Genomic DNA, 57671 nt, shown 5'->3' on the forward strand with positions numbered 1-57671 from the left:
TGACATTATGAAAATGATCTCTGAAATTTTAAGGTACAAGTTAAATATAACTCTCGACTTTGCAAATGAAGATATAGATTCACACTACAATATAACTCCTTATGCATATAAACCTCGAATTGGAAAAAAATTAGTAGTAAATCCTTTTGTTGATATAGGACAAGGAATTCTTGACTGTATAGATGAAATATCAATTGAAAAAGGTTTTTTAAATGAATCGAGTCAATGAAGAAAACTTTTTTTTTCCATCTTTAAAATGGAAATACGTTTCGTATTTTTGGGGACCATCAGCGCCTGCTTACGGTGGTGGTAAAAAAGTAGAGATAAAAAAAGAGAGAGATATTTGCTGCGGTGACTCAAGCAATAGTCTTACTTTTACAGCAGGTAATCACATAGGCACGCATTTTGACTTCCCTCTACACTTTGATAAAAATGGGAAAAATGTTTTAGATTATGAAGCTTCTTTTTTTATTCATTATAAGATTTCTGTAATTAAATTAGATATAAATTCAGGAAATTTAATTAGTGTATCGGATATTAGTAAAAAAGAAGAAGAAATTGATAAAGAGACAACATTATTATTAATAGATACCGGTAGCTCATTAAATAGAGATGAAGAAAAATATTGGAAAAATGGAATTGGTGTAAACTTAGATGTAGCTAATTATCTTAGGGAAAAATATTCTAACTTAACAACGATTGGGCTTGATACAATTTCATTATCTGCTTTTCAAAATAGAGATATCGGACGTTTAGTTCATAAAGAATTTTTGTGTCACGATAAACCAATTTTAATTATAGAAGATCTTAATTTAAATGCGATTAATAACATAAAACCCAAAGTTGTCATTGCTTTGCCATTGAGAATTGAAAATGCAGATGGTGCTCCCGCTACTATAATTGTGGGGTACTAAATGTATAGACATATTTTTTTAGATTTTGATGGAGTTATTGTTGATTCAACTAAATTAAAACATGATACCTTTATTTCACTAGTAGAAGATGAAAAAAAAGGAATGGACTCTATTCTTGATAATTTATTAAAAAATAAACTAATTGGTGCTGAAAGAAATATTATTTGCAAATGGATTATAGAAAATACTGATTCTGATAAATCAATAGAAAAATTAACTTATAAATTTGCAAAAAAGATAGATAGAAAAATATTAGAATTAAATTTAACCGAAGGTTTTAAAGAATTTATTAATAGCATTAAAAATAAAAATTATACAAATTTATCAATAATTTCTAATGCCCCAATGAATGATATAATCTCTTATCTAAATTTTTTTTCAATATCTAATGAGTTTACTTATATTGTTGGATTTGAAGAAGGGATCTCAAAAGCAGATCGAATTTTTAGAATCATGAATAAAATAATTTTATCTTCTGATGAATGCCTTTTTATAGGAGATACTCCTTCCGATTTTTTAGCGGCTAAAAAATGTAATATTTCATTTATTAGAATCGAAAGTTTTTTAGGAAATAATTGTTTGTGGGATGAAAAAATTTTAACTTGTAAAAATTTTTTCGAAATAATTAATCTAATAGAAAGAAGAAAAATAAACTTATGATGAAACAAATTTTTAGAAAATGTATTCAGGAAACATCTAAGTCATTTTTTTCAAAAGCTTCTACTGTAACAACAACGTTTTTAGAGTCAGCCTTATCACGTTACGATATTTCTTTAGGTGATAAAAAATTAAGTTTCTATTGCCCTAATAGATTAACTCTTTGGAGAGCACAAACCCTTTTTTCAAAGGAACCAGATACAATTGAATGGATTAATTCTTTTGAGCAAAATTCAGTATTTTATGATGTTGGAGCAAATATGGGAGTCTTTTCATTATATGCTGCTGCCAAAGGGCACAGAGTATATTCATTTGAGCCCGAATCAACAAATTATGCTTTATTAAATACGAATATTTATATTAATAATTATTCTGAAGTTATGAGAGCATATAATATTGCTCTTTCATCCACGCAAGGATTTGGTGAATTCTTTTTAAGTAATTTTGAACAAGGAGCGGCTCTTCATAATTTAGGAGAGTCTGTTAATTTTGAGAAAAAGAAATTTATTCCAAAGCATACTCAAGGTATTTACTTTGATAGGCTTGATAATTTTACAGCACATTCTTCAGAAGAATGGTTTCCGGATTATTTAAAGATTGATGTTGATGGAAATGAATTTTTAGTTATTGAAGGTTCTGAAAATATTTTTAAAAATACTAAACTCAAATCAATCCTTATAGAATTAAATATGAATTTAAATGAAGATAAATTAATTAAACAAAAACTTGAAGGTATAGGCTTTGAAGCTCAGCCATTGCCTAGAAGAACATCTTCAGTGGAAGAAATGAGTTCGGTATATAACTTTATCTTTAAAAGAAGGAAGTAGGACTTATATTTAAATAGCTTTTAATGAGGATAGAAATTAATGGAAATTTTGCTAACTGGTGGCGCAGGCTTTATAGGAGCAAAAGTCTGTGAAAAATTAATAAATATTGGGCATAATGTAACTATTATTGATAATATGTCAACAGGTTTAATTGATAATATCAATAAACAAGTAAATTTTATTGAATGTGGCGCCGAGTCAAGGCTTATTCATGAAAAATTAAATAAATTTAAATTTGATGCTATTTTACATATTGGCGGTCAAAGTAGCGGTGAAATTGGTGAAAGAAATCCATTAAATGATATTCAATGGAATGTTGTATCTACTTTAAATTTATTAGATTATGCCAGCAAAAATAATATTTATAAATTTATTTATGCAAGCAGTGTCGGTGTCTATGGTACGGCTATGAAATCGCAAAATGAATTATTAGTAGAAAATACCGCAGGAAATCCTATTTCTGTATATGGCACAGGCAAGCTTTCTTCTGAAAAATATATAGACACTTATGTTAAAAGAGGACTTGTTGCCTTTAGTCTACGAATGTTTAATGTTTATGGACCTGGGCAGAATATGGATAATCCAGATCAAGGGATGATCAGTATTTATTTATCTCAATTAATTAAAAATAAGAAACTTCAAGTGAAAGGTTCTTTGCAAAGAGTTCGTGATTTCATTTATATTGATGATGTTGTTAATGCCTGGATACTTGCGTTAAATTATTCAGATCAAACACCAATTCATCATAAAATAAATATAGGATCTGGTACTGGAGTTACCATAGAGCATATTACATCATTGTTAAAAAACTATTTTGGCAATTACCCCCTTGAAGTTCTTTCTTCTACTCCAGCCGATCAAACATATACAATAGCAAATATTGAAAATGCAAAAAAAATTCTTTCCTGGTCTCCTGAAGTAGATCTTGAATATGGTTTAGCCCATTTCTATAAATGGGCTATCAATAAAATGGGAAATAAATAATGTATTTTTTATACTTATTGAAAAGAATTATTTTAAAATTATTATACTTAATAAATCAAGAACATTATAAATTAAATTTAAATTCTTTTGGGCGCTCATCTCGTATTATGTTTCCATCAGAAATAACAGAATATAAAGGATTAAGTATTGGTAGTAATGTAACTATCAAAAGTAATTCATGGTTAAATTGCAGATACTTGCCATTAACCAATGCACCATCACTGGTTATTCAAGATGGCTGTTATTTAGGAAGATTCATTCATATCAATGCATTTCAAAATGTTTATATTGAGAAAAATGTACTAATAGCAGATCGAGTTCATATCAGTGATGCTACTCATTATTATGATGACTTAGATATTCCAATAATCAAACAGGGCGCTGGTTTTATTGCACCTGTCAAACTTTCTGAAGGTTGTTGGATTGGAGTCGGTGCTGTCATATTACCAGGTGTAACCATTGGTAGAAACGCTATAATTGGGGCTAATGCTGTAGTAACAAAGAGTATTCCTGATTTTGCAATTGCAGGAGGCGTTCCTGCAAAGGTGATTAAAATGCGAGAAAGTAAATTAAATGATTGATTCAGAAATTATAAATTCCATTGAGAAGCTATCTTGCTTTAGAAAAAAATGCACGGATCTAATAAGTCAGGACCTCATTTTTTCTGATTCTCTTTGGTTTGCTACATGGAGTAAGAATAGTTCAGGTGACATGGTTGCTCGTTATTTATTAAATGAAATTACTTTATATTCTTTTTGCATATTTTTTATTAAAAAAACTATATTTAATTATTTTCGATGTTTCTTCTTTAGACGTCGAATTCATTTTTATAATTCAGAAAATATTTCACATAAAAAATATTTTTATCAGACCTGGATAAATTTAAATGAAACTGATAAAATTATATTAAATTATAAAGACAAATATTTTTCAAATTTTTTTCAAGAAGCATATAAATTAAAATCTGTCATACCAATTATTATATCAATTAATCCAAAAAATTTAAACAACATTAATATAAATAATGAAGCAATTATTTTGTCAAATAGCGATTTAAAATACATTAATATAATTGAATTTACTAGTGCATTAAAAAAATTATTTATAGCTCTCTATAATTTCATTTTTGTTTTTAGGGCAAAAAATATTAATGAATTTTTATGTGGCTTATTTGTATCATTAAATATAATTGATATAAGACAAGAAAATTCATTTAAAATATACGAATATATAAACTCTTTTCTTAAAATTTATTTAAGAGAAAATAATAGTATCCCTGAGTTATATCTACCTTACGAAGCTCAGCCTGAACAAACAGCTTTAATAAAGGCTTGGAAAGAAAATGGGGGCAATGTTATAGGTTATATTCATAGTACTTTACTTACTTTTCCTGGACATTATATAAAACTTCATATAAATGCACCAGACCAATTGTGGGTACATGGATCCTCATATCAAAAAATTCTTAGTCTATTTGGATGGGAAGAATCTAAAATTAAAAAAATTAAATCATTGCGTTATTCAATATTAAAGCCAATAAATATTGAATTATCTACAATAGCTTTACCTTATTCAACAGCGGCTCTGGATTTCAGTATTTCTATATTAAAGAATCTATCAAAGAGTGGTGTAAAATTAAGATTTCTTCGTCCACATCCTTTAACTGGGGTGTCAAAAAAAGATTTGAAAATTATTAATGAAATTATTACTGAGAATATCCTACTCAAAAATCTATATAGCACTGATAATGCAATAGTTTGTATTGGACCTGCTTCTTTACCGCTTGAAATCTTGGAACAAAAAATGTATTGTACCGTTATCCATATTCCCGTTTCAAAATCTTTCATAGATAGATTTGATAATAGTATTTGGAATGAATATATTGAATTTATAAATTTAGGTGAAGCTGTAGTTATGAATTTAAAGGTGAATGGAGCATTTATTTGTGTTTGATGCAATTGATAAAAAAAATATATTTTTTGAGTATAATAACAAATTATTAAAATTTTCCACTAATATTTCCAATTATAAGCAAGAAAAATTAAGCATAAATTGGATATTATTCTATATTTTTATTTCAATTATTATGAATCCATTTTTTTCAACTTTTAAAGATATAAAAATTAATATAATTTTAGATTTTTTTGGCTTAATTATGCCATTTTTCTTTATAAAAAAAATAAATATTTTAGGTTTATATTATTTTATTGCTTTTTTTGCTTTAGTTTCAGTTCAACTTATTTTTTTAGTATATGCAACTAAAAATATAAATGTTATGTTTCAGTCAAGAATGACGATGTATTTTATATGTCAAATATACTTATTTTATTGTATTTTATCTCAAATTCCATACAAATACATTTTATCCGCTATTAAAGTAGTTAATTATTTTGTGCTATTTATTATATTTTTAATGATTATTGAATTTTTTACTGCGGATATTTTTATTTCAAAATTATTTATTAAAGAATATATTCCTGACTATAGGTTTGACTTATATACATATTTCTCAAGATTATATAATGGCACTTCTCCGAATTTAATTATTTTAGGCGCACAACACTCAAATATTGTTTCTTTAATAGCCTGTTTTATTTTTTTCCCACTCTTTAAAAATGATTTAAAAAATAAAATTAAGTTGTTTGTATTTTTTCCAATCTGCTTCGTTATTTTTATATTGACAATGACTATGACTTCTTTGATTTGTCTTATCGTATTTTTAGTATTTATATCTTTTTCTGCAAAAGGTACGATATTTTTTAATAAATATTTTAAAATTTTTTCATTATTCTGTTTAGCTATCTTATCATTTTCATGGGAATTTCTTATTTATATAAAAAGCGGGAAGGTATACAACTCTTCTTATATTCAATATTATATAGATGTTTTTACTAACCCCATCCGTAGAATATTTAGCCAAAGCAACAATCTTAACGTACTTCTAGGTTCTGGTTCTTATCCTGAAGTCTGGTATAAATCTAATGAAACTGTTGAAATAAATGCTGATTTTGGCTATGGAATGTGGGTTCTTTCAGACGGAATTATTGTTGTCTTTGTATTAACCGCAATGTTTTTTTACTCACTTTATGTTTATGCCAAAAGTCCATTATTTTCTATTGGAAAGAGGGGTGCGTATAATTATCTTGGTATATTGATTACCCCATTTACCTATTGCTTTTTTGTTTTTACATCTATAATACATTATCAAACTTTGTTTCAAATTGGTATAAAACAATTATTCTGCTTTTATTTTTCAGTTATTTTGTATTTTATATTTTACAAAAAAAATGTAAAAAATAAGTCTGAATTAATTATAAAAAAAATTATTACTGATATTAAATTAGGAGATAAATGATTGATTAAAATATTTAAATTTTTAGAACTAGCTAAAATTGACTCAGAAGATAAAGATGATGAAAGTTATGATTTAAAAGATTTTTTTTCTTTTATCACAAAGTACATGAAAATATGGATTTCATCACTTATTTTTGGACTTGGAATAGGCTTAGCTTTTTCGCTTAATAAAACAAAGTTTTATAATTCAATAATTCCAATAGAAATAAGCGATTTGAGCTATAATCAGACTTATAAAATGAAGGAAAATATATTAAAAAGCACAAGTTATCACTTCGGATTTTTATTGGATTCCGATTTATTTTACCAAGAAATTTTTAATAATTTATTTAAATTAAGACCTGAATTCAAGGATAATTTATTAAAATATAATATTGATACTGAGAAACTGAATAAAACCTCATCTAGATTAATCGAAATAAATTCCGATAAATTATTAACTTTTTTATATATAGATACAAAATTTCCTTTTATTATTAAAGATAAAAAATTCTACGATGATTTATTAACCTCAATTAATTATGCGGCAAAATTATTCAATGAAGCTCAATTAAAAAACTATTCTAAATATTATGAAAAAAATAATTTAGAAATTAAAAATTTCACAAAAAAAAACAAGATAATTTTTGATACTATATATGAATATAATATTTTATTAACTAATATCTTGCTAGAAACAAATGAGAAAACCAGTAAAAGCCAAATATTAGACTCGAATTATAAAAGCATAAGCGATGAATCAAATATTAAAAATATAGATAATTATTTAAATAAAATACGAGTTAAAATTTATTCAAATCTTGCAATGTTAAAATATAAAAACAAAATAAGCGATTCAGACAATTCTGCTTATTTGTCTAAAATATCTGATATTACTGCAGATTTTGAGAGGTTAAATTTAGAATTATCTGCAAACCATAATGAAATTAAGACTATTTATGATGAAATAAATAGTTATTTTATTAACCCAAAAAACTTTTACTTACCAAGTCTAAATATTATTAAAAATCCAGATTTAAAAGAAATAAGTGTATCGTTAATTCCTACAAATCACTTTGTTTTTATTGGTTCAGGGGCAATTATTGGATTTTTATTTGGAATTATTATTAGCTTTATTTACTCAATTATTTATTGTAAAAATATAAATAAATAAGTTCTTATTTATTCCAAATCATCCAAGGTGCATTTCCTTTTTTGTACATTTCATTTAGGAGTAAATACTCTCTATGTGTGTCCATTGGTTGCCAAAAATGCTCATGTTTATAAATGGACATTTGTTGATCTTTCACCAATGATTTTATGGGTTCATTTTCAAAAATAAGATTTTCATTATCATTTAAATAATTAAATATTTTATAATCACATGCAAAAAAACCTCCAGAAATGACTCCAGCCGTTGCTTGAGGTTTTTCATTAAATTCAGTAACCGTACCAAATTCATCGGAGTTTAGTTCTCCAAATCTTCCGGGTGGTCTGACACCTGTGACGGTGAGAACTTTATTATTCATTTTGTGAAAACGAACAAGATTATCCAAATTGATGTCACCAAGACCATCGCCATATGTCAATAAAAAAGTTTCATCTTGTGAAATATACTTTTGAACTTTTTTTAGTCGACCGCCTGTCATTGTATTTAAACCTGTCTCAACTAGAGTAACGGACCAGTCGTGGGTCTCATGATTATTGTGAAATATGATGTCTTTATTTTCTTTATTAAAATTTAAAGTAAAGTCACTTGTATATGCTCTATAGTTTAAAAAGAATTCTCTTATTTTATCCCCTTTATATCCAAGACATAAAATAAACTCTTTATGGCCCCAATGTGCATAATATCGCATAATATGCCATATAATTGGGTAATTTCCTATGTTTATCATTGGTTTAGGAAGTGATTCAGATGTGTCTCGTATTCTTGTTCCAAGTCCGCCACAAAATATAATAACCTTCATTTTAACCTCATTTAATAGTACAGGTTACATTCAAATTGAATCTTTATATTTCATAAAATCAAAGCCACCGGTGATTTTTCGAGTAAATATTTTTAAGTTATCACTAGCGATAATCTCAGTGCGTTTTAAGGAATAAGCATTAAAATTACTTGTAGTATTTAAACCATGCAAACTTGATGCGGCAAATTTAAAACCAAGGTTTTTGCAAATTTCAATCGTGTCATGATTAAATGAACCGTGAGGATAAGAAATTTGATTTATTTCTAATGAAGAAATTTCTTCAAGAGAACTCTTACAATATTCAAGCTCATATTGCTGTTCAGCATAACTTAGTTTTGCTAACATACTATGCGTTTTCCCATGAGCTCCAATTGTACAATTGCTAAATTTACTTAAAAATTTTATGTCGGATTTAGAAAGATACATAAATTTATTTACAAAATCAGAAGTTATAAAGACCGTAAATGGGATATTATGAAGCTTTAAAAACTCAGCCGCTTTAATATTATCTTTATATCCATCATCAAAAGTCATAATTATCACTTTATCACTTTTTAAGTTTTCATAAATACTAGAAAGTGGAACAAATATGTAATTAAGTCTTTTTAGAAATAGAATTTGTTCACAAAATATTTTAAAATCCATACTAATTCCATATCTATCATGAGATAATTTCGAATCAAATGAATGATACATTAAAAGTCTTGCACCTTTTAAAGGAAATAATTTAAGAAGGTTATTATAGATTATTGATATAGTATTTTTTACAAAAATTTTCATAGGAATGCCTTCTTGCGGATTCAATGGCTGGAGTAAATTTTTTCGAGATGAGCCTTGAAACCATATTAAAAGTTAATCTGCGCAAATACTTTCTAACCTAACTAAAAAAAATAGCTTTGATCTTATTTCAGTAAAAATTTGAAAAAGATTATACATTCTAATTATAGATCTTTGATTATATTCAATCAAGCTATTAGAGCTCATTTTTGCGTAAAAATTTGCCTAGATATTAAACTCCATTGTCTTTTGATAAAAAAAGGGCGCTTATGAGCTATTTTTCTCGGCAAATCAATCATTCTCACTGAGTTTTAATCGATAAGGATTATCGCGCTAAATTATATTCGCAACGTTCCTGACTTCAATAAATAAGTTTTTTTAAGATTTTAATCTATAATTTTTGGTAATCTTTTTTGTAGATAAAGATGCAGCAAAATATTCTATATTTCCTTGAATTTATTTGAGTGAAAAATATACTAAAGAAAGCTGAAACCTTAAAGTAAAAAATTAAAATTTTTGGAAAAATATTTCATTATTTAAGATTAATTTATTTTAATAGTAATAGACTAAAGTTCGGAGCTATAATTTAAAGAATTAACAAAAACTATTAATTTTCTTTTTGTAAGAAAGAATTGGTTTCTAAACTTTAGAGACGATGAATATATTATGTTCTTGAGAAATTGCTTTTTCCTTTATTACAGGAAGGTAAAATGTTATTCTCTACTCTTTAATTTTAAAAGAGTATGTAAGAAAAATTTGCAAAAACTTTAAAAAGGAGTCTAAGAGTGAAGAAAGGTATTTCAATTATAATTCCGGTTTATGGTTCTGAAAAAATTATTGAATCATTGATTCAGCAGCTTTATATATTACTAGCGTCATATGATAATTATGAAGTAATTTTAGTAAATGATGGAAGTTTTGACGCATCATGGGAAGTAATTCAAAATTTAGTGAGAGATCATCATTGCCTAAGAGGTATATCTCTTTATAGAAATTTTGGACAACATAATGCACTAATTTGTGGAATATTTGCAGCAAAGTTTGATAAAATAGTAACAATGGATGATGATCTTCAGCATCCTCCTTCAGAAATTCCTAAACTATTAACTCAATTGGAAAAGGGGGTGGATTTGGTGTATGGAATCCCAATGATTGATCAACATACACTTTGGCGTAATTTTACTTCAGTGTATATTAAGTTTTTATTTGCTAAAGTTTTAAATATTAAAAATGCTTCAGAGCTTAGTGCTTTTAGAGCTTTCCGTACAAACTTAAGAGATTCGTTTTCCAAAGTTTCTTTAGGACCCAGGCCCTCACTTGATGTTTTATTATCATGGGGAACAATAAAAATTTCATCTATTCAAGTTATGCATAATGAACGTTATGAAGGAAAATCCAACTATAATTTTATTAAATTATTTAAATATGCACTATCTATAATTACTGGCTTTAGTACATTACCTCTTAGAATTGCAAGTATTTTAGGTTTTGTAATTATTGTTTTTGGTGTTTTTCTTTTGTCATATGTTATTATTATTTATCTAAAAAATCATGGAGTAATTGCAGGTTTTTCTTTTTTAGCTTCAATTATAATTATCTTTTCTGGAGTACAGTTATTTTGTTTGGGTATAATTGGTGAATATTTAGCATCTTTGCATAATAGAACTATGGGAAAACCAACATATTTAATTAAAGAGGAAATTTAGTTTATGTATATTAATGAGAACGAAGATTTTTGTCCACGTATAGCATTATTTATCGCATCGGAAAAAGGTTATGAAATACTTTTAGCTGCAATGAATCTTGATATTAATATAGGGTTTGTTGTTGGTTTTCAAGAGTATAATGTTTCTCAATCATTTTCAAATGATATTATTGAATGTGCATCTAGTAAAGGTATTCACTATATTGACTGGGAACATGCCAAAAATAAATTAAACGATAACATAATTAATCATAAAGTTACACATTGTATCGCTGCTGGATGGAAATATTTAATTCCAAAATCAATAAATGATTTGTTATTTCATCCATTAATAATATTTCATGATTCAATCTTACCAAAATATAGAGGATTTTGTCCTACTCCTACAGCTCTTCTAAAAGGTGAAAATAAAATTGGTATGACTGTATTATTCGCTTCAGAGCAACCAGATCAAGGTCCAATTATTTTTCAGAAACAAGTTGAGATTTCAGATATATGTACAATCCAAGAAGCAATTCATATTCAATGTGAGTTATATCGTCAGTCGCTAAAAAAATTAAGGCCATTATTAACGCACAAGGAAATTTCTTCTACACCTCAAGATGAATCAAAAGCAACCTACTCTATTTGGAGGGAACCTGATGATTGTTTAATAGATTGGAATGAAGATTCTAAATCAATTTTTAACTTAGTAAGAGCGGTTTCTCATCCATACTCTGGTGCATATTCTTTTTTAGATAATAAAAAAATTTATATTTGGCAAGTTAAATGTTGTGAAAATCTTCAATTTGAAATTAGAAATACCGGTAAAATCTGGCAAATTGACTCTGAAGGTAGGCCTATAATTGTTTGTGGAAATGGTTTAATTCAAATAATGAATGCTACATATGAAGACGGTACTATTGTGAAATTTAAATCTACAAGAAAAAGATTGGGATAATTTAATATATTATGAAATTATGTCTGGATTGTAAAAATGAAATTGAAAATTTTGAAATAGAATGTGTTAATTGCTCTAGATGCTTTGACACTTCAAATAAATTTATTAAGAATTTATTACTTAATAAAGATTTTAGCGAAGGTTTACAAAGTTATGATTCAAATCTTTATTCAAAGCTTTTTCTACTTGAAAAAGGTAATTTTTGGTTTGAATATCGAAATAGATTAATTTATTGGATACTGCAAAAATATTTTTCTTCATGTGAAAGTTTTTTGGAAGTAGGTTGTGGTACCGGATTTGTGCTTGAAATGTTTAAGAGAAGTAAAACAATTCCTTTATTGTTTGGAAGTGATCTGTTTAAAGATGGATTAGAATTTGCATCTGAACGTGTTCCGCAAACATATTTTTTTCAATTAAATCTTATGGAGAAAATTCCTTTTATTAATGAATTTAATGTTATTGGAGGCTTTGATGTTCTTGAACACATTGAAGATGATTTTATCGCGATAAATAATATATATACTGCTTGTAAACCTGGAGGGGGAGTAATTATTACTGTACCTCAACATAAATTATTATGGAGTAAATCAGATGAAATTGCATGTCATTTTAGGAGATATGAAAAAAAAGAGCTAATTTTTTTAATTCAAAAAGCGGGATTTGATGTAGTTTTTGTTTCTTCTTTTATAAGTCTTTTATTTCCATTAATGCTTATTTCTCGTTTATTCCCTTTTTCTTCAAAAAATAGAACTGTATTAGATGAATTAAAAATTGGATTCATATTGAATTTATTTTTTAAAATTGTATGCAAAATTGAGTATATAATTATTAAAACTGGAATAAAAATTCCAATTGGAGGATCTCTCCTTATAGTTGGAAAGAAGAAGGTGGAATAAAAATTCATAAAAATGATAAATTTGTATTTTGATTTTTAAATTTTGAAGAGGTAAGAATGGTTACTTATTTTATAAGTTTTTTTTTAGCACTAAACTTTTTTTCTTATATAATTTCTTTTTATATTAAAACTTACTTTAGTTACTATTATCCGATAGTCTTTATTCTTATATTATTTATTTCTACATATATTTCAATGACGAAATTTAGGAATGTAGATAAAATCTATTTTCCTTCAAAAATAAATTTAATTTTTTTATTGTTATTTATTTTATTTTATAGTGTAGTATCATTTTTACCATATAATTCTATAGGTATAGATGAGTATTTTCGACTAGGAATGGCGCGTTATATTGATAATTATGGCCTACCTGTTTCAAATGAGTTATTTGTTGCAAGTAGTTTAGAAGTTAAGAATTATTATTACTATTATCAGTTTTTAGCTGTATCAATTCATAAAGTATTTTTTAATATTATTAGTTTAGAATTTATATACAATTATTTATTGTTATATATAAAATATTTACTTACTATTTTTATATTTTTAGATATTTATAATTCAGTTCTCTCTTTTCTAAAAAAAGAATATTATTTAGTTCGCGATAAAAAAATATTTTTAGAATTTTATTTTTCTTTAGGAGTCATATCTCTAATACTCCCTCCTTTACCTTATTCTTTAGGGATGATTAGCCTTTTTGAGCAGCAATCCTCTTTTGCTACATTTATAATATTGATTACAGTTTCATTAATGGCGGATTGTTTAAAGAAAGTTAAAGAGTCTAAAGATATTAGTGCAATTATCACCTCATTTACTTTAATTTGGATGATGATATTAGTTTTGTATGTTACAAAATTTCCTTATTTAACTATTTTATTGGTGGGAGTGTTATTTTATACATTTGTAATAATTTTACTCAATAGATCTTTGTTAAATTATTTAATTACAGTTACTATATTTGCATTAATATTTCTTTATATTGCCTTTAATTTGCATCCTATGCTCTCACAGGTAAAAGTATATAAAGATAATTCTAAAGTGTTTTTTTATATATCATGGTTTGAATTGATAAAAAATATTGGAATATCTGGATATTTTCCTTGGATAAAAAGTATTTATTTATCAACGCTTTTTTCTTTTGGAATATTGTGGGTATGGATAATTATTTTTTCAAAGAATTTTCTAGCTAAGTGTAAAATAAATTATTTAAATGCTTTATATGCTACATTGCTTATCATGGTTTTGTCTGGTTATATATTAACATTTTTTATAAAATTAAAAGCATATACTGGAGGAGCTGAGTCCTATTGGTCTTATGCTGGATGGTATTCTCTGACAATACTTATTTCAATTTCTTTTATCTTTTGTGTTTTTCTCAAAAGATATGTATTGATACTATCCATAATACTTTGTTTCTCAGGGTCTATTTTTTCTTATTTGGCATTAAAAAAATATCCATTTCCAAATCCAAATAGTTATGCTGATAAAGCAATGTCTTGGTGTAAAGAAATTAATAATTATAGGAAAATAAATAATAAAGAAAATAATAAATGCGTCATTAATAATCCATTACCTTTTAAAACAGTATATGCTTTAAATGCGGTATGTGATTGTTTTACAATTACCACAGATATCGAGAAAGGCTATATAACGGTTGATGCGCCAATATATTCTAATTCTGTTATATTAAATCAATTTATTAATTCATCTAAAGATCCTACTGATAAAATAAAAAATTATCTTAATGAAAATAATTTTAGTGAAATGTATTTAATTGGAAGGCAAATTTCAGATTTAGACCCTAAGTTTGAAAGAGATAAATTGTCTAAAGATTCGTCAATTTATATAATTACTAAGTAATTATATTTATATTAACGCAATTAAAATTTATCATAATTTTAATTAAAGGATTAAAAATGAGTTCTATTTCTGGGGTTCTAGTTGAAAAATTAAAACAATTTGAAAATGAAAAAGGTAAAGTACTACATATGCTTCGAGCAGATAATCCAAACTTTATTTCATTTGGAGAAGTTTATTTTTCACAGATAAATCCTGGGAAAATCAAAGGATGGCATAAACAATTAAAAATGACTCTTAACTATGCGGTTCCAGTAGGAAAAGTAAAATTGGTTCTATATGATGCGAGGGAAGATACGGCAACATATAAAAATATTTTAGAAATAATGCTTTCTCAAGAGGAATATTATCTTGTCACAATTCCTCCAGGAATTTGGGTGAGTTTTAAAGCAATATCTGATAGTGTGGCCTTATTGGTCAATTGCGCAACGCATCCACATTCTGATAAGGAATGCGAACATTTAGCCATAGAGGACAAACAAATTCCATATAATTGGGATGAATAAGAGGTAGTGCCTAATAATGGAAAATAAAAAGATGAAGGTTCTTGTTACAGGAGCTGGTGGTTATTTAGGAACTCAAATTGTTTCCTATTTAGATCAAACAAATTTTTATTCTTTACGCCTTTTGACAAGTAAAATAGATTTAATTGAAAAATTGAACTTAATAAATTCTGAAGTGGTAAGTGTTCCATTTTTTGAAATTTCTGATTTTACAAATATTTGTGACGGAATTGAAATGGTCATTCATTTATCTGCTTTAGATAATAAAGAGTGTCTTGAGAACCCAAGTTTTGCTATTTATTTTAACATAACGCAGACAATGAGATTGATTGCAGCCGCAAGTCAATTAAAAATAAAGCGCTTTATTTATATGTCTACAATTCATGTATATGGCAATGCATTAAAAAAGAAAACTGATAATGATCGCATAGAGATTAATGAAAATACTTTAACAGAACCTTTAACTACATATGCAATTACTCATAAATCAGCCGAAGATTTTATCCTTTCAATTTGTAGTCAAAATGGTATAGAAGGCTGTATTTTGCGACTATCTAATAGTTTCGGATATCCTTATAATATAAATAATTTATCTGGTTGTAAATTGCTCGTTAATGAGCTTTGTAATCAATCTGTAATTGATAAAAAACTTGTTTTAAAATCGGGTGGAAAAGCTGTATTGAATTTTATGCCTGTAAGTAGTATCTGTTATTTAATCTCAGAAATCCTTAAGGCAAATTTTAGCGTACATGGAATATTTAATTTAGGTTCAAATACTTCTTTATCTATCTACGAAATGGCTAAATTGGTCGCAAAAAGATGCTTACTTAAGTTTAACTATGAACCTGAAATAACAATTCCAACGCATTTTAAAAATAGTCAAATTACAAATAAACAGAATGATTTTTATTATTCTAATGAGAAAATCAAAAAATTTGGTTTTTTGAATAATCTTGATTTAGAAAAAGAAATTGATTTAACCATTTTACAGTTTTTTGAATATAATAAATTGAGGAATGAATGTATTCATTAGAAAATAATAAAGTAAATCCTGTTGTAACAGTGATAATACCTACGTATAATCATGCAGAAAAATTGAATCTAGCAATAAAGTCACTCATCAAACAAACTTTTACAGCTTGGAAAGTTATTGTTGTAAATAATTACTCTACTGATAATACTGTGGATATTGTAAACTCCTTTTCAGATAAACGAATTCAATTATTTAATTTTTCGAATAATGGTATAATTGCTGCATCGCGAAATTATGCCATGAAATTAGCAGATACAGAGTTTATTGCATTTTTAGATTCTGATGACATATGGTATGAAAATAAATTAGAATTATGTATTGTGTCTTTAAATAAGGGTTTTGATTTGGTTTGTCACGGAGAAGCGATTGTTAAAGATGGCACAAAAATAAATGATAGATTATATGGCCCTCTAAAAAACGCATCTTTTGAAAATTTAATATTTAAAGGAAGTGCTTTGAGTCCTTCTGCAGTTGTAATGAGATTATGTTTTGCACAGAAAATTGGATTTATGAGTGAAGATAGCTCTATTATAACAGCAGAGGATTATGATTTTTGGATAAATCTTACAAAAAATAGAGATATAAAAATGAAATTTATAAATGATATTTTAGGAGAATATCATTTGTATGAGAATAATGCGAGCAGTGCTATAGAAAAGCATAATAATGCAGTTATTAATGTGGTTAATAATCATTACTTTTCTGAAATAGATAAAAATTTATATAATCTATATAGGTATAAAAAAAGAATTTCTATTGTTTTTTATATTAAATCCAGGCAATATTTTGAGAAAAAAAACTATAGAAGTGGATTTAAGAATTTATTTAATTTAATTTTAACGTTTCCAGATATTATAAGAGTATTTATTTTGATTTTATTTTTGTTTAGAGTTTTATTTGGAGATTTTAGAAAATTAAAAAAATGAATTTATAGCTAAATATGATTATAAACGTTCAAAATAAGTGCTGAAATTTTTTCTGAAGTGTAGTTATTCATTACGTTTTCGTGAGCTTTTTCCCTAAAAAAATTCGCTTTAGCCGGATTCTTAATCAATATTTCAATAGCCTCGGCTAATTCTTTAATAGATTGCATTGGCACAGTAAAGCCTGTTTCGTTATTTATGACAAAGTCACGACAACCCGGGGAGTCATAAGTTATGCAAGGACGTCCGCAAGCAGATGCTTCGACAAGGACGCGGGGCACTCCTTCTCGATAGGAAGGAAGACAGACGATATATGATTTTTTGTACAACTCAATCATATTTGTTTGTTGTCCAAGAAAAACAACATTGGGCGAGTCCTTTTTTATATTATCGATGTCCGATTTATTTAGGCTCAATGGATTTTGTGGATGGATATCTCCTGCAAACCAAATTTTATGCCTGACTCCTTTTTGTGTTAAAATTTTAGAAGCTTCTGACGCCTCAAATATTCCTTTTTCTTTGATTAGTCTTGCAGGAACTAAAATGATGGGTTCATCTGTTTGCCTTAAATCTTGGTCATAGATAAATTTATAAATATCAACACCAATGCCAATTAAAAATATATTTTCGGAATTTATTTTTAACGTATTTTTAAAAATATTAAAATCATCTTTGTTTTGGACAATCACTCGGGAGTTTTTCCCAGAAAAAATATATTTGTATAACAACATAATTATTGGGCGAATCAATTTATGTTTTAATTTAGAAGAGCTGAATACGCTTCCTAAACCAGTAACATCAAAAATACATTTTCGATTTAAAAATCTCAGAGGAATGCCAAAAGAAATAATGGGAATTATTGTAATGATATGAAAAACGTTATTTTTATTGCTTTTAAAAGAAAAATGGATTGCAAATAGAATTGTTTTTATTATTGAATAAATTGAAGAGTAATTTGGATTATTTAGAATTTTAAAAAACGAATTAAATCCTACTTTTTTTATAAAAGAAGAATCTTTTTCTAATGAAAATTGAGTGATTAGATTGATATTCGCTTTTTCTTCGATTAATTTTTCAACAAATTTGATTCTATAAGAAATAAAAAAGTCACATAAATTTGTAATAAAGAATATTGATGACGCGTTTTTTCTCAACTAAGACTCCCAGTTATTTTAGATTTCTATTTATTACTAATTGTGAGGTTTTTAATTTAAATTTCTTAAAAAAACGAATAGAAAATTTAAAGTATTCAAAAACAATAGAAGTTATGATTAGGATTTTATAAATAATGGAATATTTTTGGTCTTTTATTAAGTTAAATCTTACTAAAGTTAATGCTTTTTGCATTAAATATAAATTTGAACTTAGCGAATTCGAGTTAGAAAGATAGTCGTGTTTGAATGTGAAAGTTAAATTTTTTAATATTTTTATTGTTTTAAATTCATAGGAGCTTCTTACCCAAAAGTCATAATCTTCAGAATACCGGAAATTTTCATTGAACTTATATTTATCTAATACACTTCTATGTATAACAACGCTTGGGGTACAAAAAGGGGATTTAAATAATATGCTGGGCCATTTAATTTCAGTAAAATGGATTTGATCTTCTTTATAGATAGTATCTATTTCTGTTTTTAATCTATTTGGTGAAATGATAGCATGACATGTTCCAGATATAAAAGAATTTGTTTGTTGCATTAACTTAATTTGAATATTTATCTTATCTTTATGCCAAGCATCATCACTATCTAAAAATGCAACATAGTCACCCTTTGCATTTTTACAACCTACATTTCTGGTTGCAGAAGCGCCAATATTTTTTTGGTTAAGTATTAATTTGTAGTTGCTATAACTGTTATTTAATAGTAATTTATTTAAAATATCTATGCTATTATCAGAGCTTTTGTCGTCAATAAATATAACTTCATAAAGTTCCGAATTTTTATAGTGTATTAGCACTTCATTAATTAATCTAGGAATGACATCTTCATCATTATATATAGGTATAATTATGGATACAAAAAATTTACTAGATGAATTTTTAAACACTTTTTTTCGAATTCCTTCCTATTTTCCAGTTAATAAGAAGCTTCAGAATAGTTGAAGTCGATGATTCCCATTCACCCATATATTCTAATTCTGATGCACCACTCCCTCTTTTGAAATTATAAACACCTTTCCCATTTACGGGATCAATTCCACACATATCATAATGTGAAACATTATTTTGTTTACAGTATTTTAAAATTTCCCAGAGTAAAACATGTGAAGCATATATTTTTCTAGCTTCTTCATTTGCAGCAGCAAAAAAATCAAATCCATTGTTTCCCCAAATAATACATCCGCGAAAAGCAATAGTTTCATTTTTATCATTTAAAGCTTTAAATATGATAAGACTATCTTTGAAATAGTATAATAATTTTTCAATTTCATTTGAAGAAAATTGCTCATCAATATCTTTTAAGTTTTCCATATTTTTATAAATGGACATCATTTCTGCAACGTTTGGATTTTCCCATTTTAGAACAGAAATATTTTTATTTAAACCCCTTCTTAAATTATGTCTCCAATTTGAACTCATTTTTTTTTCTAAAACAGATAACTCATCACTTAAGTTATGTTCCATGCTCACTCCTGAAATAATAGGAGTGAGTGCTCGCTGCCAATTTAAACTTCTTAAAATGATACTACATAGATTTGAATATTGAGAAAAGATAGATGTTCTAATGTATATACGCTTTATATTCAATTTGTGTTTTATATAATTGATAAACTCAGAATCAAGGTGTTTGGACATTTCATTTGTAATACCTGGTATCCAAATGACAGCACATTGAAAAGTCCACAGAAATGGAATTTTTATTGAATATATTTTAACGAGTGTTTGTATTTGAGCGATTGTTTCGTCTGTCGCTTGATCTTTTTTAAGAAATCGATACGGCTTCCAACCAAATTGGCTTTTATAATCCCCCCATAAATAATTTTGAAAAATTATTTTATGAGTTTGGAGATTAAAAAAACTCTCCCATGATTGAAGTTCTGTAGTTGTATTTAATTCTTTCCAATTTACCATAAAAATCTTACCCCCCATACATTTTTATAATATTTAGGGCAGTTATTTTCAATTTCAGAAGGAAGATCTGGCCAAGGAAAACACTCTAAATGATAGCCTGAAAGTACTTTTCTTATGAATTTAATATCTTTTGCTTCTGCATAAAAAGGATATAAATAGGGCGCCGTATTTTCTGGCAAAAATGGAAATACGGGATTACAAGGACAACCAATTAATATTTTTTCTACAAAAGAATATAATTCCCTCCTTCTTTTTATTTCCTCGTCTTCTATTAGGTGCTTTAAATAATAAAATAATAAATGATGTGCCTTTTTCTCGTTTGGCAAATTATATTCATCTTGAGCACTTGATTTTGGGTAAATATCACCAGTTTTAAATTTTCTTAATGTTCTAATTATGAATAATAGAAAAATAATATGCCAAATTCCAGAATAATTAACAAATTTTCTTAACATATTTTTGAATTTAAAATTATTTGTTTGCGTATTTTCATTAATTTTATTAACTATATCTGGATTTATTTTGATTTTATTTGAATTTATTAATAACGCAGCACCATTTGGTATGGCTAATGTTTTACGAATACTATATAATCCCACATCTCCTCTTTTGCCTAAAAATTCATTTTTAGAATCTTTACTTAAAAATCCGTGAGCATTATCTTCAATTAAATAAGCATTGGATAAACTGCAATATTTTTTAAATTTATCTAGATTTTGAGGAAAACCAAAAAAATTAACTGCAATAATTGCTTTCGCATTAGGAAGATTTTCGGGTTCTTCAAGCATTTCTAGAGATTCATTTACATGATAAAAGCTTGGTATTGCAGACATGCTATGAATTGATGAAAGAATATCTTTACAAATAAAAGCAGGCAATAAAACAGTATCTCCCGCTTTTATATTTAAAATTAATAATGCATTTTTGAGTGCATGTCGGCAATATGCATAATAGAAAGTACTTTCATGTGGAAATAAAATAAAATTATTTTTAAAGCTACTAACAATTCTTGGATTATATACCGATTTAATAATTCTTTTTTCGATATTTGAAGCGCTTAAATAGCCCAAGTTAAATTCCTTTGTAAAGCAAGGTTCGCATAGCTCTCAATCTGTTTTAAAGTATATTCAGTATAATTTGTTTCTTTATTATTATAATAATTTAAATACCAATCATTTGTAAATAAAAGTGTTTCCTCAAATGATAAATTAGGTTTCCATTTTAATCGATTCATAGCTTTATCGCAGCAGAGTTTCAATAAAGAAGCTTCTACTAAGGAACTATTTTTATTTTCTATCTTTGTTGGAAGTGATTTCCAACTTGATTCTAAAATATGGAGTAAATGCTCAACGGAATGATTTGCTTCTTGAAGAGGCCCGAAATTAAATGATTCTCCATGCAAATGAGCTGTCTTTGATAACAACTTAGCTCCAAGCCATAAATAGCCACTTAATGGTTCTAGTACATGCTGCCATGGTCTTGTTGAATTTGGATTTCTTATTTTTAGACTTAAACCTTGACTCCAAGCACGCATTGCGTCTGGAATAATTCTATCGGCAGCCCAGTCTCCTCCACCAATAACATTGCCTGCCCTTGCCGTAGCAAGAAAAGTTTCATGATCTTGGAAAAAAGATCTTACATAGGAGCTAAAAATAATTTCAGCACAAGCTTTAGAAGCACTGTAAGGATCTTTCCCTCCAAGGCGATCTGACTCTCTATATCCATATTCCCATTCTACGTTTTCGTAACACTTATCGCTCGTAATTAATACTGCGGCTTGAATTCCTTTAGTTACTCGAATTGCATCAAGTACATTAACCATCCCCATTACATTTACATCAAAATTTTCTTTGGGCGCGCGATAGGATTCCATCACGATTGGTTGCGCGGCAAAGTGGAAAATAATGTCAGGTTTAAAATCTTGGATGGCGCTTAATAGCGAGTTAAAATTTCTAATGTCATCTCTGTAATCTTTTACTTTTGAATTTAAATTTAAAATTTCATATAAACTAGGCTGTGAAGGGATATATAGGGAGTAGCCAGCAACTTCAGCGCCTAATTGAAGTAACCACTGTGTTAGCCAAGATCCTTTAAAACCTGTATGTCCAGTAATAAACACTTTTTTATTTTTATATAAATTTTGGAAAGGCATTTCTAACTGCAACTTTTTCTCCTTTATTATTCTTTAGGAATGGAATCAGATTCTATCCAAAAATCACTTGAAATTTTTGTTAACACATTCGTATTCCAAGGTACTCTTATTCCAAACATTTGGATAATATCGCCCATAATAGCCAATATATATTGCATAAAAAATGGGATCCAAACAAGCCTAGGTTTTTTATTTATCAAATTTCCAAAATATAGGACAAGTTTTTCTGTGGAGATGGGTTCAGGATCTGCGATGTTCAATATTTTATTTTTTACATTTTCGTTTAAAATGGAGTGACTTATAAAATCAATCATTCGATTTATGGAAAGAAAGCTTCTTTTGTTTTTTAAGTTTTTTACAGGAAGTGGAGTTCCTTTTTTTAGATAATTAATAATGCTTGCTATATTACCGGTATTTTCACCATCTGAATCATTATACATTACAGAAGGTCTAAGTATTGTCCAATTTATAGATGTATTATGAAAGCTTTTTTGAATCATTTTCTCAGCTTCAAGTTTTGATTTGCCATATTCTGTATCAGGAAGACATTCATCATTTCTATTCAATGGCATTCTTTGAAATTTGCCGTAAACTAAAAGTGAACTTATAAATATAAATTGTTTAATATTGTTTTTACCTTGTAATATTTCACTTATTAATGCTTCTGTTCCCTGGATATTATCTTTTATAAAAAGATTATTTGAAGTTTCATTTAGTTCCATTTGATGAACTCTTCCTGCAGCATGAATAATAACATCGCAATTATTTAGTGCTTCAGTCCAAACCTCTTTAGGTTGTAGGTCTTTTATTTGAATCCATTGCATTAAATTAAATTCTTCATCTTGAGGGTGATACAATCGATAAGTACCTATGACATTAAATCCTTCTTTTATAAGAAATTTGCATAGCTTTTTTCCAAGAAAACCAGTTGCACCTGTTACAAGTATTTTAGTCATAATTAAAATTTCCAATTAAGAAATAGATTCTATTTGATTTTTTAAGGATTTAATGTGATATTTTGTTAAGAAAATTGTTAATATTGTTAAATATAAAAAAATCAAACTAAAAAAATTAAAAATATTCACATTTTTTGCAATAAAACTAAATATAAGATTTAACATTAGTTGCAATGAAAAAAATAAAATTGTGGTTTTAAAATGTGTAAATCCTTTTTTTCTAGAGATGATTTGATATATGTGTAATTTGTGTGCTTTATTGATGGGTATTTTTGTTATTAATTTAGCTAATATCATTGTAGCGCAATCGAGAAAAATAATATGTGAAAAAAATATCCATGTCATTAAAATATAAAAAGGGGTTAAATGATTAATTAAATTATTTGTTTTTTGTTCGTTGAATATATAAAATGAAGATAATAAAAATATAGTAGATAAGAAGAATCCTAAAAATGTACTACCTGTATCTCCTAAAAAAATATTTCTTTTAATTATATTCCTTCTTAGGAAAAAAATAATTCCGCCTAAGGTTGGGATTGAGATAATAGAAAAAGTAAGAATAAAATTACTCTTAATTTGTAATGATTGATATGAAAATATTATTATTGATATTGTAGAAGCAATAAATTGAAATGAAATGTAACCATTAATTCCGTCAGCAAAATTATAAAAATTGATTAAACTCAAAGAGAAAATAAACCAAAATATTATAATAACAAATATCGAATATTCAAAGTATATACTTGAGAAAAACATATAAAAAATAAATGAATTTAAAAGTATACACAATATTTGACTAAGGAATCTTTTTTTTGCAGTTAATCCTTTTATATCATCGATGAATCCGACTAATGAAATAAAACAAGATGAAATGCAAAGCAATAGTGATATGTGCCATGGCAATAGTTTTTGCATTGCGAGAATAATAAAAGAAAAGGAAGCAAATAAAAAGAATATTGCCCCCCCTCCTCTAGCTGTTGGTATTGTATGACTTGATCGGTTATTTGGAATATCAATAATTAGTTTTTTTAGTTTAGTTTTAGAAAGTAGAAAATTCCATATTTCTTGCATTACGCCACATACAAAAAAAAGTACAAGTAATAAATATATGAAATTTTCTTGACTCTGCATTTTATTTAACCTGAAATTTCTGTTTGTGCTGCAGTTATACTTGACGTATCTATTTCTTGTGGATGATTTATTTCTAATTGGTTCTTGTTTAGATAAGGGCTAAAATTAAAGGGTAGTTTACTTTCTTTTTCATATTGATTTATTAAAGAAAAGATTAAATGCTTTACTTCTGAATCGTTATCTCGTTGAGCATAATTTAAAATATTTTGAATTGAATTTATTAAATTCTTATCTATTTGAATTATGTCTGATATTCTTGAATAATCTGGGGTTACTTCTTCTAAATTTTCAAACTCAAAATGTAATTCTTCAAAAAGTTTTTCCCCAGATCGTAAGCCCGTGTATTTAATTATAATATCTTGATCAAGTTTTTTACCCATTAATTGGATAATATCTTTTGCCATATCTACTATTTTGATTGGTTTTCCCATGTTTAGTATAAATATTTCACCAGAATTTTTTGATGTTGCAGCTTGTAAAACAAGTGCTACTGCTTCGGGTATTAGCATAAAATACCTAGTGATCTCAGGATCTGTGATTGTTATAGGCCCGCCAGTTTTAATTTGTTCTATAAATTTAGGTACTACACTACCATTACTACCTAGTACATTACCAAATCTAACACTTGAATAATTTGTTTTACTATTCATGTTTTGAGAATGCCAAAGTAATAATAATTCACAAATTCGTTTTGTTGCTCCCATTACATTAGTAGGACGTATCGCTTTATCTGATGAAATAAGTACTACTTTTTCAACGTTATTTTTAGCTGCTTGTGAAAAAATATTTAATGCACTTTTAATATTATTTATTGAAGCGGAGGAGATATTATCTTCTACTAATGGAACGTGTTTGTAAGCGCAAGCATGAAAAATAATATCAATTTTGAATCGATTAAAAATATTATGACATGAAAAATCATCTGCTATATTTGCAAGAACTGCATGTATTTCTGTTGTAGGATATTTAGATTCTACTTCTTCATTAATTTTGTATAATGCAAACTCTGAAGAGTCATTCATAATAAGTTTTTTGGGATTTAAGACAAGAATTTGTCTTACAAGCTCTGATCCTATGGATCCCCCCGCTCCCGTAACTAGAACAACTTTATTTTCAATCGTTTCTCTTATTAATTCTTTATCAATACTGCGAGGTGTTCGTTTTAAGAGATCTTCTATTTTAATGTCTCTAAGTTTTGTTTCCTTGTCATTTGGATCTAGTAGAGATGATTCAGGGCTTGGAAGTATTTTTACTTTAAGATTTAAATTTACCATTTGTTTAACCAAAAAACGGACACGTTCTCCAGAGGCACTTGGCATAGAAATTATAATTTGTTCAATTTTATATTTTTTAATTAGACTTGGGAGATCTTTTTCAGACCCTAGAACTTTAATTCCAAGTATATCGCTACCCTTTTTAAAAATAGAATCATCAAGTATTCCAAAAATTTTGAATTCAGAACGAGCATTTAGTAAGGAAGGTAATTGGCGGCTTGTATTTATTCCTCCTCCATACACAAGAGTCGGTATACCATGTTTAAAAAATTTGTGGGAAAAACTGTCAATAATTCTAGAATAAAATCTAAAGAGACCACTAGCTGGCACGAAAAGAAGAAATTGAATAATAAACACGGATCTTGGTATTTGATCTAGATTAAATATAAAATTTGATAAAATATAAAATAGAAACGCTCCTAAAAGTGCTCCTAGTGTTACTCTAATTGCAGTAAAAATACTTGCTATTTTAAAAATTACTCTATGAGTTTTTAATAAAAAAAATGCAAATATATATGAGATTGCTGTAAGAATATAATAGTAAGGGAATAATATTTCGGAATATTTGGTAAAATCAATTCCTTCAACTCTCATATAAAGTGCGATTGGCAATAAAATAATAACAAGTAAAGTATCGATTGAGACTATCAAAACCTTTTTCATATATACACGAAATAATTCTTGATTTATTTTCATTCATGCTCTCTTTTCGTTATGTTTAATTTACTAAGAACAGCAATGCTTATAGAGAAATTAATGCTAGCTATTATTCCAAGTAAATTGAAATACCAATTCTGCAAAAAATTTCGGCAGTATTCTTAAGAAACCTCAAAACAACCTATTAGGAAGCAATTTTAATAAAACACAGTATCACATAGTCTATTTAACAAGAATGATACAAAGTTTTTAGAATAAATGGATTTTCTTAAATAACTTTAATCTAAAAACGATTTTCTTCTTCTCTTGAATAATAGTACATTTTATAAATAAGGCAAACATGGGAATATAACAAGAGTAAAATGCTTTTTATTTTTTATAAAGTGTATTATACAAAATATTCTTATCCCAATTTATTGACCTAGGTATTTTAACTTTCAATTGATTAAGAATGTAAGATCAAAAAATTGCTTATTTTTTGTTCGCTATTTTTTCGATTATCTTTAGGGTTGCGTTGACCTCGTGAGCAATAGATTCTTTTATAATCATTCGCAGCATATACGATGTATACTGCCTTTAGAGTGACAGAAATTAGTATAAAGTAACTGAATTAAAAATGAATGAGGAGTATAATTCAGATTGAGAACATGTCCTAACTAGACTTACTCGCCGGCATAAACTTACCAACAACCTTTTTCACTTCATCCAAACCGGCTTCTTTCGTGATATAAAAAACATTGTCGTATTTAAAGCCGTTTTCGCCACCTTGATTTACCAAGTTACTGCTAAAGAAAATGAAGGGGGTTTGAATTTTTTCTTCACGAAGGGCAACTAAAAAGTGAGGCCCTGTCATGCGAGGCATACGCACATCGCAAACGATGGCGACAATGCGATCGCCCAGTTGTTTCTTTTCTTGATCTTGGAAATATTCAAGAGCCTCTAAGCCATCTCCTGCTTCAATAGATTCCCAACCTGACTGCTTCATAGCACGCTTTACAAGGCGACGGATATCGGGTTCATCATCAACAATAAGGACAAGGGGATTGTCTTTACCTGCAAATTTTGCAGTTGATGCTTGCCCCTCAGTTGAAGCATCTTCTTTTTCCTGATCCTCTTTATGTTCTTCCACTTCTTGAAAGCAATTTAAGCTTAAACTAAATGTCACATGAGATTCTTGTAAAATAGCTTCAAATTTTGCACTGCCGGGCATTTTATTTGCAAATTTTTCAAGTGTTGTTGTTGCTATTTTTTGTTTTCCGCCTGCGACACAAGCGCATTGAGCCGATATCGTAACAAATTCATCATTTCCATTGATATCAACATAAATAACACTGTTACCTTGTGGGATCACATTACACAGTTCTGCAAAGGCAGCATTCAGCCACATAATAAAGTTAACAGGATTGGCTAAAACAGAAGGGTCATAAGTATCATCTTTTCGAATTTTACAAGTCACACCTTGAGTGGTGAATCTGTGAACATTGAGCATGAGAGCATCATCAACCATGCTCATAATTTTTGTAACTTGAGTCTCAGATAATTTGGGATTGGAAAACTTTCTAAACCATACAGCGAGATCTTGAATATCTTGCATGTATTTTAAGGCTTGTTTCATATCTTCTTGCGCTGTTTTTTCAGCTAAACTCGGCATAATTTGTGTTTGCAAAATACCGCGGCACATTGTAATTGGATTAATCAATTGATGCGCAATATCGGCGCCAATTTCTGAAATTGTATTCATGCGTACGGAATAATGTAATTCCGCTTGAGCAGACATTAAATCGGCCATTTTTTCACGCATTTGTGAATGTGTACTTTGCAATTCATCGTACATTTTTGTCAAACTCAAATCAGAAATTTCCATGCAGATTAAAATTTCTTCTTTTGAGTTATTATTGATAATAATTTTATGTAACTTTACTTCGGCAGGAAAGGAGCCTACAGGTCCTCTTCTGACTTGTCTTTGAAAATCATAAGCCTGACCTAAACTCATGGCAATATTAAATAAATCGTATATTAATTTATGATCTTTTTTATCGAATAAATCATTGATACTTACTTTAGATGCGGATTTTCCAGCACCGCCAAACCAAGTTTGTTTTTTAAATGTCGCATTGCACCAACGCATAAAATGATCTTCAGGGCTAAATAAGGATATCCCTGTAGAAACATTTTTAAGAATTTGTGCCGCAAGAGCTTTATCCAAGTCCTTGCTAAATTCTGCTGTCATTTCGTTTGATGATCCTCAACTAAAAAGAAATGAAAACTTCTTAATCTGCTATCAAAGTCTTTAAATCTTTTATCGAAACGCATAAGACATACAATTTCTGTTGTTTTTCCTGGTTTCACATTAACAATATAATGGTGAAGTCTATCAAATATTAATTTTATTCCTAAACCACCACTGGCTCTTTTTCCCATAGACTCGGTTTTTTGATTGTCATCTAAGTATTGCATAACAGTTTTTTTAGTAAGACCACCAAATTGATCTAACACTGAAATGCCAAAGACTTCTCCATCAAAACCCCATTTCATTTTCACAGATTCTTGATCTTGAAGTTCAAAAGGTTCATGGCGAGCTTTATCTTTAAGACGTGGATTGGCATCAAATACTGCATTAAGTAACAATTCATCAGCAAGGTCACAAACTCTTTGCGCATATTGCTTAAAGCGTTCTGTATTTCCACCAATTTTTAATATAAATCCCTCTAACAAAGTGAGGGCTTCTCTTTTATCGGCCTGATTTTTTATTATTTTTTCACTAAATATAGCGGGAAATCCTAAATGTTTATCGAGTCCTGGATAATCCTTTGATTCAAATTTTTTTAATAATAAGATTAATTCACGGGCATCAAATTCGCCGTTATTTGTTGCTACAAAACATTGAATATTCACACAATCAATTAAGGAAGGAATAATTTTTTGTAGAGATTCTTGTAGAATAACGATAATCCGACTTTCAGGATAGGCAAATGAAAATTCTTTTAAAAAATCGACTTTTTTGGCATCGGTAAATAAAAAAAAGCGATCATTTTTTTCTTTTGATGCAAAAAGTTTTGCTTCTTCCTCGGTTTTACAAGGTTGAAAATCAACACCCGCAGAACGCGTCAGCATCCCAAGTTTATTTTGAAAGGCAATTGAGTCAGGTAAAAAGCATACAACTTTCAAGCAGCTTCTCCCTTAAACCGTTTCGAGTTTGAAGCAATAAAATAAAAATATTCATTGGGTTCAAAATCAATTTCTAAATCTAAACCGTCTTTATTTTTTAGTACTAAACTAAAATCATCATAATTATCTAAAATTGGAATTTCTTTTCCTAAAGTTAACAGCAAAGTTTCATGAGTGTCATTTGAGGGACAGTAAAAATTAGCTTGAATGCTTTCAACCAGAGTTTTATCGCTTAAAAAATCGCTGATATTAAATTGTTCAACCAACCATCTGGGAACGTTCACATAAATACATTTGCCATCTTTAAAACCGTCAAGAATTTTATACCAAGCTAATATTCCGCATGAATTAGCACGTTTTACCTTTGAAAAGTCAAGACGAATCACTTTATCCTTCGAGTTCGCGAAAGCTTGTTCAAGGCCTTTTCTAATCACTTCTATAGAAGATTCCTCATTTAAGAGGCCTGAAAACTCAATAGTTGTATTGTTTACTACCACTTCCATTCCTTGCACCTCAAAGCAGTCGACATATTGATGATTCATTATCGGTTTGAAAAATATGCTCTTTAGCCCACCGAAAACTTGATACATTGAACGCCCAACCCTATAAGTAAAGGGTCGACCTTGCTGGCTTCTGTTCAGAAAAGATCACTTCCTCTTTCTTTATTCTTTAATTCCCTTTTAGGAGATTCTACTATGTCTACTCGCATAGAAACAGATAGTATGGGCGAAATTGCCGTTCCACAGAGTGCGTACTGGGGAGCTCAAACACAGCGTAGTTTTGAAAATTTTAAAATCAGTGGCGAAAGATTTCCTCGAGCATTTATAAGGGCTTACGGCTTAGTCAAAAAAGCGGCGGCTCAAATTAATAGCCAACTTGGTGAACTTGATGCTGAAAAAGAAAAATTTATCAGCCAAGCTGCTGACGAAGTCATAGCAGGAAAATTTGACGATCACTTTCCCTTAGTCGTTTGGCAGACCGGATCGGGCACACAAACAAATATGAATTTTAACGAAGTGATTTCAAACAGAGCAATTGAAATTGCCGGCGGTAAAATAGGATCTAAAAAACCTATTCACCCCAATGATGACGTGAACAGAGGACAAAGCACCAATGACAGCTTTCCGACGGCGATGCACGTCGCAGCAGCTTTAGCTATTTATGAAAACTTTATTCCAGCAATTGACGCTATTACCTCAACATTTGAGTCAAAAGCTAAAGAATATGAAAAAATAGTAAAAATTGGCAGAACCCACCTTCAAGACGCCACACCTCTCACCCTTGGTGATGAAATCAGTGGTTGGGCGACTCAACTTAAAATGTGCAAAAAAGCGGTTTTAAATTCCATGGAAATGGTTTGTGAGCTTGCTGCTGGAGGAACAGCGGTTGGTACAGGTTTAAATTCACATAAAGATTATGCCAAAGGGATTGCTAAAAAATTATCCGAATTAACAAGAATTCCCTTTGTTACCGCTCCCAATAAATTTCAAGCTTTAGCAGGACAAGAAGCTCTCGCAAGTTTATCGGGCGCATTGAACACTACGGCTACGGCATTTATGAAAATTGCCAATGACGTCAGATGGCTTGCTTCAGGCCCTCGTTGTGGCATTGGCGAAATTTCCATTCCTGAAAATGAACCCGGAAGCTCCATTATGCCTGGAAAAGTCAACCCTACACAGAGCGAAGCCGCAACTATGGCTTGTTGCCAAGTCATGGGAAATCACGTTGCCGTAACAATTGCTTCCAGCCAAGGCAACTTTGAATTGAATGTATTTAAACCTGTTATTATTCACAATGTTTTACATTCTATTCGACTACTTTCAGATTGTTTTATTGGATTTAATGAACACTGTGCCAAAGGAATTAAAGCAAATACGGAACGCATTAATGACTTGATGCAAAAATCACTTATGCTTGTGACAGCGCTTAATACACATATTGGTTACGATAAAGCAGCTAAAATTGCTAAAACAGCTCACCACAATGGAACGACTTTAAAAGAAGAAGCCATTGCATTAGGTTATTTAACCGCAGAACAGTTTGAAGAATGGGTTGATCCTACCAAAATGCTATCCCCCCATGGAAAGTAAATAAGGAATAAACTCAATATCTATTCATTAGGTATTGAGTTTTCTTGAAAATTAAACTCATTCATTTTATGAAGTCTCATAATAAAACCATCATACGCATGAGACGATTTTTCGTTTATATCATCATTTCCCTTAACTCCTGTTATATAAATATTTCCTTCTAAATTAATATCGATATGAACTCCCTGTTTTAAATAACTAAATAAATCAAATTTAAATACAGGATCAATAGGTATTGGAATACTTTTAATTATTTTACCTTCTAAACTGTATTTTCTTAAAAAAATATTTTTATTTAATGCGCCATGAGATTTTTTAATTAAGTTTTTAGAAGTAGATCCAACTAAAAATATGTCCTTATTAATAATCTTAACTTCATGAAATTGCGTTATATAATTTGTAAAGCCATAAAAACGATTCCATATTTTATTCCCATTATTATCTAACTTAGCTAAAAATCCATTTTCTCCATTTATAGAAAGCAAAGAACGACTGTTGCTTCCAGCTATGGAACCAACAATGTATATATTTCCTTCTGAATCTAAATCTAGCGAATAAATTATTGTTCTATATTCAGCATCACCAAATAAATTAGACCAAATTTCTTTTCCTTCTGAATCTAGTTTGATCACAAATGAATCTTCATGCCCAATTTTTGGAAAAATATTTTGAAATTTTATTCCATTTTTTGAATGAATCACAATAAAAATATTTTCACTTTCATCAAGTTCAATGGCAGCTGAATTTAATACTTCAAAATTAAGATGTGATGAATTATCTTGAAATGTTTTAACCCATATGGAATCGCCTTCCGAATTTAATTTTTCAATAAATACACAATTCATACATGAAGAATATTTACTTTCATATCTTCCATATATATAAATATTTCCTTTTTTTGAAACCAAAATTTTATTTCCAGAAACTGAAATTTTGGGTTCAAAAATCCTCTTTGCAATACCTTCTGCACTGTATTTAGTAACAAAAGTTTTAAACAATTTATCTTTATTGAATCTTCCAATAATATAAACATTTCCATAATCATCAATTGCAAGGTCATATCCTATTGTGCAATCACTCTCTGCAAATTCATTTACAACATAAATTGCACTTTTCATTCCGTGTTCATCATATTTAACTAAATAAGTAACATTTTTATTTTCTTCTGAAGATATGTTATCAACAGGTATAAGTTCATATTTAGAACTTCTTTCTAAAATTTCAGGATCATTTTTAATATCAATAAGCGAAGTTCCTAAACTTTCTTTTGAATTTACTAGCACATATAAATTGCCATGAATATCAGTTTTAGAAGCAACAACACTGCTACTTGATTTGAAATTTCCAATTATCTTTTTCCAAATGATAGGAGAATTAGAATATACATTTGTAAAAATAAAAAATGAAAAAAAGATAAATAAAAACTATAAATAATTTTTATTTATCTTTTTAAAAAAATTGATATTAGATAGCATATTAAATAATTCCCTTTATTTAATTTTGTAATAAGAAAGTAATTCAAAAAGGATAGAATATGCTTCTATCCTTAAATTATTGGTAATCTATTTTTGTTATTTTTTCAAACTTTTAAAATTAAATTTATGTAGTTATTAATTTTAAATTAATCAATAATTGATAACAAATTCAAAATTAAAGCCCTACCCATTGAATGTACAAGACTCCTGGTTTTGCTGCTTGGCCATTTTGACCAGGAGATCCATCGCCACCGCGTGGAAAAAATCCAGTCCGTTCATCAAATTGCCCTGAAACCACTTCAGAACTTCCGGAGCCTCCACGACCCCCACGCCCTACTTGATAAGAAACTTTTTGAAAGGGAGTCACATTAATAATTTTTTCGTACATTAAAGCGTGATTTCCATCTATACCATTTCCTCCTTGTCCTCCATTTCCAGCAACCCGAGAGTCTCTCCTGCCACCGATGCCCCCGGCACCGCCAACACCTCCCATTCCGCCCAAGCAAATATTATCAATATCTTCTGAAATAATAGTCTTCACAGTGTTTTTAAAGTTTTGCTCATTTTCATTTGCAGATTTGAAAATATAGTCACCAAAATATGTTAACTCTCCTATTTCTCCGAATCCTCCATTTACTGTAGCATTAACTGCTTTGGGGTAACCTCCGGGCACACCACTGCCTGCAGGTCGTCCATGTAATGTACCAATCGTTCCTACATTACCTGATGGGCTGATCTCTTGTTTATTAGCGGCTCCTCCATGAGAGCCATTTCCTCCCTCAGAAGATCCATTCCAATTTCCATCGAAAAAAGTAGCGCCTGCTCCACCAGCTCCTCCGCCTCCACCTCCATTCCCACCGGAACAGCCAATAATTTTTACTGTTTTTACATGTTCAGGAACTTCCCAAATACCTTGATTTGTTGAATAAGTCCCATCTTCATTTTGTATGGCATAAATTGCTTGGAAATTTTCTTTTACCAAAGGAGGAGGTATTATGACCTTTTCCATATGGGTACTTTTTCCATTCCCACACCCCGAAATGAATATGATTGAAAACAATGAAGCAAAAGTATTGTTGAAATTCATGAGAGTCTCCCTATAAGTTATAAAAAAATCTATAATTATTTATTTTATAAAAGCTTTTATTTCCTCAGATAATCATAACCACTCTTAAAATAGTTAGAAAAAATATAAAAATTGTCAGAATGATTTGCTTTCTTTCGCGTTGCTATTTAGGTAAGTCACGATATACACTAGGCTGAATTAAAATGAAGCGAAAATATATATTTTTGCTTGTATTTTTCAGCAGTTTTTAAATCCGAAATGAATTCAGGAGATTCTTTAATTATGTCAGGAACCGATGAAATAAAACAAATCCTAAATACCCCCTCTTCGACGACGTATCAAAACCTTGAAGAGCTCAAAGTGATTATTGTTAAAGAAAGAGATATTTTTATAGGAATTGTGGGTTTAGGTGGTAAAAAAACTCCTGTGATTGATATATTTACTCATGATTTAATTGAGGAAATTAGAGTTCGTTTTAGTGGAAAAAACTCTCCCCTGCAAGAATGGCTGAAATCATTACGCAATATTCCTGCAGAGGAAAGAAAAAATGCGGGCGCACTTATCAATGAATTGAAAAATGAAATTGAAAGCTGTTTAAAACACTTTATTGAAAGCTGGAGAAACGAAGCAGAAATAAAGAAATTATCCCAAGAAAACGAAGATATTTCCCTCCCTCTACCCAATATCAACATTGGCTCTAGACACCCTGTTATGACAGTAATGCGTGACCTTTTGGAACCTTTTCAACGCATGGGTTTTTCCATTGTTGATGGACCCGAAATAGATAATGATTTTTATAATTTTGACACCTTAAATGTCTTAAAAGATCACCCTGCGCGCGAAATGCAGGACACATTTTTTCTCGCAAGCGAATGGGTTCTCAGAACACACACAAGCAATGTGCAAAGCCATGCCATGATGGAACGTAAATTACCTTTAAAAATTGTATGCCCTGGTTGCGTTTATCGCAACGAATATGACATGACTCACTTACCTTCATTTAGACAAATTGAATGCCTCATCGTGGACAAAGGTATACACCTGGGCCATTTAAGACACACCATAAATGAAATGCTCAATGCGGCTTTTGGACGACCTGTAAAACTCCGTTTCCGCTCCAGTTATTTTCCTTTCACAGAACCCAGCGCCGAAGTTGATGTGGAATGCCAACAATGTTTTGGCAAAGGATGTCGCAGCTGCAAGCACACAGGATGGTCTGAAATTGGCGGATGTGGTCTCGTCAATCGCAAAGTTTTAGAAAGTTGCGGAATAGATTCCAATGTCTACAGCGGGATTGCATTAGGATTTGGAATTGATCGCATGGCAAAAGATCGCTTTGCCATTGCCGATTTACGCTCCATGCTAGACGGAGATGTTTCCTTCTTAAAATCATTTGCCTTGTCCTAATTCCCTAACAGATATAATTAAAGGTAACAAATATGTTAGCAAGTTTAAATTTTGTGGAAAAATTCATATCACTTCCTAAATTAACAAAATATACAAATATTAATAGCAAACAGATTGAAACAAAAATATTTGATTTGAATAAAATAACTCCCTTATTAACGAAACAAGGCTTTGAAGTCGATAACATAATAATAAAAGGAGAAGGTCTTGAAACCGTTGTCGTAGGACGGATTGAAAAAGCAGAGCCCCATCCCAACGCCGCAAAGCTACAAATATGTCAAGTGAATGCCGGCGAATCTAACCTCAGACAAATCATTTGTGGCGCAAAAAATGCGCGTCCCGGTTTGTATGTTGCCGTTGCTTTACCTTCTACTAAATTACCAAATAATTTGGAAATTAAAGAATCTAAAATTAGAGAAATTGAAAGCAATGGCATGCTTTGCTCACGTGAGGAACTTGGCTTACCCATAAATAAAGATATTGATGGTGACGGAATTTGGGAAATAGAACAGGATGCCCAAGGTGGAATTTCAACTAATATATTATCTCAAAAACTAGGTTATCCTTTATTTGATATTTTAGAAATATCCGATGTGTTACTTGAGTTGAGCGTCACTCCCAATCGACCCGATATGCTTTGCCATGAAGGAGTAGCAAGGGAAATTATGGCGGGACTTACTTATTCAGGCGTTCCTTTTGAGAAAAAAGAAAATCCGGGATTTGCTCACAAAGTGACTATATCTGAAGATGTCATTAAAAAAGATGCTCTTAAAAATTCATCTGTAAACTGCGCTGGTGTTACTTTTTCTGCGGAAAATCATTTGCAATGCCCCGCCTTTTTTGTTGCCATCGATTCCACACAAGTGACCCACAGTCCTGCGTGGCTTAGAAATTTACTAGAAAACTTAGGTCAAAATTCAATTAATAATATTGTCGATGCGTCAAACTATATTTTACTTGCTCATGGACAACCCAGTCATGCTTATGATCTCGATAAAATTTCATCACAAAATCCAAATGCTAAAAAGCTTATTCTGCGCAAAGCAAAACAAGGTGAAAAATTTATTGGATTAGATGCTAAAGAAAGAGAGCTCCAAGAAGCAGATGAAGTCATTTGTGACATTGAAGGAATACAAGGACTTTTAGGAGTATTGGGTGGCGAGCAATCAAAAGTTTCTTATGAAACAAAGAAAATAGTGGTCGAATTTGCCAATCCACACCCCGTCTCCGTCAGACGCACCTCACGCAGACATGCAAGACAAACTGAAGCCAGCTTTATGTTTGAAAAAGGAATTGACGAAGCATCACGCTTTAAATCAGCACTTGAATTTTTTGCACTTGTAACAAATTTACAAGAAGTAAAACCAAAATACTGTGGAACAGTTCATTCTATAAAAGAAAATAATAAACCAGAAATTAAAACAGAGTTTCGTAATTTAGAAATTGATTTCCACTCTACAGCACAAGAAAAAATATTAGGCGCACCTATTATTGAATACACAAAGCAACTCAATATATTAGAGTCGCTCGGATTTATTCTTTCAAATAAAACAGAAAAATCAACTAAAGTAACAATTCCTTCCTGGAGATCCTCAGATATTGTTGGAGAAGCAGACTTAGTTGAAGAATTTATTCGTATTGTAGGAATCGATAACGTACCATCGACTCCCTTTATTTCACCCGCCATTGTAAATTACGATGATCCTCATTATAAATATTTAGAAAAATTAAGTTCACGTTGTGCTTCATTAGGTTACAATGAAGTCATCAGTCTCCATTTCATGAGAGCAGATGACCATGAAAAACTGGGATTAAATTCTATAAATGCATTGGGAGAACCTGTTGCTTTAATGAATCCCATTATTGGTGATGAGCCATTGATGCACACCACATTAATTCCTGATTTATTAAGAAAAGTTAGAAAAAATTTAAGCTATGGCACAAAAAGTGGACAATTATTTCACTCCTGCAGAACATTCCAAAATTATGATGCACATGGAGAACGAGTTTTCAAACAAAATGGAGAATCCTTAGGAATTTCTGCTTTATTAGCGCAAAATGTTGAAAATGCTTTAGAGTATCATTATTCCCAAGGCTATGCTTACTCCCGTGAAAAAAGCCAGGCAGGCCGACCTGTGGAAACACCACGCCTTGCGGGTGTAACCTTTGGCAATAAAATGGAAAAAAACTGGCAAAACTCGGGGGAAGTAAATTGGACTTTACATGACATTATGAGCCATATCGTTGAATTATGTCACAGTGTTGATCTCACAATCACAACAGTAAAAATCTGTGAAGAGCATCATTCTACAAATGATCATTCAGCTAAATATCATCCTTTGGCAAAAGCATTCCATCCTGGCAGACGAGTTGGCTTTTATGTTGTTGATGACAAAAATAATTCTGTTTCTTTAGGATGGGCTGGAGAATTACATCCTAAGACAATGAGAAATTATGAAATAGATGTTCCTTGCTTTGCATTTGAATTGAATGTGGCTGTACTGTTACGTTCCATTTCACGACCTAAAAATCTATTAAACCGTTCTTCTGCAGTTCAAAAATTTCCTACTGTATCTAGAGATTTTGCATTTTTATTAGATGAGAATATCACGGCGCAAAAATTAAATGATGTTGTCGCAAATTCGTTACAAAATCTCATTGTAAAAGAAACTCCTGCAATATTAAAAACAGTCCAAATTTTTGATATTTATAAAGCAAAAGAAATGCCAGTAAATAAAAGGTCTATCGCTTTTCATATTTCTTTAATTCCAACTGAAAGAACCTTTACAGATAAAGACATTCAAAAAATATCGAATGCAGTTATAGAAGCTGTTAAAAATGAATTTCATGCGGAACTCAGAGGAAATTAGTTAATCAAATTGTAATTTTATGATTCATAAAATTGCCAATTTTTTTGCAAAATATTTTCCCATCTCATAAAATAATTTAAAATACGATAGACTCTAGCAAGGAAGAAAATATTTTCTTCCTTGAAATGGAAAATAAATGAAATTTAAATTTATTGAAAAGCTTGAAGTAACAACATTCTCATGGAAACGATGGGAAATTTATCCCTTTTTAATAGTTTTTTTAATCATTCATTTTGCATGGAGCAAACATTTTCCCATCGCAGATGTGGAAGCCTATTACTGGGACTGGTCACGCTATTTAAGTTTATCCTATTACGATCACCCGGGAGCTATTGCCTGGATTTGCCGCCTTGGAACAATCATAACTCAGAACGAAAATAATTTAAGATTTTTTGTTCCTATTTTTAGTTTAATTACAAGTATTTTTTTAATACTCTCTTTAAATATAATTTTGTCATTTCAAAATAAACAAGCAAATTTAAAACAAGTCTTATACTTAGAAATAATTTATAATATTATTCCTGTTTTTAGCATTCAAAGCTTTATTTTAATGCCAGATTTTTCATTATTAACATTTTTATCTATTTCATTTTTCATTTCACTAAAAATAATAAAATACTTTGATTTAAATAAAAAAGATTCCCTTATTTTAATTTTTATTTTAGGGATATCGGGGGGCATGGGTTTTAATTCCAAGTATCATATGCTACCTATTATATTTCTTCTAGTTTTAACAATACTTATCGTTAACAAAAGAAATTTAAAAAATATATTTATATTTTTAAGTATATTTATATTTTCATTTATCCTCACAGCAATGCCAACTCTATATTGGAATATAAAAAACCATTATGCGTCTTTTCTATTCCAATTAAATCATGGCTTTGGCTCTTTCTCCTTTAGACTTGACAATCCTATCTCTTATATTATTGAATCTTCTCTCTATATTTCACCGGTATTATTCGGATATGGAGTTTATAAAATAATTTTACTAAAAAAATTTCATTCTATAAAAGAAATAGAACCCAAACTTATTTTTCTAGCTATACTACCAGTTACGGGTTTATTCCTCATTTTTTTATTGGCTTCATTTTATAATTATGTAGCACCTTACTGGATTTCACCAGCATTTTTATTATTAATTCCATTCATTACTATTGATTTAACAAATTGGAAGTTTAACAAAATATTTATTCCTCTATTCTTTTTTATATCTTTAACAATTCCAACAGTTCTTTGTTTTAAAGAGTCTAGAAAATTTATAACCGATATATCCCATGGAAATATCGGTTATAAATTACTTTTTTGGTATATTTTCACAGACACAAGAATTGAAAAAGAGCTCGGGATTGAACTTCCCAAATCTATAACTCCTGAAGAATTAGCTAAAAATGGTTGCTCTAAAAATGATACTATTCTTGCATCATTAAATTGGACATGGACATCACAACTTGCCTATCATTTAAAAGGGCATCCCTATATTTATAATATCAATCAGAATCAAAAATCATTCTATTCCTTTAGAGACAAATTAAGCCAATTAAAGAAATGTAAAGTTATTATTATTTCTTCAGAAGAACTGGCTCAAGATATATTACAGCAAATGGAAGATATAAAAGTTATAAAGTTAGTAGAGATAAAATCTTTTCCAAGATTGGAATATTCTAAAATAAATATTATAAGAGGAACTTATAAAGGAAGTGATCTTAAAAATAAGATATCCATGTCTGATGATTAATTTTTAAAGTATTTATTCAAAAATAAAATTTTAAAGACACTTAACAAAAAATTCTAACTCTTTTTGCAATGAGTTTACAATACTTTCTGCTTTTTTAAAGCCATGTCCTTCTCCTTCAAAAATATAAACTTCATGATAAACCTGATTCTCTTTTAATTTTTCAGAAATTTTATAAGTTTGATTTACATCAACTACATAGTCCTTATCTCCATGAAAAAAGATAACAGGAGATTTAATATGATGTGCTGAATGAATAGGTGATCTTTCTATATAAATTTGCTTTGCATTTTGAGGAGAACCACCTAATAAACCTTGATCATAATAGGCTTCAAATTTATGAATATGCTCGGATAATGCGATGAGATCCGCAATTCCATAAGTACAAGAAGCACATTTAAAAATATTATGAAAAGATAATGCAGATAAAACAGTTAATCCCCCTGAACTGCTACCAGCAATGATCAATTTATTTTTATCAACTTTGTTTTTTTTGCAAAGAAAAAGTGCGGCATCAATACAATCTTCAACATCGAGTATCCCCCACAAACCTTTTAATTGCTCACGATAACTTTTTCCAAATCCAGTACTTCCTCTATAATTTACTTCTAAATAAGAAAATCCTCTACTTGTATAATATTGAACCTTTGCATTAAACATACAATCAGCACTTGCTGTGGGCCCTCCATGAACTTTTATAATTAAAGGAGGTAGTTCATCATTTATATAAGTATATTTCGGATTTTTTGGCGCATAATAAAATGCAAAAGCTGTTTTCTTATCACGCGTAGGATATTCAATTATTTCTGGAATTGAAATATAATTTTCATCTATTGAATTGCCAATAGAATTACGAATAATTTTTGGCTCTTCTAAATCAATATTTTTCGAAAAAAGAACAGCCAATGGTAATTTGGGATTTCCCCCAAAATATGCTACACGATTCTCTTGAGCAACAATATTATAAATACAGCTTAAATTATTATCTATTTCTTTAAATTTTTCATCTAACAAATGAATGATTCCTGTTTTCCAAATTCCTTTATCGCTATAACAGCAAATAATTTCATTTTGATTTAAAAAATCATAGCAACGCGTTCCTGAAATCCACATAGGGCGACCAAAATCGGCCTCTTTTGAAAAAATTTCACATAATTTATTCTGATCGACTCTATATATATTCCAAAATCCTGTTCTGTCAGAACAAACAAAAAGTTCGTTATTTTCATTCCAGGAGGGTTGATAAAAAGCCTCAGGAAGAGAACCCATTACTTGCATTTTATTTTGAATCGAATGATCGGGATAAATATCCGCCATCCAAAGTTCTGTCGCATCCCAGGGCATATTAGGATGATTCCACTGCAACCACGCTATTTTTTTTCCATTAGGACTCACTGTGGGACTGCTATAAAAATCACAGCCCGTAAATAAAACCTCTACGTTTTTACTCTGAATTGAAATACGTACGACTTCTGTGGGGGGAAAATTTGATTTGTTACTATCATCTTTACGAATGCAATATAAATATTTATGAGAAGGATCAGCATTAAAATCAGCGAATCGTCCTTCAAAAGAGTCAATAAGAGCTCTGATTTTACCTGTGATGATTTCTTTTAAGTAAACAATCCCGTCTTTTGCATTAGAAAAATAAAGGTTTCCATCGCGAATATAAAAGGCTCCTCCTCCATATCCATGCACAGAAGTCCCTACTTGAATGGAATCAGGAGTTTCATCTTTATAATTTCCATTATTATCAAACGAAACAATGACAGAACGACCTTTTTCACTCGGACGCGATTCAGACCAATAAATTGTTCCCTTATCTATGTGCAAATCGGTGAAAGAAATGGATTTACTAGCAATGACTTCAGCGGTGATAGGAGAGTGCCAAGGGGAAAATTTTGCATTTTGAGAATCAGCTATCATTTTAAATCCTATTCGCATATTGTTTAAATGAAAGCTATTGCAGTTATGAACAGCTTTATTTCAAGACTATACATATTCATTGTAATTTTTGCACTTGTATTTGTTCGCAAGAGGCATAGAATGAAGAAAAATTTAACTTTCTTAGCAATTATTTTATTTTGTTTTGCTATATCACAATTCATCTCCACACATGAAAAAACAGATAATAAAATTGATATGATGATGATTGATTATATTCAACAAGCTATTACTGCAGTAAATTCAATATATAATCAACATACGATTTTATTTACATTATTATTCAGCCTCTCATTTGTATTATTAACAGTTTTTTATATTCCTTTTACGGGTCCCTTTTATGTTTTATTTGCTGGTGCTTTGTACGGGTTTATAAATGGTAGTATTCTTTTTTCTTTTATGGTAAGCGCCTCCTATACGGCATCATTTCTCTTAACACGATATTTATATCAAAAGTCTAATAGTAAAAAAAGAATAAATAAAAAAATTCAACATGTCATTGATAGCTTTGAAAAAGATGGTTGGATATATCTATTATCAGTTCGCTTTTCAGGTGTGATACCCGCTCTTATCGTAAACGTAGGAATGGGATTTACCAAGATCCCTACTTGGCAATTTTATATCATTACACAAATGGGAACACTTCCTTTAGTCATTCTATATTCCTTTACAGGAAGTCAAATTCACAGCTTAAAAAGTTTAAATGATTTTGTTTCTCCTTACTTTTTATTACTAATCTTCATTTTATCTGTCACGCCTATACTATTAAAAATTATTTTTGATTTTATCGCGAATAAAACAAGAAAAAAAGAAAATGCACCTTATTAGGGCGATCAAATTTTCGAGTATAGGAGAATATTAATTCTGGATTTCTTTAAACCATCTATCACTTCTAAATCCTGGTAAAAGAGAATCCTTTTTATCATAAGTAGAATAAGAAATAAGAAAAGCGCGTCCGTAAATACGATTTTGATCCATAAATCCCCAAAATCTGCCATCTGCTGAATTATCGCGATTGTCTCCAACTAACAGTAGTTTTTTATCAGGAACAACCCATGTTTGAGTTTGACTATCGGTAACGCTATTCCATTTTCTTTTCAGGATATAATGCGAAAAGTTGCTAAATCCAGACTCTGAGTACAAATCATAACTATCAGCAGACTCGGTTCCGCCCATATTTTCTAGGATAGAGCGGTCTGTTTGCAAAACTTGATTTGCAAGAACTCCATTTATTGTTAGAATTCCATTTGTAAATGTAACCTTGTCTCCAGGCAATCCGACGACTCTCTTTATAAGAGTCAACTGATTTTCTGATTCAGGCCCCTCAAATACAACAATGTCACCCCTTTGAGGTTGCGCCCAACTAAAAATCCGAGTTTCCATAAAAGGTAACATTATTCCATAGGATAATTTATTTACCACAACATGATCTCCGATTTTCAAAGTGGGTAAAAGGGAACCGCTAGGAATGACATACCAATTTAATACGGAAGAACGAAACGCAAATATGGCTGCAATAATTAATAAAATTGATCTTAATTCGTTGAAAAATTTATTCATAAAAACTCACCTCGTTTACAAGAGCCCAATAGGGTATATCATAGATTGGCAGAAATGCGATAGAAAGTAAAAGGAGGTTCTTTTGAAAATAATAAAAAATTTCATAAACGGAATTGATAAGTTTATTCATGCTGAAAATACAAAGTATGATTTAAACTCCATTCTTTCTAGTGCAAATCCTAAATTATCTTTAGAAGAAAAAGTAGAGTGGATTCAAAATCTCATGGTATGGATTCGCTCTACAGATAAAATACCTATTCAATTTGACTCCAGTACAGGACAAATTCATACGGTACGAGTGCGCTTTATTCTTCAACTTCTTGATAGAAATATGGAATGGAAATCATCTGTTGCTAAAACATTTCGATCCGTTATTCAAGAAACAAATGCACTACAATTATTTTGTTACACGGGTCTTCCTAAAGAGTCAGGATTTCTACAAGAAGCCACTGATAGAATTTTAAATAAAATAATTCCAACACCTCCCGATGAAAAAGAACTTTCAGAGTTGTTTTTAAAAATTTTTCCTAGAGAAGAAGATGCAATATGGGTTAAAAATTTATCTAAAGAAACAATTTTTAAATTATATGAATTATTTATTTATGAAACTTTGGATGAAAATATATGGCAGAAAATCATGGGTGACATTGAAGACGCCATTTATATTTTAACAAGTCAAATTCACGCCATAGGACTATCCGATGCCATAAGAAAAAGAACAAATTTAAAAAGCATTAAGGACTCTCCTTATATCTCTTTGAGCGAAAGTGTCGATTATTTTTTAAAATCTTATCGTGATAAATCACAAACTGATTTATCACAATTAACTCACAACTGCGAAATCAATATTTTAAAGTGTAAAGATTCCATTAAAGATGTTTTTCAACACCTTGATGAATATGGCATTAGTGTCACACTGGTATATCAACTAGAAAAATTATCTTTTCACCTCACACGGCTGCAAATACTTATTGCATTTTTAAACACCTCTGATTTTGATCGAAAAATTAGTATCATTCCTTTTTTTATATCAAAACTTATAAGAGACAGTATTGATAAAAAAAGTTTTCTTGCACTTATTCAAACGAATCTCAATCAATTGTCTCGTAAAATTGCAGAAAGATCGGGAAAAACAGGAGAGCATTATATAACAACTAATAAAAAAGAATATTTTGAAATGTTTAAATCGGCTGGTGGAGGAGGAATTCTCACGGCAATGACAACTTTCATAAAGTTCCTACTTTCTTATTTGAAATTACCTCACTTTTTTGAAGGATTTTTTGCGTCAGTTAATTATGCAGGTAGCTTTATTTTTATCCAGCTTTGTGGATTTAGTCTTGCCACAAAACAGCCCTCTATGACAGCATCTTCATTAGCAGGGAAATTACACGATTCTCAAGACGAAACGTTACTCAATGAGTTTGTGGATGAAGTTACTAAATTAACACGGTCACAATTTGCAGCCATTTTTGGAAATTTAACCTTAGTTATTCCAAGCGTAATTATAATTAATTTAATTGTACAATTTATGACAGGCCACAATGTTTTATCGGAGCAAAAAGCCCTAACAACGATTCAATCATTATCTATTTTAGGGCCTAGTATTTTTTATGCTATATTCACAGGATTTTTACTTTGGTTATCTAGTATAGCTGCAGGTTGGCTAGAAAATTGGGCTGTTTACAGGAGATTGCCAGAAGCAATTGCAAAAAATAAAAGAATTATATTTGTCTTTGGAAGAATCAATGCTGAAAAAATGTCGACCTTTTTCGCAAATAATATTTCTGGTTTCGGAGGAAATATTTCCTTAGGATTTATGCTCGGCATGGTGCCCACGTTAGGGCTTTTTTTTGGACTTCCTTTAGATGTAAGACACGTTACTTTATCAACAGGGGCACTCACTTTTGCAATGTCTTCTATAGGATTTCACGAATTTATACAAGTGGATTTTATTTTAGCTTGCCTTGGAATCATTGCCATAGGTCTTTTAAATTTGTCAGTTAGCTTTTGGCTTGCCATGTCCGTAGCTATTCGTGCGCGTAAAATTAAAAGCGTTGGCCGTAGAAAGATTCGATCTGCTATCTTAAAAAGACTTATTTCTTCACCTTTAGAATTCTTTTATCCCATCAAAAAAAATTCATAACCAAGATTTGAATATAATTTTATAAATAGCGACCCATTTATCTAAATGCATATTCAAATAAATTTATCTCTTGCTTTTAATTAATTTTTCAAGTATTTAAAAATTAAATTACCATTAATATAGAGGAGAATGTTATGTTTAAATTATTCTTAATTATTGCTACAACAACATCTATTCAGGCATTTGCAAATTATAATATTCCTTTGTTAGTTAAAGAGGTACATGAAAAAAATATTGAAAATGGAATTACTATATCTACAAAATGTGAAATTTATAATAGATTGGTATTGATAACAAAAAAAGTTGAAGATATTGAATCGGTAAGATCAAAAATTATTCAAGTAAATGGAGATATGAATAAATTAATAAATGATGCGGATAATGGTTATTTTATTTTTCCAGAAACTCCTGAAGATGGTGTAATAAATATGTATTACGCTCAAAAAATATTACAAAATGGCTACGTCCGCAAAGTTAAATTATTTGAAAGTTCGGGTGATGGTGACAAATCTATTCAAAACACCTCAAAATCCGCTTTTAAAATTAGAAAATTTCTTGATTTAAATTGCAATTGAAATTTTTTATTCTCTTTTCCCAAGACCAAAAATTAATTTCAAAAATCATTTCTTACTAAAAATATTTGAAATATCTAAACCTGAAGTCTCTACTTCTTTAACAAAATTGGTGTATTCATTATTATCAGCGGCAACAGGAAAGAGCTCTTGAATATTATTTATATAATTTGGAAATTCTTTAATACAGGCAGGAATCGCAATTGAAAGTTTTTCCTTCAATTCTTTTGACAGACCTTTTCTTACATAAACAGGTTCATTTGGAATGGGTTTAGATAGCCAAACAATTCTGGTATCTTTAGAAATATTTGGATAAATATTTTCAACGCGAGAGCGGGCATCGTGAATTTTGCCATCTTTATCGGGGCTATTGTAATAAGTTGCGGCCACATCGACCTGACCTTGCATGAGGGCGATAATAGAGGCATCCATACTTCCTGTGGGCACTTCTTGGGCAAATTTCTTCTTATTTTTCTTCATTAAAATAGACGGGAAAATATAACTCGAAGCAGAGCTGGCATCGGAATAAGCGAATTTTTTGCCATTGAGGTCATCGACGGTTTTGATAGGCGAATCTTGTTTGACAAAAATGGCAGACTGATAGCTTGTGGATCCATAGCGCTTAATTTGCAAGAAGGGTTCGGCACCAAATTTATTACGAGCGATAAGAAAACTTACGATGTCACCAAAAGTCAAATCGACTTTTTGCGCTCCCATGGCTTCGACTACGGCAATGTAGCTATTAGGTACCTGAACATTGACAAATATTTTAGCTTTTTTCTCAATGCACTGCGCAACGGGTTTGGCGCTATCGAGAGCTTTAGCAGAATGTCCTGAAGGGACTATAGCAATTTTTAAAGGATTCTTGCGGGTTCCAATATCTTCTCCAGCAAAAGATTTTGTAATAGATAAAAAAGCACAAAGCAAAGCGAGCAGTTTAAGTTTCATAAAAAACCTCATAATTACATATACATCCTGTATTGCATCAAAACTTGGAGATATTAATTGTTTTTAGTTATTTGTCAAAACAAAAACGAAATGGCTTAAAAAATACAGAAAAACAATGAACCCCTTGATATAAAATGCAAGGGGAAAAGATTTTATAAAATTTTATTCTATTGGATGAAAACTAAAAAATCACCATGCGGGAACGGCACCAGGAAATAATTCTTCTGTTTTTTTGAGGACTTCATTCGAATTCATCACTTCTTTAAGCTGTTTAAAAAGTTTAGCTTTTTTCTCATCGCTCAGATCTTTTTCACGAACAACAATGACATTAATGTAAGGTTTGGCTGTTTTGGGATTTTCTTTAAGTAACGCTTGGGAGGGATGAAATCCCGCATTTAAGACAAAATCATTGTTCAAAACCACTGCTGTTACGTCCATGGCGGCACGAGCAGCTTGAGCAGCATCAACGGTTTTAATATTTAAATTTTTAGGATTTGAAACAATATCTTTAGGAGTTGGCAATTCACCAGCGCCTCCTTTGAGTTTAATAAGACCCGCATTTTGTAGTAGATTTAAGGCGCGTCCTTGATTACTGGGATCGTTAGGAATAACGATAGATGATTTCTCAGTAATTTCTGAAATATTTTTTATTTTTTTGGAATAAATTCCCATGGGATAAATAAAAGTATTTCCCACGATGGCTAATTTATATCCTTTTTTTGATTTAGCCTGTTCTAAAAAAGAAACAGTTTGGAAAATATTAGCATCGATGTCCCCACCGTTTAGGGCTTCATTTGGAATTTGATAGTCACCAAAAGTTTTTACATCAAGTGTAAGGTCAAACTTTTTTTTAGCAAGATCTTTAGCAACTTCAAGAATTTTTGCAGATGGACCGGCAGTAATTCCAACCTTAATTGTTTCACCAGCTATGGCAGAGTGAACGCTTAATATTCCTAAAGACAAAGAAGACAATAAAGTAACTAATTTAAATAACTTCATAACGAAACTCCTTCTTAACTAAGATACGTGACGTGAAACTTTTTTAGTGATAAAATCACCCGTAAATTGAATTACTAAAACCAAAGCAACTAATGTAACAAGTGCCTGCATCATGACAGGGGTATTAAATTGATAATACCCATATTGAATAGCCATGTTACCTAAACCACTTCCGCCCACGGCACCAGCCATTGCGGAATATTCGGTAAGACTGACAAATAAAATAGTACAAGCATTTGCAATACCAGGAACAGCTTCAGGTAATAAAACTTTATAAATAATTTGCATAGGTGAAGAACCCATTACTTGTGCAGCTTCAATTAATCCGGGATTCACACCTGCTAATTTTCCTTCTACAACACGTGCAAAAAAAGGGATAGCAGCAACGCTTAAAGGAACCATAGCCGCAGCAGTTCCAATGGAAGTACCGACAACAAATCGTGTAAAAGGAATAATAGCAACCATTAAGATAACAAAAGGAACAGAGCGACCAATTGTTACGATACTGCTTAAAATTTTATGAACATAAATGTTTTCATAAAACATTCCTTTTGCTGTTACCGTAAGACCAATTGCGATTGGTAAACCAAAAATAAATGCAGTCATTCCAGCAACAATAACCATGTAAATTGTAGCTAATGTTGATTCAAGCAGTGTACTTAATGTTTCCAGAAACATAACCTATAACCTCTGTGGTAATATTTGATTGACTTAAAAAATTGATTCCAGATTGTATTTGATTTTGTTCCCCGGTAACTTGGCAGAGCATAATTCCTAAGGGAGAATTTCTTACGAGATCAATATGGGCTTGAAGAATATTGACGCGCAAACCAAATTTTACAATAAGAGTTGAAATGATGGATTCACTTGCTGAATTTCCAACAAAGGTAAATTTTAAAACAGGACTTAAACCAATTCCGGGATAAGGTGACAATTGTTTTTCCATATTTTCAGGAAGAGCAATATGAAAAGCGGAACGTACCATGGCTTTCGCATTTGGTGTTTGAGGATTACTAAAGAGATCCACCATACTTGATGACTCAATAATTTCACCATTTTCAATAACAGCAACGCGATCACAAATAGATTTTACTACATCCATTTCATGAGTAATCAGCAATATGGTAACACCAAATTTTTCATTAATTTCTTTTAATAAAGTTAAAATAGATTTCGTTGTTTCGGGATCGAGTGCCGATGTGGCTTCATCACATAAAAGAACTTTGGGATTGGATGCTAAAGAACGCGCAATAGCAACTCGCTGTTTTTGACCACCGCTCAATTGATGTGGATAGTGATCGCCTTTATCTGAAAGTCCGGTCACTTCAAGTAAATAAAGAACTCGTTCCTGAATTTCTTTTTTATCAACGCCAGCAAGTTCCAAAGGCAAGGCAATATTTTTAAATGCCGTCGCAGAAGAAAGAAGATTAAAATGCTGAAATATCATACCGATATTTCTTCTTTGTTTTCTTAACTCAACTTCTTTAAGAGAAGTTAAAGAAACATCATCAAGAATCACTTCTCCTTCCGTGGGTTTTTCTAATAAGTTAACAGTTCGAAGCAAAGTGCTTTTTCCAGCGCCACTTTTACCAATGATCCCAAAAATTTCACCTTTAGAAACGTGAAGATCAATTCCTTTTAAAGCATGAGCGGTGCCCTGCTTTGTTGTAAAATATTTTTTAATACCAATAAGTTTGATCATAAGTCTGCCTAATCAGTTTTAATGAAAAACAAAAAGTTCAATTATATTATTAATAAGATAATAGTAATAAATTTAAGAAAAAACACAACAACAAGATTTTTTTACAAAAATTATAGTTTTAATATGTTGCATTGATTTTAAGAAGGGTATTATTTGAGTGGACATCTTGATTCCCGCTTTAGCTGAATTTACAGTAAAAAAATAAACGCCCGCAAGCTGACTATCAAATCGGCGTTCTTGATCTTTAAATCATATATCATTAGTTGAGTCAATAATAAAATGAAGCCTAATTGTCCTGATTAAAATTTATTGGTATGTTTATTTTTCAATACTCAAATACAAGGAGTTTATTGTGGAAGAAAATTCTTACGACTCTAGTAATAGTACCACACAAATACAAATATTAGGTCCTGTCTTTAAATTTGGTGGGACAAGTCTGGGATCTGTTGAACGCATAGAACACGTTGCCAATCTCTGCTTAAAATTAAAACCTTCTGCCGTCGTCGTTTCTGCGATGTCAGGAGAAACTAACAGACTTGTGGCAATGGCAAATGAAATCTCTACAAAAAATGATGTTCCCGAATATGATATGCTTGTCGCAAGCGGGGAGCAAGTTTCTGTTTCTTTATTAAGCTTGGCGCTACGTAAAAGAGGAATTGAGCCCGCACCGATGCTCGCTCCTACAGCAGGCATTCTAACAGACTCACAATTTTCAAAAGCAAGTATTTTAAAAGTAAAAGGCGACGCTATTCAGGCGGCGATTGCTAAAGGACACCTCCCTATAATTGCAGGATTCCAAGGAGTAACAGAAGACGGCCGTCTTACTTCGCTAGGCCGAGGAGGCTCCGACACCTCGGCCGTTGCTATTGCGGCTGGAATAGGCGCCAAAGAATGCATTATCTATACCGATGTCGACGGCGTCTTTACAACCGATCCGCGCATTTGTCCTGACGCCCGCATTATCCGCAGCATTCATTATGAAGAAATGCTAGAAATGGCGAGTCAAGGAAGTAAAGTTTTGCATATCAGAAGCGTACAACTTGCAGCAAAATGGGGGATTCGATTAGTGGTGCGTAATTCATTTTCAAATGACGAAGGAACAGAAATGAGCACAAAAGATACACCCATTGAAGGAGAAGTGGTCTCAGGAGTAGCGGCCACTCAAAATGAAGCCTGGATTCAAGCGGGGGCAACAAAAAATCCTCAATTTCATTTAGCGAGCGTTTTTTCTGAGCTTGCTGAAAAAAAGATTAATGTTGACATTATTACACAGTCCTATGAAGATGCAGGAACAAAAATCAATTTTACTGTGGCTGAAAATGATGCTCCACTTGCCATTGAAACTTTAAAAACACGCTTTCCCCAAAGCCCTCTTTCTTTTAGAAATGATGTTGCTAAAATTTCTATTGTAGGAGTCGGAATGCGCACGCATGCGGGAGTAGCCGCACGCATGTTTCAAGTATTAGCGGCTCAAAATATTGAAATTTTATTGGTAACAACTTCCGAAATTAAGGTAGGATGTTTGATTCCAAGAGAAAAACTAAAACAAGCTGTTCAAGTTTTGCACAAAGAATTTCTGTCACTCCGCCTTTAAAATTTCACTCGCATTTAAGCCGGTTAATTTCTTAAGTCTAAATATAAACCACCATAAACCAAACAAAGAAATTACTGTTTTAGGCAGCGCAATAACAATATAACTTTTCCAAGTCATTTCTGCTAATTCTTTATTAAATGCCTCCGTTCCCGAAGGACTTACAATAATATCTATTGCTAAAATAAAATTTAATAGTCCACTTAAAAAGAAGGCGCATCCAAAAACCATGGTAATTTGCCACATTAAAACTTTAAAAGCATTTTCTGCTTTTTTTTCTTTTAATTTGCTTTCTAAAAATTCTATTTTAAATATGTTTTCATTATAAATAAAATAATTAACAAAAGGCTTGCCAATCCAAGCGGAAACAATAGTAAAGATACCTAAAAAAGTAGGAATGGCTGCTTCTTGAATGGCAAACCACAATCCATCTACTTTAAAACAGGCAAAAATGCCTTTTATAAGAATACTGGTAATGCCAAGAACGGCGATGAGGCTGGCTTGTTTTCTTTTGAAGTAGTCATAAATTCCATAAATTAAGGACACAGAAAGAGACAGCAATAAAGCATTCAAGGGTCCTAAAGTAGAACTTAATTTATTTAAAACAAGAACGGGAATAATGACAAAAAATAACAGCGATAATAAAAAATTTTCTTTCGATTTTTTATCCACTACAGGAGCGTCTACATTGTTTTGAACCATTTTATTTTCCATAAAAGCTTTCTTTTAAACCAAAGAGTAATCCCAACAAAGCGCATTCAACCTAACACACATTAGGAAATAAAGCATACCCAGATTTGCACAAATAGACTTCATAATCCCAAAATATCTCATACTGTATAATAAAAATCAGAGACTTACTCAAACAGCCAAACATGAAATTATAAGAAAAGGGTGTGAAAGTCTCAAAACTTTATGATACCAATTATTTTTTTTTAAATTAAATAATTTCAAATAGTTAGAGCAAAAAGACTTCTCTTTTTATCTCAATTAAATCTCAGCAAATTTGAAATTCTCCCGATATCAATACCATTCATTCGTAAAAATGGGGTCGAAAAAATGGAATTTAATTTAGAGGATTTCAACTTAAGCACAGTCCATGAAATTATTAATTATATCAGCAATAGAACCAAAGAATTAGGATTTGACATGGCTTCACGCCCCCAAACAGGAGCGCTTTTGCGAGTCTTAGCAGCATCTAAACCCAAAGGAACGTTTTTAGAAATTGGAACAGGAACAGGCTTTGGGACGGCATGGCTTCTCGAAGGTATGGATGCGGATTCCAAACTCATCAGTGTAGAGTCCGATGCCAAAGTTCAAAGTGTGGCGAAAGAAGCATTTCAAAGAGATACAAGACTTGAATTGGTTTATGAAAATGGAGCCAAATTTTTAAAGAAACAAGCACCAAACTCATTTGACATGATTTTTGCTGACGCCTTTCCTGGAAAATATGAACTCTTAAAGGAGACATTAGAATTATTAAAACCAGGTGGACTTTATGTTGTAGATGACATGTTACCGCAAATAGATTGGCCAGCGGATCATTATCCTCTTGCAAAAGGTGTTTTAGAGAATCTGAAAAAATTAAATAATGTAACATCTGTAGGCTTACATTGGTCTAGTGGATTGATTCTCTTAGTTCCAAAAACTTAAAATTAAATAAATATTTTCTCCAATTTAAGGAGTTTAAAAAATGCTGAAAAATAAATCATATTTTAATCCTAATAGCAATGATGAAAAATGGGATTTTTTTCGCAAAAATTATACCTTAGATGATGAGAAAATTCATTTTTCATTAGCAATTCATGTTCCACATAGCATTTCCTTAAATAAAGAAATCGATCAATTTCGAAAAATGATTGATTTTAACCCTGACTTTATGAGACGTGAAAGACATAAATACACTAATCAGACATTAGATGCTGCGGCACGTTATCTTGGGACGGATAAAAATTTAATATCCTTAACTGATAGTTCGACAATGAGCCTAGCTCTTATTCTAAATGGACTTCAATTTAATAAAGGTGATGAAATTATCACAACAAATAGTGAGCATTATTCTTTAGAAAAACTTTGCGAAAATACTGCACTTAACAAAGAATTAAAAATTAAAAAAGTAAACTTAATTAATGAAAATAATAAATTTAAAAAAAATACATTCATTGAAAATATAATTAAAGAAATCAATAATAAAACGTCAATTATTGCTATTTCATGGGTAAACTCAAGATATGGTATTAAACTTCCACTTAAAGAGATTTCAATTGAAATTGAAAAAATAAATTATTCACGTGACGAAAATAATAAAATACTTTTATGTGTTGATGGTGTTCATGGTTTTGCTATTGAATATTTAGAAAGTATTCATGATTTAGGTGTCGATTTCTTTGCTACAGGTTGTCACAAATGGCTATTTGGTCCTAGAGGAACAGGATTGTTATGGGGAACTGAAAGAGCTTGGAAAAAATTAAATCCTATAATTCCTTCTTTTGAAAAAATTGCTTGGGATCATTATTTGGAGTGGGATGGAAAAACAGTAACAGAAAATGACCTTATTAAATCAAAAATGTGCACACCTGGTGGATTTAAATCATTTGAATATATTTGGGCTCTACGTCATGCCTTTGAATATCATGAACACATTGGCAAAAAGAAAATACATGATAGAGTTCATGATTTAAGTGTTATATGCAAAAATGAGTTGAGCGCAATTCCTAATTTGACAATGTACACACCTATGGAATCAGAATTTTCTTCAGGATTTATATGTTTTAATATTGCTGGTATCAAAGCTTGTGAAATAGTTCAAAAAATGGCCGAATATAATATTATTATAGGTCAATCTCCTTACAAGGAATCCTGTGCAAGAATAACGCCTTGTATTTATAATACAGAAAAAGAGATTCTTTTAGCTTGTAAAAAAATTAAAGAAATATCTGAAGAGATAAAATAGCATGAATGAAAATAAATATGACATTATAATTATAGGTGCTGGCGCACAAGCAATTTCCTTTTTAGCTGGTATATGCTCGTATATTAAAAAAAATGACAATCATTATAATTTAAAAATCGGTATTATTGATAAAAAAGAAAATTTTGGTTGTGGCCGTGTTTATAATCATGATTTCCCATGGATTCTCATGAATACGCCCGCAACTGATCTTTCGATTGATAAAAATAATCGTTTTGAATTCTACGAATGGATAAAAAAAACGATCGATCCCTCAATTTTACTTGAAAATAATTATGATTTTGTTCCAAGAAATGTATTTGGATTATATTTAAAAGATAAATACATTGATTTTAAAAATCAACTCTATAATAAAGGCATTATCCTGGAAGATATTATTGATTATGCAAAAGATATATCAATAGATAAAAACGAAAAAGTAGATATTTTACTTGAATCAAAAAATAATATTAAAACAAATTATGTTGTTTTTGCAACAGGACCAAGCAATTCAGATGATTATTACAATCTAAAAATATGCAAAAACTATATACACAACCCATTGCCAGCAAATCAAAAATTAATAAATATTCCCAAAGATGCTAATGTAGGAATTATCGGTTCTAATTTAACAGCTATTGACGTTGCTGTAACTTTAAAACATTTAGGTCACACGGGAAATATTTTTATGGCTTCTCGAAATGGCAAACTTCCTGAGGTTAAAGGCAAATATTTAAAGTCATATCCACCACACAATGCTCAATATTTAAATTTTAAAAAATTATCAGAACACAAAAAGGATTCACTCAGTTTAAAAGATCTCATTCGTTACATTAGAAAAGATTTAGCGTTACATGGCTATCATTGGAGAAACTTCTTTTTTGAAAAAAATTCTAAACCAGAAAGTTTTGAAGATTTTAAGTGCCGTGTGGAAGAAGCTCAAACAAGCCCTACTCCCTTCAACATCGTACTTGGAATTATTCCCGAAATTGCAAAAACATGGCGACTTGTTTCGCAAGATCAAATTGATCTCTTCATGTCAAATTACTATAGACAAGTTCATCAAAAACACGGCGCTATTCCTTTAGTAAATGCAGAAAAAATTCTAAAATTGATGGAAACAGGTCAACTTTTATTAAAAGGAAATTTAACTGACGTAAATTTTAAAAATCAGCAATTCAATTTAAATTTTAAAAATCAGGAATCGTTAAAATGTGATTTTGTAATAAATGCCACGGGTCCTAAAAAAACAATTTGTCAAAATGTTCCCAAATTACCATTTACAACACTCTGCGCATCTGGAAATGTAAATGAAACTCATATTGGCGGCATAATAATAGATATAAATACGGGTAAAATATTGACTAAAAATGGATTTTATCAAAATAAATTAAGAGCTATAGGACATAATGCAGAAGGCTCTCATCCCTTTATAAATAATTTTGCTTGGATTTTAGAAACAAGCTTTGAGGTTGCGGAATCCTTATTTTGTGAGGTTATTAATGCAAAAAGAACTGATGGCACTTGAAGATTTAATTTGTATTGTTGATGCCTATTCAACAGGAAAAAAACTTGCTGCTGAATTTCAAAAACATGGAAAAAAATGTATTCATATTAAAAGCTCAATTAAAAATGCTAATGATGCTAAAAGAATGGAGTTTGTTGAAGAAATTTTATATGAAGGTAATTTACAAAATTTAGAAAATACAATCCGAAAATTTAATCCCACACATATTATTGCAGGTTCTGAAATGGGAGTTGAATTAGCGGATAAACTTGTTGCTTCCTTTCAAATATCTGACGCCTCTAATCCTAGTACAACGCAATATCGAAGAAATAAGTATTATATGCAAGAAAGACTTTATGAGCAAGGAATTCCTTGTATAAAACAATTTAAATCAAATGATATGAATGAAATTATCCAATGGGTTAAAAGGTTCAGAACCTGGCCTATAGTCATTAAACCCTTAAATAGCGCAGCAAGTGATGGTGTTACCATTTGTGAAAATGAATTTGAAATTCAGGCTGCTTTTGATCGCATTTATAACCAAGAAAATAGATTAGGTATTAAAAATGAAGAAGTTCTTGTTCAAGAATATTTAGAAGGAACTCAATATTTTGTGAATACCGTGAGCTGGGATGGTATTCATTGTATATCAGATATTTGGGTTCAAAACAGAAGAAGACTGGAGGGCAGAGCCTTTTTATTTGAAAGCATGTCTTTATGTCCCAGTAAGGGTAAGATTGAAAATGAACTCAAAAAATATACTGAAAAAGTTTTATCTGCATTAAATTTAACCCATGGCGCCGCTCATAACGAAGTGATGTGGACAAAAGAGGGGCCGAAACTGATTGAGTTAAATGCCCGGTTAATGGGAGCTTCTATTGACGATGACTCATTTAGAACAGCTTTAGGCTATACTCAAGCACAACTTTTAGCTCTCGCCTATGTAAACCCAAAAGAGTTTATAAATAATTACACGCGACAAAATTATCGTTTATATAAAAATCTTTCTGAAGTATCCTTTATCTTTCATAAAGATGGCATATTAAAATCTTTTCCCAAAAAAAATAAAATTGAGAAATTAAGATCTTTTCATAGTTTTATCGGTTTGCCAGAACTCAATACCATTGTAAAAAAAACGGAAGACACTTTAGGGCTTCCAGGTTATGTTTATTTACTTCATGAAGATAAATATATTATAGAAAGTGATTTAAATACAATTTTAGAATGGCAAAGAAATAATGAAGTTTTTGAAATAGATGACATTGAATAATATTTAAATCATCTTAATTTCATTTTCCATACATAAAATAAAACACCATTATGCTGTTCTCCTAATGATGAAATTCTATCAGAATTATATGCAAATGACATTTTTTGATTTAATAC

Annotated in this window: 51 protein-coding genes (2 of these 51 cut by a window edge); 28 read left to right on the plus strand and 23 right to left on the minus strand. The window is 30.2% G+C overall.

The annotated features are described in order from the left end of the window. The 9 genes from AXG55_RS11875 to AXG55_RS11915 form a co-directional block, all read left to right on the plus strand. On the plus strand, window positions 1-229 hold the end of the coding sequence (locus AXG55_RS11875) for an NAD-dependent epimerase/dehydratase family protein (protein ID WP_233231192.1). The gene continues 692 nt to the left of window position 1, outside the view; only the last 229 of its 921 coding nucleotides appear in the window; its start codon lies beyond the left edge, outside the window; its stop codon occupies window positions 227-229. Further along, on the plus strand, window positions 213-914 hold the full coding sequence (locus AXG55_RS11880) for a cyclase family protein (RefSeq protein ID WP_148698326.1): 702 nt from the start codon (window positions 213-215) through the stop codon (window positions 912-914). Before AXG55_RS11875 ends, AXG55_RS11880 begins: the two co-directional genes overlap by 17 nt. Further along, a complete protein-coding gene (locus tag AXG55_RS11885; RefSeq protein ID WP_148698327.1) occupies window positions 915-1574 on the plus strand; it encodes an HAD family hydrolase in 660 nt (219 codons plus the stop codon). Further along, complete coding sequence (locus tag AXG55_RS11890) at window positions 1571-2398, plus strand: FkbM family methyltransferase (protein ID WP_148698328.1); 828 nt, start codon at window positions 1571-1573, stop codon at window positions 2396-2398. The genes AXG55_RS11885 and AXG55_RS11890 overlap by 4 nt, the downstream gene beginning before the upstream one ends. A gap of 39 nt (window positions 2399-2437) precedes the next feature. Next, window positions 2438-3382, plus strand: a complete 945-nt coding sequence (locus AXG55_RS11895; RefSeq protein ID WP_148698329.1) for an NAD-dependent epimerase/dehydratase family protein — start codon at window positions 2438-2440, stop codon at window positions 3380-3382. After that, complete coding sequence (locus AXG55_RS11900; protein ID WP_148698330.1) at window positions 3382-3963, plus strand: acyltransferase; 582 nt, start codon at window positions 3382-3384, stop codon at window positions 3961-3963. Before AXG55_RS11895 ends, AXG55_RS11900 begins: the two co-directional genes overlap by 1 nt. 457 nt (window positions 3964-4420) lie before the next feature. Continuing rightward, window positions 4421-5335, plus strand: coding sequence for a hypothetical protein (locus tag AXG55_RS11905; protein WP_148698331.1), 915 nt, complete (start codon window positions 4421-4423; stop codon window positions 5333-5335). Then, window positions 5328-6737, plus strand: a complete 1410-nt coding sequence (locus AXG55_RS11910) for an O-antigen polymerase (protein ID WP_148698332.1) — start codon at window positions 5328-5330, stop codon at window positions 6735-6737. The genes AXG55_RS11905 and AXG55_RS11910 overlap by 8 nt, the downstream gene beginning before the upstream one ends. Continuing rightward, window positions 6738-7889 carry a hypothetical protein gene (locus tag AXG55_RS11915; protein ID WP_148698333.1) on the plus strand — a complete coding sequence of 384 codons (1152 nt, stop codon included), beginning with the start codon at window positions 6738-6740 and terminating at the stop codon, window positions 7887-7889. 4 nt (window positions 7890-7893) lie between these two features. On the opposite strand, the gene rfbF is transcribed toward AXG55_RS11915, so the two are convergent. Next, on the minus strand, window positions 7894-8685 hold the full coding sequence (gene rfbF, locus AXG55_RS11920) for a glucose-1-phosphate cytidylyltransferase (RefSeq protein ID WP_148698334.1): 792 nt from the start codon (window positions 8683-8685) through the stop codon (window positions 7894-7896). A 30-nt stretch (window positions 8686-8715) separates the two neighbouring features. Beyond that, entirely contained in the window at window positions 8716-9465 is a 750-nt protein-coding gene (locus tag AXG55_RS11925) for a polysaccharide deacetylase family protein (protein WP_148698335.1), read from the minus strand. Window positions 9466-10247: 782 nt separating this feature from the next. Between AXG55_RS11925 and AXG55_RS11930 the strand changes: the two genes are divergently transcribed. Genes AXG55_RS11930 through AXG55_RS11960 form a run of 7 tightly spaced genes read left to right on the plus strand, consistent with a single transcriptional unit; the run spans window position 10248 to window position 17318 of the window. After that, on the plus strand, window positions 10248-11168 hold the full coding sequence (locus tag AXG55_RS11930) for a glycosyltransferase family 2 protein (protein ID WP_148698336.1): 921 nt from the start codon (window positions 10248-10250) through the stop codon (window positions 11166-11168). Window positions 11169-11171: 3 nt separating this feature from the next. After that, window positions 11172-12107 carry a methionyl-tRNA formyltransferase gene (locus AXG55_RS11935; RefSeq protein ID WP_148698337.1) on the plus strand — a complete coding sequence of 312 codons (936 nt, stop codon included), beginning with the start codon at window positions 11172-11174 and terminating at the stop codon, window positions 12105-12107. An 11-nt stretch (window positions 12108-12118) separates the two neighbouring features. Beyond that, complete coding sequence (locus AXG55_RS11940) at window positions 12119-13003, plus strand: class I SAM-dependent methyltransferase (protein ID WP_148698338.1); 885 nt, start codon at window positions 12119-12121, stop codon at window positions 13001-13003. Window positions 13004-13059: 56 nt separating this feature from the next. Next, window positions 13060-14859, plus strand: coding sequence for a hypothetical protein (locus AXG55_RS11945; protein WP_233231193.1), 1800 nt, complete (start codon window positions 13060-13062; stop codon window positions 14857-14859). Window positions 14860-14915: 56 nt separating this feature from the next. Next, window positions 14916-15362: a dTDP-4-dehydrorhamnose 3,5-epimerase family protein gene (locus AXG55_RS11950; protein ID WP_148698340.1), complete on the plus strand. Its 447-nt coding sequence runs from the start codon at window positions 14916-14918 to the stop codon at window positions 15360-15362. Window positions 15363-15378: 16 nt separating this feature from the next. Next, window positions 15379-16392 (plus strand): NAD-dependent epimerase/dehydratase family protein, encoded by a 1014-nt coding sequence (locus AXG55_RS11955; RefSeq protein ID WP_148698341.1) that lies wholly within the window; start codon window positions 15379-15381, stop codon window positions 16390-16392. Continuing rightward, window positions 16380-17318: a glycosyltransferase family 2 protein gene (locus AXG55_RS11960; RefSeq protein ID WP_148698342.1), complete on the plus strand. Its 939-nt coding sequence runs from the start codon at window positions 16380-16382 to the stop codon at window positions 17316-17318. Before AXG55_RS11955 ends, AXG55_RS11960 begins: the two co-directional genes overlap by 13 nt. A gap of 8 nt (window positions 17319-17326) precedes the next feature. On the opposite strand, the gene AXG55_RS11965 is transcribed toward AXG55_RS11960, so the two are convergent. The 11 genes from AXG55_RS11965 to AXG55_RS12015 form a co-directional block, all read right to left on the minus strand. Then, a complete protein-coding gene (locus AXG55_RS11965) occupies window positions 17327-18469 on the minus strand; it encodes a glycosyltransferase (protein ID WP_148698343.1) in 1143 nt (380 codons plus the stop codon). A gap of 13 nt (window positions 18470-18482) precedes the next feature. Then, the gene (locus AXG55_RS11970; RefSeq protein WP_233231194.1) at window positions 18483-19364 is read right to left on the minus strand and encodes a glycosyltransferase family 2 protein; all 882 of its coding nucleotides are present in this window, start codon (window positions 19362-19364) and stop codon (window positions 18483-18485) included. After that, window positions 19357-20388: a peptidoglycan bridge formation glycyltransferase FemA/FemB family protein gene (locus AXG55_RS11975; protein WP_233231195.1), complete on the minus strand. Its 1032-nt coding sequence runs from the start codon at window positions 20386-20388 to the stop codon at window positions 19357-19359. Before AXG55_RS11975 ends, AXG55_RS11970 begins: the two co-directional genes overlap by 8 nt. Further along, window positions 20382-21458, minus strand: coding sequence for a DegT/DnrJ/EryC1/StrS family aminotransferase (locus AXG55_RS11980; RefSeq protein WP_148698346.1), 1077 nt, complete (start codon window positions 21456-21458; stop codon window positions 20382-20384). Before AXG55_RS11980 ends, AXG55_RS11975 begins: the two co-directional genes overlap by 7 nt. Then, window positions 21446-22540, minus strand: a complete 1095-nt coding sequence (rfbG, locus tag AXG55_RS11985; RefSeq protein WP_148698860.1) for a CDP-glucose 4,6-dehydratase — start codon at window positions 22538-22540, stop codon at window positions 21446-21448. Before rfbG ends, AXG55_RS11980 begins: the two co-directional genes overlap by 13 nt. Before the next feature lie 26 nt (window positions 22541-22566). Continuing rightward, window positions 22567-23496: an NAD-dependent epimerase/dehydratase family protein gene (locus AXG55_RS11990; RefSeq protein WP_148698347.1), complete on the minus strand. Its 930-nt coding sequence runs from the start codon at window positions 23494-23496 to the stop codon at window positions 22567-22569. 15 nt (window positions 23497-23511) lie between these two features. Then, window positions 23512-24627 carry an MraY family glycosyltransferase gene (locus tag AXG55_RS15200; protein ID WP_148698348.1) on the minus strand — a complete coding sequence of 372 codons (1116 nt, stop codon included), beginning with the start codon at window positions 24625-24627 and terminating at the stop codon, window positions 23512-23514. 5 nt (window positions 24628-24632) lie between these two features. Beyond that, window positions 24633-26597, minus strand: coding sequence for a nucleoside-diphosphate sugar epimerase/dehydratase (locus AXG55_RS12000; protein ID WP_148698349.1), 1965 nt, complete (start codon window positions 26595-26597; stop codon window positions 24633-24635). Between the two features lie 613 nt (window positions 26598-27210). After that, on the minus strand, window positions 27211-28788 hold the full coding sequence (locus AXG55_RS12005) for a response regulator (RefSeq protein ID WP_148698350.1): 1578 nt from the start codon (window positions 28786-28788) through the stop codon (window positions 27211-27213). Then, complete coding sequence (locus tag AXG55_RS12010; RefSeq protein ID WP_148698351.1) at window positions 28785-29726, minus strand: hypothetical protein; 942 nt, start codon at window positions 29724-29726, stop codon at window positions 28785-28787. The genes AXG55_RS12005 and AXG55_RS12010 overlap by 4 nt, the downstream gene beginning before the upstream one ends. Then, entirely contained in the window at window positions 29723-30229 is a 507-nt protein-coding gene (locus tag AXG55_RS12015) for a hypothetical protein (RefSeq protein WP_233231197.1), read from the minus strand. Before AXG55_RS12015 ends, AXG55_RS12010 begins: the two co-directional genes overlap by 4 nt. Before the next feature lie 192 nt (window positions 30230-30421). Here AXG55_RS12015 and fumC point away from each other — a divergent pair, with 192 nt between their 5' ends. Beyond that, on the plus strand, window positions 30422-31816 hold the full coding sequence (gene fumC / locus AXG55_RS12020; protein ID WP_148698353.1) for a class II fumarate hydratase: 1395 nt from the start codon (window positions 30422-30424) through the stop codon (window positions 31814-31816). Window positions 31817-31836: 20 nt separating this feature from the next. On the opposite strand, the gene AXG55_RS12025 is transcribed toward fumC, so the two are convergent. Together AXG55_RS12025 and AXG55_RS12030 are read right to left on the minus strand one after the other, a co-directional pair. Continuing rightward, complete coding sequence (locus AXG55_RS12025; protein WP_148698354.1) at window positions 31837-33099, minus strand: SBBP repeat-containing protein; 1263 nt, start codon at window positions 33097-33099, stop codon at window positions 31837-31839. A gap of 367 nt (window positions 33100-33466) precedes the next feature. Beyond that, window positions 33467-34378 (minus strand): hypothetical protein, encoded by a 912-nt coding sequence (locus tag AXG55_RS12030; protein WP_148698355.1) that lies wholly within the window; start codon window positions 34376-34378, stop codon window positions 33467-33469. Between the two features lie 261 nt (window positions 34379-34639). Between AXG55_RS12030 and pheS the strand changes: the two genes are divergently transcribed. The 3 genes from pheS to AXG55_RS12045 all read left to right on the plus strand — a co-directional run bounded on the left by pheS (window position 34640) and on the right by AXG55_RS12045 (window position 40372). Further along, window positions 34640-35764, plus strand: coding sequence for a phenylalanine--tRNA ligase subunit alpha (pheS, locus tag AXG55_RS12035; protein ID WP_233231198.1), 1125 nt, complete (start codon window positions 34640-34642; stop codon window positions 35762-35764). A gap of 32 nt (window positions 35765-35796) precedes the next feature. After that, entirely contained in the window at window positions 35797-38634 is a 2838-nt protein-coding gene (gene pheT / locus AXG55_RS12040; RefSeq protein ID WP_148698357.1) for a phenylalanine--tRNA ligase subunit beta, read from the plus strand. 136 nt (window positions 38635-38770) lie between these two features. Then, on the plus strand, window positions 38771-40372 hold the full coding sequence (locus tag AXG55_RS12045) for an ArnT family glycosyltransferase (RefSeq protein WP_148698358.1): 1602 nt from the start codon (window positions 38771-38773) through the stop codon (window positions 40370-40372). Window positions 40373-40402: 30 nt separating this feature from the next. Here the strand turns inward: AXG55_RS12045 and AXG55_RS12050 are convergent, their stop codons facing one another. Beyond that, entirely contained in the window at window positions 40403-42295 is a 1893-nt protein-coding gene (locus AXG55_RS12050; RefSeq protein WP_233231199.1) for a S9 family peptidase, read from the minus strand. Between the two features lie 120 nt (window positions 42296-42415). Between AXG55_RS12050 and AXG55_RS12055 the strand changes: the two genes are divergently transcribed. After that, window positions 42416-43141, plus strand: coding sequence for a TVP38/TMEM64 family protein (locus AXG55_RS12055; RefSeq protein WP_233231200.1), 726 nt, complete (start codon window positions 42416-42418; stop codon window positions 43139-43141). Between the two features lie 30 nt (window positions 43142-43171). Here the strand turns inward: AXG55_RS12055 and lepB are convergent, their stop codons facing one another. Further along, on the minus strand, window positions 43172-43873 hold the full coding sequence (lepB, locus tag AXG55_RS12060; RefSeq protein ID WP_148698361.1) for a signal peptidase I: 702 nt from the start codon (window positions 43871-43873) through the stop codon (window positions 43172-43174). Window positions 43874-43955: 82 nt separating this feature from the next. Here lepB and AXG55_RS12065 point away from each other — a divergent pair, with 82 nt between their 5' ends. Continuing rightward, window positions 43956-46016, plus strand: coding sequence for a site-specific recombinase (locus AXG55_RS12065; protein ID WP_148698362.1), 2061 nt, complete (start codon window positions 43956-43958; stop codon window positions 46014-46016). 134 nt (window positions 46017-46150) lie between these two features. After that, complete coding sequence (locus AXG55_RS12070; protein WP_148698363.1) at window positions 46151-46591, plus strand: hypothetical protein; 441 nt, start codon at window positions 46151-46153, stop codon at window positions 46589-46591. 45 nt (window positions 46592-46636) lie between these two features. On the opposite strand, the gene phnD is transcribed toward AXG55_RS12070, so the two are convergent. The 4 genes from phnD to AXG55_RS12090 form a co-directional block, all read right to left on the minus strand. After that, window positions 46637-47536, minus strand: a complete 900-nt coding sequence (phnD, locus tag AXG55_RS12075) for a phosphate/phosphite/phosphonate ABC transporter substrate-binding protein (RefSeq protein WP_233231201.1) — start codon at window positions 47534-47536, stop codon at window positions 46637-46639. Between the two features lie 189 nt (window positions 47537-47725). After that, window positions 47726-48535: a MetQ/NlpA family ABC transporter substrate-binding protein gene (locus tag AXG55_RS12080; protein WP_148698365.1), complete on the minus strand. Its 810-nt coding sequence runs from the start codon at window positions 48533-48535 to the stop codon at window positions 47726-47728. Window positions 48536-48553: 18 nt separating this feature from the next. Continuing rightward, the gene (locus tag AXG55_RS12085) at window positions 48554-49213 is read right to left on the minus strand and encodes a methionine ABC transporter permease (RefSeq protein ID WP_148698366.1); all 660 of its coding nucleotides are present in this window, start codon (window positions 49211-49213) and stop codon (window positions 48554-48556) included. Beyond that, entirely contained in the window at window positions 49182-50237 is a 1056-nt protein-coding gene (locus tag AXG55_RS12090) for a methionine ABC transporter ATP-binding protein (RefSeq protein WP_148698367.1), read from the minus strand. The genes AXG55_RS12085 and AXG55_RS12090 overlap by 32 nt, the downstream gene beginning before the upstream one ends. Before the next feature lie 352 nt (window positions 50238-50589). Here AXG55_RS12090 and AXG55_RS12095 point away from each other — a divergent pair, with 352 nt between their 5' ends. Beyond that, on the plus strand, window positions 50590-51831 hold the full coding sequence (locus tag AXG55_RS12095; protein ID WP_233231202.1) for an aspartate kinase: 1242 nt from the start codon (window positions 50590-50592) through the stop codon (window positions 51829-51831). On the opposite strand, the gene AXG55_RS12100 is transcribed toward AXG55_RS12095, so the two are convergent. Then, window positions 51817-52530, minus strand: a complete 714-nt coding sequence (locus AXG55_RS12100) for a VC0807 family protein (RefSeq protein WP_233231203.1) — start codon at window positions 52528-52530, stop codon at window positions 51817-51819. The two genes, AXG55_RS12095 and AXG55_RS12100, sit on opposite strands and share 15 nt — an antisense overlap. 357 nt (window positions 52531-52887) lie before the next feature. Here AXG55_RS12100 and AXG55_RS12105 point away from each other — a divergent pair, with 357 nt between their 5' ends. The 4 genes from AXG55_RS12105 to AXG55_RS12120 are packed head-to-tail and all read left to right on the plus strand — an operon-like array spanning window position 52888 to window position 57555. Beyond that, window positions 52888-53481 carry an O-methyltransferase gene (locus AXG55_RS12105; protein ID WP_148698370.1) on the plus strand — a complete coding sequence of 198 codons (594 nt, stop codon included), beginning with the start codon at window positions 52888-52890 and terminating at the stop codon, window positions 53479-53481. Window positions 53482-53521: 40 nt separating this feature from the next. Further along, on the plus strand, window positions 53522-54781 hold the full coding sequence (locus tag AXG55_RS12110; protein WP_148698371.1) for an aminotransferase class V-fold PLP-dependent enzyme: 1260 nt from the start codon (window positions 53522-53524) through the stop codon (window positions 54779-54781). A gap of 1 nt (window position 54782) precedes the next feature. After that, on the plus strand, window positions 54783-56306 hold the full coding sequence (locus AXG55_RS12115; protein WP_148698372.1) for an FAD/NAD(P)-binding protein: 1524 nt from the start codon (window positions 54783-54785) through the stop codon (window positions 56304-56306). Continuing rightward, window positions 56281-57555 (plus strand): ATP-grasp domain-containing protein, encoded by a 1275-nt coding sequence (locus AXG55_RS12120; protein WP_148698373.1) that lies wholly within the window; start codon window positions 56281-56283, stop codon window positions 57553-57555. Before AXG55_RS12115 ends, AXG55_RS12120 begins: the two co-directional genes overlap by 26 nt. Before the next feature lie 8 nt (window positions 57556-57563). On the opposite strand, the gene AXG55_RS12125 is transcribed toward AXG55_RS12120, so the two are convergent. Then, window positions 57564-57671, minus strand: partial view of an ABC transporter substrate-binding protein gene (locus tag AXG55_RS12125; protein ID WP_148698374.1) — the 3' portion only. Its footprint extends 1509 nt past the window's final position; 108 of the gene's 1617 nt are visible here — the last part of the coding sequence; its start codon lies beyond the right edge, outside the window; the stop codon is at window positions 57564-57566.

Origin of the sequence: Silvanigrella aquatica (genome assembly GCF_001907975.1) — a bacterium.
GTDB lineage: Bacteria > Bdellovibrionota_B > Oligoflexia > Silvanigrellales > Silvanigrellaceae > Silvanigrella > Silvanigrella aquatica.

Bases quoted from the DNA above. Each gene is read 5' to 3' on its own strand.
- fumC (WP_148698353.1), top strand. From the start codon at position 30,422: ATGTCTACTCGCATAGAAACAGATAGTATGGGCGAAATTGCCGTTCCA.
- AXG55_RS11890 (WP_148698328.1), top strand. From the start codon at position 1,571: ATGATGAAACAAATTTTTAGAAAATGTATTCAGGAAACATCTAAGTCA.
- AXG55_RS11945 (WP_233231193.1), top strand. From the start codon at position 13,060: ATGGTTACTTATTTTATAAGTTTTTTTTTAGCACTAAACTTTTTTTCT.
- AXG55_RS12055 (WP_233231200.1), top strand. From the start codon at position 42,416: ATGAAGAAAAATTTAACTTTCTTAGCAATTATTTTATTTTGTTTTGCT.
- AXG55_RS12105 (WP_148698370.1), top strand. From the start codon at position 52,888: ATGGAATTTAATTTAGAGGATTTCAACTTAAGCACAGTCCATGAAATT.
- AXG55_RS11900 (WP_148698330.1), top strand. From the start codon at position 3,382: ATGTATTTTTTATACTTATTGAAAAGAATTATTTTAAAATTATTATAC.
- AXG55_RS11955 (WP_148698341.1), top strand. From the start codon at position 15,379: ATGGAAAATAAAAAGATGAAGGTTCTTGTTACAGGAGCTGGTGGTTAT.
- AXG55_RS12100 (WP_233231203.1), bottom strand. From the start codon at position 52,530: ATGGTTCAAAACAATGTAGACGCTCCTGTAGTGGATAAAAAATCGAAA.
- AXG55_RS11990 (WP_148698347.1), bottom strand. From the start codon at position 23,496: ATGACTAAAATACTTGTAACAGGTGCAACTGGTTTTCTTGGAAAAAAG.
- AXG55_RS11975 (WP_233231195.1), bottom strand. From the start codon at position 20,388: ATGGTAAATTGGAAAGAATTAAATACAACTACAGAACTTCAATCATGG.
- AXG55_RS12030 (WP_148698355.1), bottom strand. From the start codon at position 34,378: ATGAATTTCAACAATACTTTTGCTTCATTGTTTTCAATCATATTCATT.
- AXG55_RS12115 (WP_148698372.1), top strand. From the start codon at position 54,783: ATGAATGAAAATAAATATGACATTATAATTATAGGTGCTGGCGCACAA.
- AXG55_RS11895 (WP_148698329.1), top strand. From the start codon at position 2,438: ATGGAAATTTTGCTAACTGGTGGCGCAGGCTTTATAGGAGCAAAAGTC.
- phnD (WP_233231201.1), bottom strand. From the start codon at position 47,536: ATGAAACTTAAACTGCTCGCTTTGCTTTGTGCTTTTTTATCTATTACA.
- AXG55_RS11925 (WP_148698335.1), bottom strand. From the start codon at position 9,465: ATGAAAATTTTTGTAAAAAATACTATATCAATAATCTATAATAACCTT.
- AXG55_RS11940 (WP_148698338.1), top strand. From the start codon at position 12,119: ATGAAATTATGTCTGGATTGTAAAAATGAAATTGAAAATTTTGAAATA.
- rfbG (WP_148698860.1), bottom strand. From the start codon at position 22,540: ATGCCTTTCCAAAATTTATATAAAAATAAAAAAGTGTTTATTACTGGA.
- lepB (WP_148698361.1), bottom strand. From the start codon at position 43,873: ATGAATAAATTTTTCAACGAATTAAGATCAATTTTATTAATTATTGCA.
- AXG55_RS11935 (WP_148698337.1), top strand. From the start codon at position 11,172: ATGTATATTAATGAGAACGAAGATTTTTGTCCACGTATAGCATTATTT.
- pheS (WP_233231198.1), top strand. From the start codon at position 34,640: ATGTCAGGAACCGATGAAATAAAACAAATCCTAAATACCCCCTCTTCG.
- AXG55_RS12085 (WP_148698366.1), bottom strand. From the start codon at position 49,213: ATGTTTCTGGAAACATTAAGTACACTGCTTGAATCAACATTAGCTACA.
- pheT (WP_148698357.1), top strand. From the start codon at position 35,797: ATGTTAGCAAGTTTAAATTTTGTGGAAAAATTCATATCACTTCCTAAA.
- rfbF (WP_148698334.1), bottom strand. From the start codon at position 8,685: ATGAAGGTTATTATATTTTGTGGCGGACTTGGAACAAGAATACGAGAC.
- AXG55_RS12045 (WP_148698358.1), top strand. From the start codon at position 38,771: ATGAAATTTAAATTTATTGAAAAGCTTGAAGTAACAACATTCTCATGG.
- AXG55_RS11950 (WP_148698340.1), top strand. From the start codon at position 14,916: ATGAGTTCTATTTCTGGGGTTCTAGTTGAAAAATTAAAACAATTTGAA.
- AXG55_RS12050 (WP_233231199.1), bottom strand. From the start codon at position 42,295: ATGATAGCTGATTCTCAAAATGCAAAATTTTCCCCTTGGCACTCTCCT.
- AXG55_RS12015 (WP_233231197.1), bottom strand. From the start codon at position 30,229: ATGGAAGTGGTAGTAAACAATACAACTATTGAGTTTTCAGGCCTCTTA.
- AXG55_RS11885 (WP_148698327.1), top strand. From the start codon at position 915: ATGTATAGACATATTTTTTTAGATTTTGATGGAGTTATTGTTGATTCA.
- AXG55_RS11960 (WP_148698342.1), top strand. From the start codon at position 16,380: ATGTATTCATTAGAAAATAATAAAGTAAATCCTGTTGTAACAGTGATA.
- AXG55_RS12120 (WP_148698373.1), top strand. From the start codon at position 56,281: ATGCAAAAAGAACTGATGGCACTTGAAGATTTAATTTGTATTGTTGAT.
- AXG55_RS12080 (WP_148698365.1), bottom strand. From the start codon at position 48,535: ATGAAGTTATTTAAATTAGTTACTTTATTGTCTTCTTTGTCTTTAGGA.
- AXG55_RS12070 (WP_148698363.1), top strand. From the start codon at position 46,151: ATGTTTAAATTATTCTTAATTATTGCTACAACAACATCTATTCAGGCA.
- AXG55_RS11880 (WP_148698326.1), top strand. From the start codon at position 213: ATGAATCGAGTCAATGAAGAAAACTTTTTTTTTCCATCTTTAAAATGG.
- AXG55_RS15200 (WP_148698348.1), bottom strand. From the start codon at position 24,627: ATGCAGAGTCAAGAAAATTTCATATATTTATTACTTGTACTTTTTTTT.
- AXG55_RS12110 (WP_148698371.1), top strand. From the start codon at position 53,522: ATGCTGAAAAATAAATCATATTTTAATCCTAATAGCAATGATGAAAAA.
- AXG55_RS12005 (WP_148698350.1), bottom strand. From the start codon at position 28,788: ATGACAGCAGAATTTAGCAAGGACTTGGATAAAGCTCTTGCGGCACAA.
- AXG55_RS12090 (WP_148698367.1), bottom strand. From the start codon at position 50,237: ATGATCAAACTTATTGGTATTAAAAAATATTTTACAACAAAGCAGGGC.
- AXG55_RS12000 (WP_148698349.1), bottom strand. From the start codon at position 26,597: ATGAAAATAAATCAAGAATTATTTCGTGTATATATGAAAAAGGTTTTG.